At 68.7% G+C, this 47,093-nt stretch carries 41 protein-coding genes (1 of these 41 running past the window's edge); 16 read left to right on the top strand and 25 right to left on the bottom strand.

What is annotated here, in order from left to right; translation table 11 throughout:
- Positions 1-1,822 precede the first annotated feature (1,822 nt).
- Positions 1,823-3,610: a nucleoside-diphosphate sugar epimerase/dehydratase gene (locus tag CEY15_RS04810; protein WP_176475024.1), complete on the bottom strand. Its 1,788-nt coding sequence runs from the start codon at positions 3,608-3,610 to the stop codon at positions 1,823-1,825.
- A 121-nt stretch (positions 3,611-3,731) separates the two neighbouring features.
- Positions 3,732-5,126: a polysaccharide biosynthesis tyrosine autokinase gene (locus tag CEY15_RS04805; protein WP_095717525.1), complete on the bottom strand. Its 1,395-nt coding sequence runs from the start codon at positions 5,124-5,126 to the stop codon at positions 3,732-3,734.
- A gap of 407 nt (positions 5,127-5,533) precedes the next feature.
- On the opposite strand from CEY15_RS04805, the gene CEY15_RS04800 reads away from it, so the two are divergent.
- On the top strand, positions 5,534-5,914 hold the full coding sequence (locus CEY15_RS04800; protein WP_342744892.1) for a hypothetical protein: 381 nt from the start codon (positions 5,534-5,536) through the stop codon (positions 5,912-5,914).
- 226 nt (positions 5,915-6,140) lie between these two features.
- Here CEY15_RS04800 and CEY15_RS04795 read toward each other — a convergent pair whose 3' ends face one another.
- From CEY15_RS04795 to CEY15_RS04780, 4 genes are read right to left on the bottom strand one after another with little or no spacing between them, the layout of a single operon-like run.
- Positions 6,141-7,271 carry an acyl-CoA dehydrogenase family protein gene (locus CEY15_RS04795; protein WP_095717524.1) on the bottom strand — a complete coding sequence of 377 codons (1,131 nt, stop codon included), beginning with the start codon at positions 7,269-7,271 and terminating at the stop codon, positions 6,141-6,143.
- Between the two features lie 9 nt (positions 7,272-7,280).
- On the bottom strand, positions 7,281-8,507 hold the full coding sequence (locus CEY15_RS04790; protein WP_095717523.1) for an acyl-CoA dehydrogenase family protein: 1,227 nt from the start codon (positions 8,505-8,507) through the stop codon (positions 7,281-7,283).
- Positions 8,504-9,298, bottom strand: coding sequence for an enoyl-CoA hydratase-related protein (locus CEY15_RS04785; protein ID WP_095717522.1), 795 nt, complete (start codon positions 9,296-9,298; stop codon positions 8,504-8,506). The genes CEY15_RS04790 and CEY15_RS04785 overlap by 4 nt, the downstream gene beginning before the upstream one ends.
- A 5-nt stretch (positions 9,299-9,303) precedes the next feature.
- Positions 9,304-10,977 carry an AMP-binding protein gene (locus CEY15_RS04780; protein ID WP_095717521.1) on the bottom strand — a complete coding sequence of 558 codons (1,674 nt, stop codon included), beginning with the start codon at positions 10,975-10,977 and terminating at the stop codon, positions 9,304-9,306.
- A gap of 129 nt (positions 10,978-11,106) precedes the next feature.
- Between CEY15_RS04780 and CEY15_RS04775 the strand changes: the two genes are divergently transcribed.
- Entirely contained in the window at positions 11,107-12,426 is a 1,320-nt protein-coding gene (locus tag CEY15_RS04775; RefSeq protein WP_245847263.1) for an MFS transporter, read from the top strand.
- 39 nt (positions 12,427-12,465) lie between these two features.
- Positions 12,466-13,212, top strand: coding sequence for a FadR/GntR family transcriptional regulator (locus CEY15_RS04770; protein WP_095717519.1), 747 nt, complete (start codon positions 12,466-12,468; stop codon positions 13,210-13,212).
- A 15-nt stretch (positions 13,213-13,227) separates the two neighbouring features.
- On the opposite strand, the gene CEY15_RS04765 is transcribed toward CEY15_RS04770, so the two are convergent.
- The gene (locus CEY15_RS04765) at positions 13,228-14,268 is read right to left on the bottom strand and encodes a Ku protein (protein WP_095717518.1); all 1,041 of its coding nucleotides are present in this window, start codon (positions 14,266-14,268) and stop codon (positions 13,228-13,230) included.
- 982 nt (positions 14,269-15,250) lie between these two features.
- On the opposite strand from CEY15_RS04765, the gene CEY15_RS04760 reads away from it, so the two are divergent.
- On the top strand, positions 15,251-16,018 hold the full coding sequence (locus CEY15_RS04760) for a sulfite exporter TauE/SafE family protein (protein WP_245847260.1): 768 nt from the start codon (positions 15,251-15,253) through the stop codon (positions 16,016-16,018).
- Here the strand turns inward: CEY15_RS04760 and CEY15_RS04755 are convergent.
- From CEY15_RS04755 to CEY15_RS04745, 3 genes are read right to left on the bottom strand one after another with little or no spacing between them, the layout of a single operon-like run.
- Positions 16,015-16,353 (bottom strand): AtuA-related protein, encoded by a 339-nt coding sequence (locus tag CEY15_RS04755; protein ID WP_245847258.1) that lies wholly within the window; start codon positions 16,351-16,353, stop codon positions 16,015-16,017. The genes CEY15_RS04760 and CEY15_RS04755 overlap by 4 nt on opposite strands.
- The gene (locus CEY15_RS04750) at positions 16,353-17,729 is read right to left on the bottom strand and encodes an acyclic terpene utilization AtuA family protein (RefSeq protein WP_095717516.1); all 1,377 of its coding nucleotides are present in this window, start codon (positions 17,727-17,729) and stop codon (positions 16,353-16,355) included. The genes CEY15_RS04755 and CEY15_RS04750 overlap by 1 nt, the downstream gene beginning before the upstream one ends.
- On the bottom strand, positions 17,726-19,159 hold the full coding sequence (locus tag CEY15_RS04745) for a CitMHS family transporter (RefSeq protein ID WP_095717515.1): 1,434 nt from the start codon (positions 19,157-19,159) through the stop codon (positions 17,726-17,728). Before CEY15_RS04745 ends, CEY15_RS04750 begins: the two co-directional genes overlap by 4 nt.
- Before the next feature lie 84 nt (positions 19,160-19,243).
- On the opposite strand from CEY15_RS04745, the gene CEY15_RS04740 reads away from it, so the two are divergent.
- Positions 19,244-20,305 (top strand): LysR family transcriptional regulator, encoded by a 1,062-nt coding sequence (locus tag CEY15_RS04740; RefSeq protein WP_095717514.1) that lies wholly within the window; start codon positions 19,244-19,246, stop codon positions 20,303-20,305.
- A 79-nt stretch (positions 20,306-20,384) separates the two neighbouring features.
- Here CEY15_RS04740 and CEY15_RS04735 read toward each other — a convergent pair whose 3' ends face one another.
- Entirely contained in the window at positions 20,385-21,821 is a 1,437-nt protein-coding gene (locus CEY15_RS04735; protein ID WP_095717513.1) for an amidase, read from the bottom strand.
- Positions 21,822-21,953: 132 nt separating this feature from the next.
- Here CEY15_RS04735 and CEY15_RS18695 point away from each other — a divergent pair, with 132 nt between their 5' ends.
- Positions 21,954-22,955 (top strand): helix-turn-helix transcriptional regulator, encoded by a 1,002-nt coding sequence (locus tag CEY15_RS18695; protein WP_245847256.1) that lies wholly within the window; start codon positions 21,954-21,956, stop codon positions 22,953-22,955.
- A gap of 148 nt (positions 22,956-23,103) precedes the next feature.
- On the opposite strand, the gene CEY15_RS18420 is transcribed toward CEY15_RS18695, so the two are convergent.
- On the bottom strand, positions 23,104-23,280 hold the full coding sequence (locus CEY15_RS18420; RefSeq protein ID WP_176475023.1) for a hypothetical protein: 177 nt from the start codon (positions 23,278-23,280) through the stop codon (positions 23,104-23,106).
- 505 nt (positions 23,281-23,785) lie between these two features.
- Between CEY15_RS18420 and CEY15_RS04725 the strand changes: the two genes are divergently transcribed.
- The 4 genes from CEY15_RS04725 (at position 23,786) to CEY15_RS04710 (ending at position 30,478) form a co-directional block, all read left to right on the top strand.
- Positions 23,786-24,685, top strand: coding sequence for a hypothetical protein (locus CEY15_RS04725; RefSeq protein ID WP_095717512.1), 900 nt, complete (start codon positions 23,786-23,788; stop codon positions 24,683-24,685).
- Between the two features lie 114 nt (positions 24,686-24,799).
- A complete protein-coding gene (locus CEY15_RS04720; RefSeq protein ID WP_245847254.1) occupies positions 24,800-25,450 on the top strand; it encodes a hypothetical protein in 651 nt (216 codons plus the stop codon).
- Positions 25,451-26,070: 620 nt separating this feature from the next.
- Positions 26,071-27,366, top strand: a complete 1,296-nt coding sequence (locus CEY15_RS04715) for a hypothetical protein (RefSeq protein WP_141244208.1) — start codon at positions 26,071-26,073, stop codon at positions 27,364-27,366.
- Between the two features lie 409 nt (positions 27,367-27,775).
- Entirely contained in the window at positions 27,776-30,478 is a 2,703-nt protein-coding gene (locus tag CEY15_RS04710; RefSeq protein WP_095717510.1) for an ATP-dependent DNA ligase, read from the top strand.
- 152 nt (positions 30,479-30,630) lie between these two features.
- Here CEY15_RS04710 and CEY15_RS04705 read toward each other — a convergent pair whose 3' ends face one another.
- The 7 genes from CEY15_RS04705 to CEY15_RS04675 form a co-directional block, all read right to left on the bottom strand.
- A complete protein-coding gene (locus CEY15_RS04705; protein ID WP_095717509.1) occupies positions 30,631-31,587 on the bottom strand; it encodes a DUF6615 family protein in 957 nt (318 codons plus the stop codon).
- 281 nt (positions 31,588-31,868) lie between these two features.
- Positions 31,869-32,369, bottom strand: a complete 501-nt coding sequence (locus CEY15_RS04700; protein ID WP_095717508.1) for a hypothetical protein — start codon at positions 32,367-32,369, stop codon at positions 31,869-31,871.
- 37 nt (positions 32,370-32,406) lie between these two features.
- Positions 32,407-32,757 (bottom strand): hypothetical protein, encoded by a 351-nt coding sequence (locus tag CEY15_RS04695; protein ID WP_095717507.1) that lies wholly within the window; start codon positions 32,755-32,757, stop codon positions 32,407-32,409.
- 97 nt (positions 32,758-32,854) lie between these two features.
- On the bottom strand, positions 32,855-33,391 hold the full coding sequence (locus tag CEY15_RS04690; RefSeq protein ID WP_245847252.1) for a DUF6328 family protein: 537 nt from the start codon (positions 33,389-33,391) through the stop codon (positions 32,855-32,857).
- Positions 33,392-33,508: 117 nt separating this feature from the next.
- On the bottom strand, positions 33,509-33,967 hold the full coding sequence (locus tag CEY15_RS04685; protein WP_095717506.1) for a hypothetical protein: 459 nt from the start codon (positions 33,965-33,967) through the stop codon (positions 33,509-33,511).
- Complete coding sequence (locus CEY15_RS04680; RefSeq protein ID WP_245847250.1) at positions 33,960-35,558, bottom strand: sodium:solute symporter family protein; 1,599 nt, start codon at positions 35,556-35,558, stop codon at positions 33,960-33,962. The genes CEY15_RS04685 and CEY15_RS04680 overlap by 8 nt, the downstream gene beginning before the upstream one ends.
- On the bottom strand, positions 35,555-37,228 hold the full coding sequence (locus CEY15_RS04675) for an AMP-binding protein (protein ID WP_095717505.1): 1,674 nt from the start codon (positions 37,226-37,228) through the stop codon (positions 35,555-35,557). Before CEY15_RS04675 ends, CEY15_RS04680 begins: the two co-directional genes overlap by 4 nt.
- 115 nt (positions 37,229-37,343) lie before the next feature.
- Here CEY15_RS04675 and CEY15_RS04670 point away from each other — a divergent pair, with 115 nt between their 5' ends.
- The 4 genes from CEY15_RS04670 (at position 37,344) to CEY15_RS04655 (ending at position 41,362) form a co-directional block, all read left to right on the top strand.
- Positions 37,344-38,123, top strand: coding sequence for an enoyl-CoA hydratase/isomerase family protein (locus tag CEY15_RS04670; RefSeq protein ID WP_095717504.1), 780 nt, complete (start codon positions 37,344-37,346; stop codon positions 38,121-38,123).
- A gap of 13 nt (positions 38,124-38,136) precedes the next feature.
- A complete protein-coding gene (locus CEY15_RS04665; protein ID WP_095717503.1) occupies positions 38,137-39,852 on the top strand; it encodes a helix-turn-helix domain-containing protein in 1,716 nt (571 codons plus the stop codon).
- Positions 39,853-39,961: 109 nt separating this feature from the next.
- Positions 39,962-40,381, top strand: coding sequence for a hypothetical protein (locus tag CEY15_RS04660; protein WP_095717502.1), 420 nt, complete (start codon positions 39,962-39,964; stop codon positions 40,379-40,381).
- Between the two features lie 96 nt (positions 40,382-40,477).
- A complete protein-coding gene (locus CEY15_RS04655) occupies positions 40,478-41,362 on the top strand; it encodes an alpha/beta fold hydrolase (protein WP_095717501.1) in 885 nt (294 codons plus the stop codon).
- 109 nt (positions 41,363-41,471) lie between these two features.
- Here CEY15_RS04655 and CEY15_RS04650 read toward each other — a convergent pair whose 3' ends face one another.
- Both CEY15_RS04650 and CEY15_RS04645 read right to left on the bottom strand, forming a co-directional pair.
- The gene (locus CEY15_RS04650; protein ID WP_176475022.1) at positions 41,472-43,049 is read right to left on the bottom strand and encodes a sensor histidine kinase; all 1,578 of its coding nucleotides are present in this window, start codon (positions 43,047-43,049) and stop codon (positions 41,472-41,474) included.
- Positions 43,049-43,780 carry a response regulator transcription factor gene (locus tag CEY15_RS04645; RefSeq protein ID WP_176475021.1) on the bottom strand — a complete coding sequence of 244 codons (732 nt, stop codon included), beginning with the start codon at positions 43,778-43,780 and terminating at the stop codon, positions 43,049-43,051. The genes CEY15_RS04650 and CEY15_RS04645 overlap by 1 nt, the downstream gene beginning before the upstream one ends.
- A gap of 16 nt (positions 43,781-43,796) precedes the next feature.
- Between CEY15_RS04645 and CEY15_RS18415 the strand changes: the two genes are divergently transcribed.
- The gene (locus tag CEY15_RS18415) at positions 43,797-44,129 is read left to right on the top strand and encodes a hypothetical protein (protein WP_176475020.1); all 333 of its coding nucleotides are present in this window, start codon (positions 43,797-43,799) and stop codon (positions 44,127-44,129) included.
- Between the two features lie 4 nt (positions 44,130-44,133).
- Positions 44,134-44,679: a hypothetical protein gene (locus CEY15_RS04635; protein WP_095717499.1), complete on the top strand. Its 546-nt coding sequence runs from the start codon at positions 44,134-44,136 to the stop codon at positions 44,677-44,679.
- A gap of 57 nt (positions 44,680-44,736) precedes the next feature.
- Here the strand turns inward: CEY15_RS04635 and CEY15_RS04630 are convergent, their stop codons facing one another.
- The 4 genes from CEY15_RS04630 to resB form a co-directional block, all read right to left on the bottom strand.
- Entirely contained in the window at positions 44,737-45,186 is a 450-nt protein-coding gene (locus CEY15_RS04630; protein WP_095717498.1) for a type II toxin-antitoxin system VapC family toxin, read from the bottom strand.
- Complete coding sequence (locus tag CEY15_RS04625; RefSeq protein ID WP_095717541.1) at positions 45,183-45,413, bottom strand: FitA-like ribbon-helix-helix domain-containing protein; 231 nt, start codon at positions 45,411-45,413, stop codon at positions 45,183-45,185. The genes CEY15_RS04630 and CEY15_RS04625 overlap by 4 nt, the downstream gene beginning before the upstream one ends.
- Before the next feature lie 130 nt (positions 45,414-45,543).
- On the bottom strand, positions 45,544-46,542 hold the full coding sequence (gene ccsB, locus CEY15_RS04620) for a c-type cytochrome biogenesis protein CcsB (protein ID WP_095717497.1): 999 nt from the start codon (positions 46,540-46,542) through the stop codon (positions 45,544-45,546).
- Positions 46,539-47,093, bottom strand: the final stretch of a protein-coding gene (gene resB / locus CEY15_RS04615) for a cytochrome c biogenesis protein ResB (RefSeq protein ID WP_095717540.1). Its footprint extends 1,137 nt past the window's final position; only the last 555 of its 1,692 coding nucleotides appear in the window; the start codon falls outside the window, past its right edge — the gene reads right to left on this strand; the stop codon is at positions 46,539-46,541. Before resB ends, ccsB begins: the two co-directional genes overlap by 4 nt.

Raw genomic sequence — 47,093 nt, 5'->3', positions numbered from 1 at the left:
GGACCCGCGGTACCGACAAGCCCTATCTGCCAGCCGTGACCGTCGTCGCGGCCGAGCCCTTCTACCGCTCCGCCAGCAGCCGAAAGAACCAGTGAGCCACACTCAAAGACTTCGGCGACGGCATCGAGGTCACGGTCATGATCTCCGCGTGATCAACCTGGCGCGGCCGGCCAGCTCGCTACTCGTCGACCTGGCCCGCGATTCCGGGATCGTCGTATCTGTTACGCCCCGATTTCACCTTCGGCCGAGAGCCCCCTGCCAACTCCGCGATCTCGGCATTGAGCCTGCAATCCGAGGCCAACGACACAATGCGCGCCCGCTGACATGCCCGCCGACATCGCCCTCAAACCCGTCACCCGCTCAAACTCTCCACGACCAGTGGGGCACTACACCGATGCCAGATAGGTCGATTCGCCGTAACTCATAATCCCGTAGATCTACCCGAATGACTACGTCGCACGCGGGACACTACCGGCGTTTTCTGCCGCCTCCGATTACTCAGGTTCCCATCGGTCGCGGTACCGTCGTGCCAGTGAGACCACGCATTCGACGGCGGACCGCGTTCTTGATGGCACTGGCGATCATTATCTTGGCTCTCATCGGCACGACTCTCGCCATCGCGGGGCGCGTGTTGTTCCCACAGATCGACTCGCCGGGGCATGTTGACGCAATCGTGGTGGTCGCAGGATCGTCGGACGACAGATACGCCTATGCGCGATTCCTCGCCGAGAGTGGGACTGCGGATCGAGTGCTCGTGTCGCGGCCGACCGGAAACCGCGCGTACTTCGACGAGATCGACTCGTACTGTGCCGCCAGCCCGGTTCGCGCGCCCGATGGACGAGACATCGAGATCGAGTGCTTCACTCCCGATACGAACACCACTAGTGGCGAGGTGTCAGCCACCACCAGAATAGCGCATGAGAATGGGTGGGATTCTCTCTTGGCCGTTACATATTGGGGCCATGTGTCACGAGTTCGAATTTACCTACAACAGTGTTTCAGTGGGGACGTCTACGTAACGGATACACCGCGCTCCACCCGAATTTCAAAGAGGTACGCACTCACCCACGAAATCGGCGGGCATGTCAAGGCTATCCTTCAGCCGGCTTGTTAACTCAGCAACAGAATGCTGAACCATTCAAACGATGCGTGATACCGCCTAGCCACGGCCCTACATTACTGGGCCCTATCATCGGTCAAAGCTAGTCGATTGAGACCGTGTTCCCCTGGCCCGTGCGGCAACGCAAACGCATCATCAAGACTGGCAAGAACTCTCCGGAACAGTGCCTGGCGTCGCTTCTTACTCTCCACACCATTCGAACCTGACTTAGACGTTCTCGCCCGCCGGACGGAGCAGCTCTCGTTGAAGGCGAATATTAAGGTGAAAGCCGCTGAGGGGTCACGAACCCGATGCGGAAGGTGCACCGTGGCCCCAAAACGCCGTTCTGTAACACGATCTGGCCGAAGACTGTGGTCAGTACCTACCGAGCGAACGCTACTAATCGTCCGGCCGAATCGAAGTGACGGGAGTGGGACTAAACTTAGGTCGGAGAACGGGTCACGTCCGCCTTTAGGTTCCAACGGTGTTCGATCGGACCTCCGAATCAGTGCCTGTGGCTGAGCTGGCGACAAACCCCTCGCCGGCGGCCCGGCGACCGCGACCGGGCTATGGGTCATAGAGGGGGTCTTGCAGATGTTAGCTGTTCGAATTTCCACCTGGTGTCCGTTCGAACCCAGCGGTCACCGACCAACCGGCGAAACGACAAGTTAGGCGGGGTGCCCGGCCAGAAGTGGCGGTGGACGGCGGAAACACAGATTCGGTTCAGCGGGCGGTTATGATCGGCGTCGAAGGATTGGCGTGGACTTCCATCCATCGCCGAGCGATCTCGTGTTCCTCTAAGCACGCCAGTTCCTCCGGAGCCAGGTCGAGCGGAGGAACTCGAACCTGGGACAGCGCCTCGTGCTTCTTCCCTGCGATCGGCACTTCCGTCTTGTCGAACAGCTCTTCAGCAGCCTTCTCGTTCTCGCGCAAACCGGTGTACACGATCTCGATATCCTTGCCTGACTGCTGAATCAGCGTCCTCGCCACGTCGGCGATTCTCACCGGCTCGCCCATATCCAGAACCAAGGTGTCGCCCGAGTCGCCCACGACTGCAGCTTGGAGGACGAGTTGGCACGCCTCGGGGATGGTCATGAAGTACCTGGTCACGTCGGGATCGGTTACCGTGACCGGGCCACCGTCTTTGATCTGTTTCTCGAACACCGTGAGTACTGAGCCGCGAGAGCCGAGAACATTCCCGAATCGCACCGAGGCATACTTTGCATTGTGCGCCGTGGCCGCGCGGGCTGCAGTCAGCCGTTCAGCAATCCGCTTGCTCGTCCCCAACGATGTCGACGGACTCGCAGCCTTGTCTGTCGAGATATTGACGAAGGTCTCCACTCCGCTCGCCTCTGCTGCGTCCAGCAAGTTGAGGGTGCCCACAACGTTTGTCTTGAGAGCCTCAAGGGGATAATGCTCGAGTAGCGGCATGTGTTTGAGCGCTGCTGCGTGAAAGACGATCTGCGGCTTGCGCTTGGCAAAGATCTCAGCAATCGCCTCGCGATCGCGAATCGACGCGAGGATCGTATCTTCACCGTCGAGCATCGCCTGGTCCTGGATGGAGAGCTGCACCGCGTGCAGACCGGATTCGTCACGGTCGAGCATCATCAACTCGCCGGGCCGGAACCGCACAAGCTGGCGGCACAGTTCGGACCCGATCGAGCCGCCCGCGCCGGTCACCATAATCCGCTTACCGCGGATGTACTCGGCGATCTGGGTTTGGTTGAGCCGCGCGGGGGCCCTACCGAGGAGATCGGTGACGTTGATGCCACGTAATTCGTCGACAGCCACGCGAGCTTTCATCATCGAATCGATCGGCGGCAGCACGAGCACGTGAAGCCCTGCCTCTTCCGCGCGATCGCGGATATCGACCAGTTCGTCGCCGGGCAGGCTGGGAACGGCTACCAGTAGCGTCCCGGCTCCGAGCTTATGCGCGAAGTGGGCAATGTGCTCGCGTGTGCCGCGCACTCGGACTCCATCAACAACCAGTCCTTGTTTTGCCGGATCGTCGTCCAGAATGGCTACCGGCCGGAATCTGGACACCGAGGATCGACGGAGCTGGCCGACCAGTTGCCGACCACCGTCCCCGGCGCCGAACACCAGAACTGGCTCGGCTCCTGCCGCAGCGCCGGCGCCGAAGAGTTCCTTACGCCGCACCAGCGATCTCAGCACAAGGGCGGCGAGAATCGTGAACGCGCCCGCGACAAGCGCGGTGGACCGCGGCACACCGACAAAGCTCTCGCCGACCAGATGTCCTGCGAACACCACGAGAGACGCTCCGGCGAACACCACGACCAGGACGCTCGTCTCGAGCAGGCTCCCCGGAATGAACCGACCGCGGTAGAGACCCGCCAGCCATCCGGCGGCCCAGCTGAAGGCCACCACCCCGAGCAGGACTACGTAGAACCGCGACGTCCCGAGGGTAGTGAACACCTCTTCCACCGAGAAGTCGTACCGCATCCACAGCGCGGCCATGAACATAACCACCCAGAGCAGTGCGTCGATCGGCATCCAGGGGGAGAAAGCCAAGCTACCGACACCCCCGCCGGAACGGCGGCTACCGATTAGGCGTGCGCTGCGAGTCATGTCCGGTCCTCGGTCCAATTGCACAGGAAATCCATGAGAAAAGACATCACGCCTCCGGGGCAGACGCTGACTTGCTCGTCGAGTAGTAGTACGAATCGTAGTAGCCGCCCGCCCCCTTCTTGGCGGGCTTGTTTGCCACCGTCACGATGCCCAGCAGGGTGGCGTCGGCCTTTTCCAGGTTGTCCACGGCTTGAACGACCTGGTCGCTGGTCGTCCGATGCGTGCGCACCACGAGCAAGGCCCCGTCAGCAATCCGGGCGAGAAGTGCCCCGTCGGTCACGGGCAGCAGCGGCGGAGAATCGATGATCACGTAGTCGTAGGTCTTGCGCAGATCCTGGAGAAGCTTTCGCGCCACCTCCGAGGCGATGAGCTCCGAGGGATTGGGCGGCAGCGGCCCGCAGGCCAGCAGGTCCACCCCCTCGTGCCGCGTTTCCAGGACCACGTCCGCGAAATCGGCCTGGCCAGAGAGGATATTGGTGAGGCCCACCTTGTCCGGCATGGACATGTAGCTGACGACCAGTGGCCGCCGGAGATCGGCCTCGATCAGGAGAACGCGATTTCCCGCCTCGGCGAGAGCGAGTGAGAGGTTGATCGCTGTCTCGGACTTCCCCTCAGTGGCCACCGACGAGGTGAGCACGATGACGCGCGGGGGGTTGTCGACGTTCAGGAACTGGAGGTTGGTTCGGAGCCTCCGGAAACTCTCGGCCGCCGGGGAGTGCCCCTCGCGGAAGGGCACGATGTGCTCCGCACCCCCCTCTTTGTCCTCGTTCTTTCGAAACGGGATCGACCCGACCACGGGCGTGCCGGTCATCGCTTCGAGTTGTTCCGTCGACTTCACCCGACGATCAAGCGCGTTGACGAGGAGGGCGAGCCCCACTCCCGCCAGCAGACCCAGGACAAGTCCGATCGCCACATTCTGCTCAGTGTTAGGTGCGACCGGGGAGGATGGCAGCGCGGGGGGATTGACCACGGTGAGTTTGGCCAGCGCTGGTCCACCGCCATCCGGAATCTCCAGGCGGTTAATGGCCTCGGGGAGAACGTCGCCGTATCCCTGGGCCATTCGGAGGGCTCGATCAGGATCGGTATCGGTCACAGAGACGTCGAGAAGTACTGTCCTGTTGCCTGCCGAAGCGGTCGCTGCCCGAGCGACGGCCGCCGCGCTGAGATCCACCCCCGAGGCATCCACGACCTCCTGAGCGATGTCCGCACTCTTAACCAGCTCCGCGTAGGACTGGACGCGCTGCTGGGCGCCCAGGGATCCTTGGTAGGCCGCAGAGGCGGAATCGCCAGCAGAGACCGTAACGTAGAACTGGACCCTTGACTGATACGTGGGGGTGGTGAGCAAGCTCAATCCCAGCGCGAGGAGCCCTCCGACGAGGGTGGCTGCCACGATGACGATCCAGCGGGCACGAAGTACGGACAACAGGTCCCGCAGATCCACTCCAGGGTCCTTTCCTCGAGGCAGTCACAGAAGTGGCCCGATATACCTAGCGCGCGTTAGGCCACGCGCCGACACTACGTTGCTGAGGGCCTCCTCAGCATCATTCGTTGACAGGATGAACATGGCTTCACCAACGGTGTGCACCTCATGCGCCGTGCCGCGCTCCTGCGCTGCCGCTCGCTACGCACCGTAGTCTCGATCCGGTGAGACGCCGCTCCCGAACCCGAAGGGCGGCACTTGCTGCCACGACACTATTTGCGCTGGTCGCGGCCATTGCGGGCCTGACCGTTGGCAGCGCAGTGCTCCACCCGCAGGTCGACTCTCCCGGCCGCGTGGACGCGATAGTCGTGGTAGCGGGAGCAAACGACGACCGATACGTGTACGCCCGTCATCTAGCCGAGGAGGGCGTGACGGACCAGATACTCGTCTCCCGCCCGCCCAGTTCCACGGGGGCCTACGCAGGCCTTCTCGACGCCTACTGCGCCTCGACTCCAGTCCGCACCAGGGACGGGCGCAGCATCGACATCGAGTGCTTCTCACCCGACATCGACACCACCGAGGGCGAGACCACCGCGGCCACCCGGATCGCCCGCGAACGGGGGTGGAATTCGCTCCTCGTGGTGACCTACTGGGGCCACGTGTCACGCGTACGGATCTACTTTGACCAATGCTTCGAGGGCGCTGTCTATGTGACCGACACTCCCCGACCGCTGTCGAAGTCGCGCAAGGACGCCCTGTTGCACGAGACGGGCGGGTACGTGAAGGCACTCGTGTCGCCAGCCTGCTGACCCTGGCAACACGGTGGGAAATTGCTGATAAAAGGCGAATCGCCAGCGGCCGTGGAGGGGGGTCCGACGGCCGCCAGCGACTCTGTCGCACGATGCACGTCCGCGACCGGGGGTGGTCAGCGTAGACCGCGCATCGAGGCGCAGTCGGTGGCAACGTGAGGGGGGTCAGTGTTGCCTCCGACTGAGAACCACTATAGGAACCCCACGCGCACTCCACAACCGTCAGCTAACGGCCGACAGCCCCGGTCAGGCGGATTCCCTCTTGCGCTTCGTGCGTCACCTCTCGGCCAAGAACCAGCGACTCCCCCACGGACTGCACATACGGGTACTCGTCGCCGAACAGAAGCTGATCGGCCTTTGCCCGCCGGAAGTAGTGATGCAGCGGATGCTCCCAGGTGAATCCGATTCCGCCGTGCACCTGGATCGCCTCCTCCGCCGCCGTCATCGCCGCTCGCGAGGCCAGCACGCGCGCCGCCGCGGCACGGTCGGCCAGCTCCGCCGCGCTCGCCTCGTCACAACTCCGCTCGGCGCCACCCGACGCCTCGAGCACCGTGACCTCAGCCAACTCGATGGCCACGAGGAGGTCGACGAGCTTGTGTTTGATCCCCTGGAAGGAGCCGATGGTCCGCCCGAACTGCTGACGCGCCCCGGCGTACTCCACCGCCATCTCCAGGCACCTCCGCGCGAGGCCCACCTGCTCCGCGGCCAGGGCGATGAGGACGCGTGAGCACACCTCCTCGAGACGCGACGCGACGTCCGGTCCCGAGATGCGGCGCGCCGTCGCCCCGTCGAACTCGACGGTCGCGAGCGGCCGCGTGCCGTCCAGTTGCTCGCCGACCGACCGCCGCACGCCGGGCGCCGAACCCTCGACCAGGGCGAGTTCGGTGCCGTCGGGGCCGTGTGTGACGACGACGAGGAGTTCCGCGCTCTCCCCGTCCACGACCGCGTGCTGTTCCCCCGTCAGGCTCAGTTCCCCCTCCCCCGCGACCTCGCCGCGGATGGCCGAGGTGACGATCCCCGGCCCGCAGACCAGGGCGGCGGTCCGCGCGCCCGACACGATCCCGGGCAGGAGCTCGGCGCGCGTGTCCCGGTCAGCGGCGTCGAGCAGCGCGAGGCCGGCCATGACGACCGAGGAGAAGTACGGTGCCGAGCCGAGCACACGACCGAGACCCGTCATGACCACGGTCAGGTCCCGAAACGTGCCGTCGGCGCCACCCGTGGCCTCGGGGAACGGGATCTCGGTGAGCCCGAGCTCGCGGATCGACGGCCACACGTCGTGCCCGGGCGCGATCCCCGACCACACATCGTCGAGCGTCTCGGCCAGGTCCTTCTGTTCTGTGCTGAGGTTGATGGGCATGTCCGCCTCCTACCGGGGCTCGCGCGGCAGACCGAGCCCGCGCTCACCGATGATGTTTCGCTGGATCTCGTCCGAACCGCCGGCGATCCGATAGCCCGGGGCGCCCAGCAGATGCTGGGTCCAGGCGAACGTGTCCGCCTCGCCGGTGTCAGCGAGGATCCGGTGGCCGAGGAACGACGCCGCCGTGTCCCCCACCCGCTTGAGGTTCTGGGTCCACACGAGCTTTCCTATCGACCCCTCGACGCCCGGCACCGCGCCCGCCTGTTCCAGCTCGGCGTACCGGGCGACCAGCAGGGCCTGGGCGCGCTCGTAGAGGTGGGATTCCGCGATCCGTCCGCGGACCTCCGGCGCCCCGGTGATGCCCAGCGAGGTCGCCAACCGGATGAGGTCGGCCGTGTTGCCGCCGGCGTCGACGATCCCCGCGCTGGACTGACGCTCGAAGCCGAGGGTGGTCAGCGCGACCCGCCAGCCGTCGCCCACCTCGCTCACCCGGAACTCGTCCGGCAGCACGACGTCCGTGAGGAACACCTCGTTGAACGTCGACCCGCCCGACATCTGCCGGATCGGACGCACCTCGACGCCCTCGAGGTCCATGGGGACCATGAACGCCGTCATGCCCTTGTGCTTGGGCGCGGCCGGGTCCGACCGGGCGATGAGCAGGCCCCACTCGGAGAACTGCGCGCCCGAGCTCCACACCTTCTGACCGTTGACGCGCCAGTTCTCCCCGTCGCGGACGGTCCTCGTGGAGAGCCCCGCGAGGTCCGATCCCGCGCCCGGTTCCGAGAACAGCTGGCAGCACAGCTCGTCCGTGCGGAGGAACGGGCGGATGAACCGCTCCTGCTGCCAGTCGTTGCCCAGCTCGAGGAGCGTCGGCGCCACCAGCTCGACCGTGACGAGGATGTTCTCGTGCCGCTCCGGGGTGAGGTACTCGCGCTCCACTCCCGCGTAGATCCGCTCGTGGCTCGCGGTCAGACCCCGGCCGCCCCACTGCGGGGCCCACGTCATTGCGCCGAAGCCGGCGTCCACCCGCTCGGCCTGCCACCCGCGTCCCTCATCGATCAGGGCTCGCTCGTCCTCGTGGCCGAGGTTGTGGAAGATCGAGTACTTCGGGGCCTGCGCTGCCGCGTCCCGCCGGGGCAGGCGGGAGTCGAGCCAGGCGCGACTCGCGGCCTCGAACGCCCTCAGGTCCTCGGCGCCGTCCTGCCCTGTCTCGGCGGGCATCACTGTCGCCGTCATGTGGTCACTCCGTTCATCGCCGCGAGCCGCTGCTCGACGGCGGCCGTGGAATCCGGATGCTCGGAGAGCCGGACGGTGTAGGACTGCTCGAGCTCGTACCCGCGTCGGATATCCATTCCCTCGCAGCCGTTGAGCGACTGTTTGGCGAGCGTCAGGGCATACCTGCTCCTGCTCGCGATCACCTCGGCGCGTTCCAGCGCCCTGGCCCTCAGCTCGGCATGGGGCACGATCTCGATCGGCGCACCCCAGCTCCGGAACGTCGCGGCGTCCACGGCCTCGGCGGTGAAGAACATCCTGCGCATGGCCTGCTCGGGAAGCATCCGTGCGGCGAACCGGCCTCCGCCCAGGACCCCGACCTGCATCTCGGGCAGTCCGAAGGTCGCGCGGTCCGAGGCCACCACGAGGTCGGCGGTGGCCGTCAGCCCGATCCCACTGCCCAGTGCCGGACCGTTGACCGCCGCGATCACCGGCAGCCTGCACTCCATCACGGCAAAGAAGGCGCGGCGGGCGTCACGCATGGCGGCATCGCCGTTCCCGCCGTCCATCGTCCGGAACTCGTTCAGGTCGTTGCCGGCGCAGAAGACCGTCCCCCGGCCGGTGAGGATCACCGCGCGGTACGACTCGTCGTCGGAGAGCGCGTCAAAGGTCTCGGCGATCCTGCGGTAGGCGTGACCGTCGAGCGCGTTGACCTTGCCGCGCGTCAACTCGACCAGCGCGATGCCCTCGCGGACCTCGGTGACCGTCACCGGGTCCGCGACCGCGGTCCTCGTCGTCGTGATAGTCGGTGCCATCTCTCTCACCTCTCGTGGACGGCCACGAGACTCGTGGCCACCATCTGCTCGGGGGCGGTGGATCTGTCCCGCGTGAAGTCACGGAGAGCGAATTTCTGGATCTTCCCGCTGGCCGTCTTGGGCAGGGCGTCCACCACGAACACGCTCTCGGGGACCTTCTGCACGGCGACTCCCCGGTCCACGAGGAACCGCCGCACCTCCTCCAGCGACAGGTCGGCCCGGTCCCGGGTGACCACGAAGGCGCAGCCCCGCTCCCCCGTGACGGGGTCCGGGCCGGCGACCACGGCGACCTCGACGACCAGCGGATGCTCGCTGAGCTGGTTCTCCACGTCGTGTGTGCTGATCTTCTCGCCGGAGCGATTGATGATGTCCTTGATGCGCCCGACGATGTGGATACCGCCGCGCTCGTCAACGCGGGCGAGGGCGCCGGTGCGGAAGAACCCGGTCTCGGTGAAGGCATCGTGGTTGAGCGCGGCGTCGAGGTAGCCGAGGAAGGTGTCCGGGCCCCGCCACAGGACCTCGCCGACCTGACCGGTCTCCACTGCTCGGCCGGCCTCATCGGCGACGACCACCTCCGTCGGCGCCAACACCCGGCCGTCCGAGTACTTGCGCAGCTCCGGGCCGTCCGCCAGGTTGGCCGAGGTCACCGAGGGCCCCTCGGTCGCGCCGTACATCCGGGCGATCGTCCCGAGCCGCTCGTCCGCCTCCGTGACGAGGGCATCCGGGATGTCCGCTCCCCCACAGATGATGTAGCGGATCGAGGGCGTCTCAAGGCCGGAGTCCCGCGCGGCGTCCAACAGCCCGCGAAGGAACGGGGTCGCGAAGATCATGAAGCTCGCCCGCTCGGACCGGATCTGCCGCAGCGCCTCCTGGGAGTCCCACACATCCTGGAGGACCACCGGCGCGCCGAGCAGGAACGGGAGCGTCAGGGCGCAGTTCACGCCGGTGATGTGGGTGACCGGCGAGGGGTTGAAGATGACGTCCTGAGCGGTGAGCCCGAACGTGGCGATCATCGACCGGTTCTCGAAGACCAGCGTGTTGTGGCTGTGCAGCGCACCCTTGGGGTCGGCGGTGGTGCCCGAGGTGTAGAGCAGGAGGCAGACATCGTCCGGGTCGGGTGACGGCAGGGCGTGCACCCGGTCCACCTGATCGTCCGTGACCGAGTCGAGCAGGGAGGCCAGAGTCTCGACGCCCTCGCGCCGGACGGAATCGGTGCTGATGAGCAACTCGAGATCGGGCAGGTCCGGGGCGAGCCCGCGATACATCTCCGCGTAGTCGAACCCCCGGTGGACGCCCGGGATGATCGCCACTCTCGACCGCGCCTGCGTGGCGATGAACGCCACCTCGCGCTCGCGGTAGATCGGGACGATCGGGTTCACCACCGCGCCGATCCGGTGCAGAGCGTGGTAGACGACCACCGCCTCGGCGCAGTTGGGGAGTTGGAAGGAGACCACGTCTCCCGACCGCACCCCGCGCTCGAGGAGCGCTGCGGCCAGACGCATCGCGTCCCGGTTGACCTCGGAAAACGACACCCGCCGGTCCCCGTCCACCACCGCGGTGCGCTCGCCCCAGAGGCGGGCCGCACGGTCCAGGTAGTGGTCCAGTGGCCGGTCCTGCCAGTGGCCCGCCGCGCGGTACCCGGCCACGCTGCGGTCGTCGGGCAATCGGGTGGGTCGCATGTCTCCTCCTTCGCGAAATGCTTGCCGAATCGGATCGTGTCGCCCTACAGTAACGCAGGTCTCACTAAATATGCACATGTTTTGAGAGGCGTTGGTTCCCCCACTCCCCTCACCAAGAAGGTGATTCACTTGACACAAGCTCAGCCCACGCAGCGACGGTCCGTGGCGGCCGCAGGTATCGGAACCGTGGTCGAGTACTACGACCTGACGGTCTACGCGTACCTCGCCGTCGTCGTCAGCCCCCTGTTCTTCCCGAGCGACGACCCCACGGCGTCCCTCCTCGCCAGCCTGGCCGTGTTCGCCTCGGCGTACCTCATGCGACCGATCGGCGGACTGTTCTTCGGGCGCCTGGGCGACCGCTACGGCCGCAAGCGCGCCCTGCTCGTCTCCGTGATCCTCATGGGCGTCGCCACCCTGATCATGGCGTTCCTCCCCACCTACGCGGCGGTCGGCGTCCTCGCCCCGACCTTGCTCGTCATCGCCCGTCTGGCCCAGGGGTTCTCCGCAGGGGGCGAGCTCGGCGGGGCGCTGACCTACGTCTACGAGATCGTCGGGCCCCGGCGCCGCGGACTGGGCGGATCCATCGTCGCGCTCGGCTCCAACACCGGCTTCGCCCTCGCCGCGATCGTCGTGGCCACCACCTCCGCCCTCACCTCCGACGTCCAGATGACCAGCTGGGGTTGGCGCATCCCCTTCATCGCCGGACTGCCGCTGCTCCTGCTGTGCCTCTGGCTCCGGTCGCGCATCGAGGACACCCCCGAGTTCGAGGAGGCCGCCGCCTCCGCCGATCTGGCCAAGTCTCCGTTCAAGGAACTCCTCGCCAGCCAGCCGTTCCAGGTCCTGCAGGTCTTCGGCCTGGGCATCGCCCAGAACGCCACCGGCTACATGGTGCTCACCTACATCGGCATCCACCTCGTCCGCGAGGGCGGGTACAGCCAGACCGCGGTCACGTGGACCGCTGCCGGCGTGATCGTGTTCGTGGCCTCCCTCATGCCGATCGCGGGCCTGCTCGTCGACCGCTTCGGCAGCCGCACCATGCTCACCATCGGCCTGCTGTGGGCCGCGATCTTCGCCTACCCCGCGATGTCGCTGATGACCGGGCACGGGCTCGCCGTGGCCGGCCTGGCGTTCGCCGTCTTCGCCGTGTGCACCCCGCTCATCCAGGTCAGCACGGCCCCCGTGTTCCCCGAGCTGTTCGACTCACGGGTGCGCCTCACCGGCGTGGCGCTGGGCTTCAACCTCGCGACCGTGGTGGCCGGTGGAACCGCGGCGTACATCGCGACCTGGCTCATCGACCGGACCGGCGACCCCCTGTCACCCGCCTACTTCCTCATCGGGGCGAGCATCATCGGCGGACTGACCCTCCTCACGATCCGAGGGGCGCTGTACAAGGCGTCCGATCTCCCCGAGGTCGGCGAGGACCGCCCGGAGATGGCACCGGCCCACTAGCGCCATCAGCACTCCGCGCGCCCGATACGCTGGAGAGCGATGAGCCCCCGAGGATCCGACACCCCCCACCCGCGCGGGCGCAAGCTGTCCGCGCGGGTGGGGAACCTCATCGCCGAGAAGATCTTCTCCGGCGGTCTCGTGGAGGGGCATCGTCTGCCAACCGAGAAGGAAATGGTCGAGGAGTACGACGTCGGGCGTACCACTGTCCGGGAGGCACTCCGGCTGCTCGAGAGCCGCGACCTGGTGACGGTCAAAGCCGGCATCGGTGGCGGCCCCATCGCCACGATTCCGCAGCTCGAGTCGCTGGGCCAGACGATGAAGCTGTTCTTCCAGATCAACGGCGCGACCATCAGCGACGTGATCGACGTCCGGCTCATGCTCGAGCCGATCGTCGCGCGCGCCGCCGCCGACACCGTCACCGACCACCAGATCGACGTCATGCAGGGTGCCCTCGACCGGATCCTCGAAGACCCTCACGACCACGACGCCTTCCAGCTCAACAACGCGCTCTTCCAACGCACGGTCTACGACGCGGTCGGCAACCCCGCACTGAAGATCGTCATGGAAACCCTGTGGCTCCTCGTCCGCGACGCCGAGCCGAGCGAGCACCCCCTCGCCACGAGGTTGGAGGCGGCCGAACTCCAGTCCGACCTGCTCGACGCGATGCGCCGCCGAGACCCGGACGCGGCCGAAGCCGCCATGCAGGTGTTCGTCGAGCGCTCCGCCCGGTACTACCGCCGCTACCTGGCCGACGTGATCTCCCAGCCCGTGAAGTGGGAGCTGTAGAGGCGGTGATTGGCGCTACGCGCTCTTCTTGGCAGGCGCCTTCTTCGCGGTGCTCTTCCTCGCCGAAGAACCCCTGGAGGTCGACTTCTTAGCGGGCTCCTTCTTGGCAGTCGACTTCTTCGCTGCGGCCTTCTTGGCGGGCGCCTTCTTCATTGCCGTCTTCTTGGCCGGCGATTTCTTGGCCGAGCCCGAACCGCTCTTCTTTGCGGACGACGTCTTCTGCGAGTCGGAGTCCTCGTCGTCGTCATCGTCGTCGCTGGCGTCGGCCTTGCCCCCGCGATCCTTCACGCTCGCGCGCAGGGCGGCGAGCAGATCGGCCACCTCATCGTCGCCGTCGTCGTCGCCGGCCTCCTCGCGCTCCTCCACGGTGAACGCCTCCCCGCCGGCGGCCTTGGCCTCGATGAGCTCCTTGAGCTGATTCTGGTAGTCGTCCTCGTACTTCTCGGGCTCGAAATCCGCGGCCATGGTCTCGATCAGCGAGGCCGCCATCTTGACCTCCTGCGGCCGGACCTTGGCCTCCTTGTCCAAGCCCTCAAGGATCGCCGGGCGGATCTCATCCGGCCACAGCAGCGTCTGCAGCATCAGCACGTCCTTGTAGACCCGCAGCGCACACAACCGGGTGCGGTTACGCAGCGTGAACGTACAGATCGCCAACCGGTCCGTGGACTCCAGCGCCTCCCGCATCAACACATACGCCCGGTTGGAGCGTGACGCCGGCTCCAGGAAGTAGGCGTTGTCAAAGGCCACCGGATCCACCTGATCGGCCGGGACGAACTCCGTCACCTCGATCTCGTGGTTCTGCTCCACCGGCAGCGACGCCAGATCGTCCTTGGTGAGGATCACCGTCTCGCCGTCGTCGGACTCGTACGCCTTGGCGATGTCGGAGTACTCGACCTCCTCGCCGTTGTCGTCCCGCACCCGCTTGTAGCGGATCCGCACCCCGTCCTTCTTGTCCACCTGCCGCGCGCGCAGATCGTGGTCCTCGGTCGCCGAATACACCTTGACCGGCACGTTCACCAGACCAAAGGAGACCTCGCCCTTCCAGATGGATCGCATGGGGAGAGTATGCGCCAGAAGAGCGAAGATCGCTTCCGTTGCTGGCGCGCGCAGCCCTTCCTCGGTTGAGTAGGCTGATTTCGGTATTGCTGTCCTGCAGGTGCATAGCCACATAGGGTTGCCCGATGGAGATAGTCGGCGCACTTGTCGGTGGCGTAATTGGTTGGATTCTGAACGAGAGTCTGTCCGCACGGCTGCAGACGCGGCGGGCGAAGCGTGACGCCCGGTTCATGCTCGTCCGCGAGGTCCTGCGTCATCGAAGAGCGCCGTCGAGAGGACCGGTTCTCAACGAGGTTCCTTAACTTTTCGGGGACGAGGACGACGTCATGCGGTACTGGCGGGAGCTGGCAGCCCCACGCACGCCAAGAGATCAAGCAGATGTGGAATTGCTGACTAAGCAGAGCATTATACAGGAAGAGCGAATGATCGCTGCAATGGTTAAAGCCATAGGATTGCCGGCTTTAGCTGAAGGTGACTTAGAAAACTTCATCGGGATCGGCGAGTTCGCGGTGCCGCCCACGGCCCCGCCACGTATCGAGGATGATCGCCGACACACGAGGGAGTAGCGCGCTCGCTGGTTGCTCCCAATCCCCGGCAGCTGGGTTTGACGGAGCCTGGAGCACAATAGCGGCAAAAAGCCCTCGGCCTGGCAGAGAGAACCGCGGTGCGGCAATTGACGCACATAAAGAGGCGCGCGATATTGTGACTTCTGCACTGGCGCTTTGCGGCCGCCGTTCAACCGCTCGTTATGCACGGCCTCGATTGGTTCCGTAGTTCGTAAGTGCCGGTTCGAGGGGACCGATGCAGCCCCGTCCTTCTCTAGAACGTCTATCCTTGCGCGCTCGGTTCAGAGTTCGGGAGAGAACGCCGAACTCGTCGTCACCATGGATACCCACGGATATCCTCCAAAGAGGGCACCCAAGCTCCAACAGCTCCGATCCCCCGGGCGAAACGCCCACACCCGCCTGCAATGCTGTTCTCCATGCCCGTCGACGTCGCTCCCCTCCTGCTGATCGTCGCGGCGGCGGCCGTCATCCTGGGCACGGTCCTGCAGCGGGTCAGCGGGATGGGGGTCGGGCTGGTGGTGGCGCCCACCCTCGCGCTACTCCTCGGGCCCGTCGCCGGGGTGCTGTTGACCAACCTGACCACCACCGTCTCCGCCGTGCTCATCGGCATCACACTGCGCCACGACATCGACTGGCAGCGGTACGTCCGCCTCGCACCGCTGATCGTCGTGGGGTCCGTCCCCGGCGCGCTCCTCGTGGGCGCTGCCGACCGCAGCTGGCTCGAGGTGATAATCGGGACCGCCCTGATAGGCACGCTGCTGATGACAGCCCTGGTACGCATCCCGCCGGTGAGCGGCGCCGTCCCCGCCGCGATGGCCGGCACCGCCGGGGGATTCCTCAACACCGCCGTGGGCGTGGCCGCGCCCGCGATGCTCGTCTACGCGCAGGCCACCAACTGGCAGCAGCGCTCCTTTGCCGCGACCCTGCAGCCGATCTTCTTCACCATGGGTTTGACCTCGGTCATCACGAAAGTCGGCCTGGGCGCCGCGCCGATCTCCGGACTGCCGCCGCTGCCGGTGATCGGGCTCGTGGTGGCCATGGTGCCCATCGGCCTCCTGGTCGGCGGACTCGTCGCGCGGCGGGTCACCGCGGAGGCCGGCCGCAAGGTCGCCGTGGTGGTGGTGACCGCTGGCGCCCTCCTGCTGCTGGCCCGCGGGGTCGGGGGCATGGCCGGGGTGTTCTAGGCGGGCCCGTCCAGGCGGCTCGGCACGCGGTAGCCCAGCAAGTGATAACTCAGCGCCTTGCCGTGGCCGTCGAGCACCGGCGACCCGGTCACCCCACCCCCCAGCGCGCCGGGCAGGACAAACACCAGGGCGCGCACCCCGGGCAGCAGCCGCCGCACCACGGGCCCGGTGAGGTCCAGCGCGTAGTGGGCGGCCACGGCCTCCGCGGTCAAGGCACCCGCGAGCAGGTCGTACGCGGCCTGATCCCGGGCCAGGACGTCGAGGATCAGGGTGTCCCCCTTGTCCCCGGCGCGGACGTCGGCGTAGCTGTCGACGGTGCTCATCATGCCGCTCATCAGGCCTCCTCGATGCTGACGTGGGTGCGGACCAGCGCGCGGGGCAGGGTGCAGGAACGGATGGCCAGCACCTCCTGCACGTGCTTCCGGGCGCCGCCGCCCGCGGCCGGACCGTTGGTGTACAGCGATTCGACCTCCCAGCCCACCGCCTCGGCGGCGGCCCGGTCGGCAACGCGCGCCGCGACCCGCAGCCGCACCTCGACGGGGTCGCCGGCCTCGGCCAGCCCCCGGAAGGCGGCCCCGGCCCCGATCAGTTCCACCAGCACGGACTGCTCGTCCAGACCGTGGACGCTGACCAGACGGCGGCGCACGATGTCCGCGGCCAGCTCGGCGCGGTCCAGGGCGCGGGGCCCGGCGTAACTGATCTGCCCCTCCCCCAGCCAGCCACCGCGGAAGCCCAGGGTCACCTTGAGCTCGTCGGGACGCGCCGCCCCGGAGCCGCCGGTCACGTGCACGCGGTCGGGGCCGAGCTGGTCGAGCGTCACGCCGGAGAAATCGGCGACGACGTCGGGGGTGACGTACGCCGAGGGGTCGCCCACCTCGTAGAGCAGCTGCTCGGTGACGGTGCGGGTGTCGATCAGCCCCCCGGACCCCGGCAGCTTGGACAGCACGGCCTGGCCGTCGGCGGACACGTCCGCGAACGGGAAGCCCAGACGATCCAGGCCCGGAACGGGCTTGGTGACGGGGTCGGCGAAATACCCGCCTGTCAGCTGGCCCGCGCACTCCAGCAGGTGCCCCAACACGGTCCCCTGGCCGAGCAGAGTGGGGTCCCCGGCCAGGTCCCAGCCGTGCTCGTGGGCGATCGCGCCCAGGTACAGGGCGGGATCGGCGAGCCGGCCGGCGATCACCACGTCGGCGCCCCCGGCCAGCGCCTCGGCGACCGGCGCGGCCCCCAGGTAGGCGTTGGCCGAGACCAGTTCGTCGGTTTCGGCAGAGAGCGGTCGGCCGGTCTCCCACAGCACGGGGTCGGTGCGCCGGACGGCGTCGAGCACGTCGTCGCCGCTGATCACCCCCACCCGCGTGCCGGTGAGGCCGTGCTCCCGGGCGATGTCGAGGGCGAGCGCGCCCGCGGCGACCGGGTCGGCCGCGCCCCCGTTGGTGATGACGGTCGTGCCGTTGCGGCGGCACTCCGGCAGCGTGGCCTCCAACCGACGGCGCAGCAGCGGGTCGTATCCGTGGCCCGCCCCCGAGAGGCGCTGCGCGTTGGCCGCGGCGATGGTCCGCTCCCCGAGGACCTCGAAGACCAGGTAGTCCAGTTCGGCAGAGCGGGCGAGCTCGGCGGCCGGGTCGATGCGGTCGCCGGCGAACCCCGCGCCCGCGCCCAGCCGGATCGTGCGACCGGTGCCGTGGTTCAGGCGGTCGTGCCGGCGGCTCATGCGGTCGCCCCGAAGGCGATCACGCCGGTCAGCAGCGCCACCAGAACCATGACGATGCTCACCAGCCACGCCCAGCCGAAGAGCGCCTTGATGTGCTTGCCGATGTCGACGCCGGCCAGGCCCACGAGCAGGTAGAAGGAGCCGGTGAGGGGGCTGATCGGGAAGCCGACCGTCTCCTGGCCGAGCAGCGCGGCCTGCGTCATCTCGATGGAGGACACCCCGTACTGCTCGCCAAGGGCGTTGAGGACGGGCAGGACCCCGAAGTAGAAGGCGTCCGGCCCGAACAGCAGGCTCAGCGGGACGCCGAGGATGCCGATGATCACCGGCAGCCCGGGCGCGGCGGAAGAGGGGATCACCGACGTCGCCGCGTCGGCCATCGCCGTGATCATCCCCGACCCCTCGAGGATCCCGAGGAACGACCCCGCGGCGAGCAGGGTGGTCGCCATGAGCATCGCGCCGGTGGCGTGGGCCTCGATGCGGGCGGTCTGGCTCTTGAGGCCCGGGTAGTTGACCACCAGCGCCACCACCACGCCGACGAGGAAGATCAGCTCCGGCGGGGCCACGCCCACGATGAGGGCGGCCAGCACCGCGATCGTCAGCGCCGCGTTGAACCACATCAGGCGGGGGCGGCGCAGCGCGCGCTCCTCCTCGGTGAGCTCGTCGACGCCGGCGGGCTCGGCCTGGTCCTCCGGGGCCGGCTCATCCGAACCCGGGGTGTCGCCCGTGGTCGGGGGGCCGGCGGGCGTTGTCGTCGTCGTCGTTGTGGCGGCTGACGCCGCGGCCGGCGCGGTCGTGGCCGGCTCGGACTGCAGGGCCCCGATCCGTCGGGCCTCCCGGGCGCCGAGGAACCAGGCGATGGCCAGGGCGACCACCATGCCGGCGAGCTGGGCGGGGATGAGCGGCACCCACAGGTCGTTGGCGGGGACGCCGGCGGTCGCCGCGGCCCGCGCGGTCGGCCCGCCCCAGGGGAGCAGGTTCATGGTGCCCGCGCCCAGGCCCACGCACACGCTCAGCGTCAGTCGGCTCATTCCCAGGCGGTCGAAGAGCGGGATCATGGCCGGGATGGTGATGAGGAACGTGGTGGCCCCGGCGCCGTCGAGGTGGGCGGCCATCGCCAGCGCGGTGGTGGCCACGCAGATGGTGACCGGGGCGTTGCCCGCCCAGCGGACGATGCGCCGGATCAGGGGGTCAAAGAGGCCGGCGTCGCGCATCACCCCGAAGTAGGTGATGGCAAAGACGAACATCACCGTCACCCCGACCACGCCGCCCAGCCCGTCGGCGACGAACTCGCCGATCTCCGCCGGTCCGAACCCGGCGATCAGGGCGAAGACGATAGGCACCCCCGCCAGCGCCACCACCGCCGCCACGCGGTTGGAGAGCAGCAGAGCCAGAATCACCCCGATGGTGAGAAAACCTGCCCAAGCGAGCACGAGAGCCCCTTCCGTCGGCTCCACACAGTGTGAGGTGACTCACGTTATGCAGTCCAACATCATTCAGCGATAGATTCATGAGTCATGAGCATGAATCTGGGTGTGCACCACCTCCGGGCCATCGTCGCCGTCGCCCATCACCGCAGCTTCACGCTCGCCGCCGCCGAGCTCGGGGTCGCGCAGTCCTCACTCAGCCGCACCGTGCTGGAGGCCGAACGCCGACTGCGCACCCCGCTGTTCCAGCGCAGCACCCGACGCGTCCTGCTGACCAGTGACGGGGAGGCCGTGGTGACCGTGGCGCGGGGCGTGATCGAGCACGTCGACACCGGGCTGGCCCACATCGAGGGCTACCTCGCCGGCACCAGGGGGAGCATCACCATCGCCACACTGCCGTCCCTGGCCGCGACCCTGCTGCCGCCGATGGTCCGCGTCTACCAGCGGCTCCACCCCGACGTGGCGGTGCACGTGGAGGACAACCTCAGCGACCAGGTGACCGAGCACCTGCGCAGCGGGCGGGCCGACCTCGCGCTGACCACGCATCCGGGGGACGGCCGCTCCGGAGACGGCTCGGGCGGCGGCGCGGGCGGCGACTCGGGCGGCGGGGCGGGCGGCGGGGCGGGCGGCGACTCGGCCGGCGGCTCGGGCGGCGGCGCGGAGTACGTGGCGCGGCCCATCGCCAGCGACAGCTTCTTCCTGGCCGTGCACCCCGATCACCGGTACGCCGACGCCGAGACCGTCGAATGGAGCGATCTGCAAACAGAGCCCCTGATCGCCTTCGGCCCGGCCTCCAGCGTCCACAAGGCGGTCACCGCGGCCCTGGACGACGCCGCCGTCTCGCCCGCCACGATCGTGCGCGCCCAGAACGTGGCCGCCGTCGCCGGCCTGGCCGCCTCTGGCCTGGGCGTGGCGCCGGTCCCGGGATTTGTGTTGCCCCTCATGCGCTTCGCCGGCCTGGCCTTTGTGCCCCTGGTCCCGGAGCGGTCCCGCACCATCACCCTGGTCCGCCACCGGGACCGCCCGCTCTCCCCCGCCGTCAGCGCATGGATGGACGTGGTGGACCGGCATCTGGGCTCCGGCCCGGAGGGGCTGCCCGGCGTGCGCTGGGTGCGGCCCGGAGCCGGGCCAGGAAGTGGGGCTGCCGGGTAGGGGGGTGGGGTTGCTGGGTAGGGGTGGCCTGACCCCGTGGTGCTCCGACCGAGCGGGACGGGCACCACGGGGCGAGGGGTCAGACCGTGGTGACGTGGACCCCGGGGCGGCGGGCGGACCAGGGCATCGCGGCCTCGAGCTGAGCCGCCACCCGGATGAGCATCGACTCCGAGCACATCGGCCCGGCGACCTGCACCCCGATCGGCAGGCCGTCCCGGGACTGCCCCAGCGGCAGGCTGATCGCCGGGGTCCCGGTGGTGTTGAACAGCGGGGTGAACGAGAACGCGTCGAAGATCCTGCGGGTCCACCCGAGGGCGTCCAGGTCGGCGTTCGCATTCAGATAGCCCAACGGCATTGCGGGGTTGTTGGTGGTGGGGGTGAGCAGGATGTCGTAGTCACCGAAGAACCGGCCCACCTCCCGGGAGACCGAGGTGAAGGTTGCGGTGGCCGCCGCCATGTCCAGGACGGTCAGGCCCCGGCCGAACTGCACACACGCCCACGTGGTGGCTTCCACGTTGTCCGGGCCCGCGGCCTTGCCGGTCATCGCCTCCACCCCCATGACGGACTCCGCCAGGAAGGCCGCCCACGCCTTGGCCGTGGCCTGCAGGAATTCCTCCCACTCGAACGTGGGCGTAGCCCGCTCCACGTGGTGGCCGGCCTCCTCCAGCGTTCGCGCGACCTGCTCGACCGCGGCCACCACCTCGGGGTCGACCGCCGTGCCCGCCCAGGAGTCGGTGTGCAGCGCGATGCGCAGCCGGCCCGGATCGGCGCCGACCTCCCTGGCCCACGGCCGCTCCGGCGGGGCGATGATGAACCGGTCCCCCGGGTAGCTCACCGCGACCTCGTCGAGCAGGGCCGCGGCATCTCGGACGGACCGCGTGACAGCGAACTCGATGGCCTTGCCGCTCAACGCGGTGCTGTCCAGGTCCGGGCCGAGCGGTACCCGGCCTCGGCTCGGCTTGAGGCCCACCAGCCCGTTGACCGCCGCCGGGATCCGGATGGAGCCGCCACCGTCGTTGGCGTGGGCGACCGGAATCGCTCCGGCAGCCACCAGCGCCCCGGACCCGCCGCTCGAGCCGCCCGCACTCCGCGTGGTGTCCCAGGGGTTCCGGGTGGACCCGTAGACCAGGGCCTCGGTGTTGGCGTTGTAGCCGAACTCAGGAGTGGTGGAGACGGCCACCGTCGCCAGTCCGGCCGCACGGAACCGCTCCATCAGATGCGTGTCCGCGGGCGGGACCACCCCGTCCGCCAGCATCCTCGTGCCCATGCGGGTGGGCACGCCCTCGGCATGGCAGACCAGGTCCTTGATCACAAACGGCACCCCGGCGAACGTCCCGTCCGTGGCGTGGTCGAGGGGCGTGTCGAACGGCCCCGTCGCCACGGCGTTGATGTGCGCGTTGACGGCGGTGATTCCGTCGGTGGCGAGCGTCGCCAATTCGTCCGCGGTGACCTCTCCTGCGGCGACCATCGCGGCGAGCGACGTCGCGTCCTGGGCTGAGTATTCCTCGACGTTCACGGGTCCTCCTGGGGTTGGCATCCGGCGCCTCTTACGCCTGCTGCCCGAATGGTGGCACTATGTGCTCCAGGTCACATCGGCCGAATGGCCGATGCCCCTTCCCGCCCCGGCCTGCAACGATCGGAGGTGTGCATGACGCCAGACATGACGTGGTGGGTCCGTCTCGCCGACAGCGTGCGCGCCGCCGGCCGGGGTGAGGCCCCCCTGGACGAGCCGGTGCGCATGGTGCGCGACGGGCTGGGTTTCGACTGCGCCACGCTCGTCGGCCCTCAGCGGGCCACCGCCGGTGAGGCGCACCCCGTCCTGGTGAACCTGGACTATCCCGGTGACGCCATCCGGTTCATCTCCACCACCTACGCGGCGGAGTGTCCCGCGCACCGCTACATCACCGAGCACCGCGTGGCCGGGAGGTTCATCGACCTCCCGTACGACTTCCGCTCCTCACGCACCTACCGGGAGGCGCTCAAACCTAACGGCTTTCACGAGGGCCTCACGCTCCCCCTCGGCGTGCTCCGCCACGGTTCGCCCCGCCCGGGATTCCTGGCGCTGAGCTCCACCCACGGCCGGCCACTGCGCGACGAGGCCCTGCTCGGGCTGACCATGCTCGCCAGCGAGATCGCCTCCCTGACCGACCCCCGGGCGACTCGCCCTCCCGCCCCCGCGGACCTCGTGGTGTGGGTGGGCCGCGGCAGGCTCGACGTGCGCGTGGGCGATCTGACCCGGGGCCCGTTCACCACCAGAGAGGTCGTGAGGATCGGGGACCTGCACCAGCGCACCGGAGCAGCACTCGGCTTCCGGCACCGCGATGACTCCCGGGGCTGGTGGCACGTCACCACCGACCCCGCCGGGGACGGGGTCCTGATCCGCATCCAGCAGGCCGAGGGCGACGACCACCTGACCCCGCGGGAACTCGATGTGGTGGGACTGCTGTCCCGCGGATGGACCAATGACGAGATCGCCGCCGCCCTGGGGATCTCCGTGCGGACCACCCGCACCCACGTGGAGTCCGCGCTGATGAAGGTGGGAGTGCCCAATCGGACCGCCCTGGCCCGTGAGGCGCTACTCCGTGACCTGGACAGCCTGGATGCGATCCGCTGCGTGGCCCAGGCGCGCCCCCGCTCTCTGCCTGCGTAGACGGGCCGAGGCCCGGACACGACCGGACCCCGGGCCGCGGGTGCGGTCCGGGGTCCGTCTGCTGCCTCAGGTGGCGCGCGCGTCTGGTGGCGGGCGCCTCAGGCGGCGCGCGATCGTGCGTGCCGGGTGGCCAGGGGTGGCCGGTCGGTCAGGAGATGCCGCCGAGGAGGTCGGTGGGCAGCATTCCGGTCAGCGAGTCGGTGCCGCTGCCGTTGCCACTGCTGGCCCCCTGGAGCAGCGAGCCCAGGCCGAGCGATCCCAGGATGGGGGCGGCGAGAGAGCCGAGAGCGAGTGAGCCGAGCGAGCCGATTGCGTCTGAACCCATGAGTAGGCGTCCTTTCGAGCGGGTGCGGGTGGTGACGTGGCGCCGAGGGCGCCTGCTCCTCCGACGGTAGCAGCAGTGTGCCGCGCATCACACCGCGGAAAGGCGGCGTCTCGCTACTGTGGCGCTCGTGGCGACTTGTCGCGCCGAGATGGCGTTGGATCCGGTACTCGTCGACGCGTTGATCGGATCCCCCTACTTCCATGCCGGCCTGCGCGCCTTCGCCGACCCCGATGCGGCACACGTGTACCGCCTGGCCCCCACACCTCCACTTCGGCAGGGCGACGTCGTCCGGTGGCCCGCTGGCGTCACGCGCGCTCGTCGACCCCGGCACACGCCGCCCACGCTGAGGCCGTTCGGTGCCTGGCGCGATGTCTTTCGCCCCAGGCAGCGTCCGCGGCCGTCGCGGCCGTACGCCGTCACGTCTCGCAGTCGCGGGCAGCTGGAGCTCCGACTCTCACGCGGGGGCACAATCTCACAAGGGGGCACGGTCTTACGCGGTAACACTGTGAGGTTCACGGTCGAGCCTTCGGACACCGATCACCACGCGGTGATCTGCATAGACGCGGACCTGCCCGCCCGGATGACCCGGCTGATGCTCCACTACGTCGAGGCCGAGGGTCGGGACTGGCAGCACTTCCTCGGGTTCGGCATCCGGCCCCTGACCCGAGATCCCCACCTCGACTGGGTTCGGCGGCACGGCGCATTGGCCGAGATGCACGGGGAGTTCACCGAACGCGCGGGCGAGCGCTGCGGTTTCCCGGCCCTGCTCGTGATCCGCCATCCCGCCCGCACGGGCGATCGGGACGTCACCTGGGACGAGGTCGCCCGGGAGAACGGGGTGACGATCTCGCCGTCGTCAATGTGGTGGGACCTCGCCGCCACAGGCGGCACTCTCGCGCCGCAGGACCGATTCGATGCGCGCGATGACCGGTTCGGGACGCCGCTCGAGGGCGCAGAAGGGCTTGCCGGAATCGGGGCGCTCTTCGAGGTTCTCGCACGCCACACCTCCACACCCGAGGAGGCGTTCGGTGCGGTCTTCGAGACCTCGGGTCTTGCCTGGAATTCCTACGGGCCGGGCCCCGACCACTCGGTGGCGTCCTACACCGGCAATCCGGACGCGCGGGCCCACCCGCAGCTCGCCGCCGTCCCCGCCTCCCAGATCTGCTCACCCGAGGTCGACCTGGGGCGCACGATGAAGGTCCTCCAGACCACGGTCATCGATGCACCCGCGATGTCGGGACTCGCCTCTGGTCGTTTCCGCGGCGTCGATGCCCTGTGGCCCGACGGCCGGGAATGGCTTGTGGTCACGGACATCGACTGGGAGTACTCCCTGCTCGGTTGTGATCGAGGCACGGCCGAGGCGGTCCTCGCCGCCGAGGGGGTCGAAGCGGTCGAGCTCGGCTGAGTGGTCGTCGTCGTCATCCGGCCGTTCGATTCCCCGTAGCGGAGCCATTGACGGAAGACGGTGAGATCTGATGTGACGGCTCCACACTGGCCGTCCGTCGACCAGAATCACCTCATGCGAGAAATCGATCTTCCCCGCCCCGAGAAGCTGGCGCCCAGGTGGTCCGCACTGGCCGCGGTACTCGCCGCCTACGGGCCGCGGTGGGCGGAATCGGCCTACGCCACCGACTCGACGTGGCATTACGACGACGGCGGCGGCAACTGGGCCGACATCCGCTTCGCCGGCGAGGGGCGGGCGGTACTCCTGGGGTACGACCACGAGTACTCCACCACCTACTTCCGCGCGGCCGCTGAGTACTTCGGGGAGCCCGAGACCGACCTCTTGGCCGGCTGCCCTGCGTGGTGGGCCGAGGCGATCGGCGACTACCTCGAGCGCATCGACTCCGAGGGCATGTGGATCGGGTTCATCTACGGGTTCGACGGTGGCACGTGGACACGCGCGGAGTACGACGACGACGACGGCTTCACCTCCCTGAACCTGCCCGCGCTCGACGACCGGGCCGTGCTCCCGCAGATCACCGGGCAACTCACGATGTCCATCGGCGGCCGCCCGGCAGGCGCTGCCCCCGACCCGGCCCTCCTCGACCGGGTGCTCGCCGAATGCCCCGACCTGAGCGCCGACACCGCGCGGGCGCTCCTGGGTGGGCGCGGGCTCGATGTGGACGCGGCCCTGCGCGCAGCGCACCAGTTCCGGCAGAGGGGCTGAGGGCGGCCTACGCGTCCAAAACCCTAATAGGCGACGGCGTTCGTTCTGGGCAGCGGCGGGGACCTGTCGCCCGCAAACGGGCTTGACCGACCTCCTCCGCTTAGTGCCCTCCTCCGACGGGTAGAGGACACTCGAAAAACACCTGTCGTACGAAGATACGAACCTGCTTATCGACCCTCGTGAACTGCCATTCTGGGCCTTACTGTGTGCGCATGAACGATGCCGACCCCGACTTCACCTTTCCCCGGCCGCCTCGAGCCAACACCGAGGGCGTTGCTCCACACCCGGCTCCGTGGCCGCACGGAGAGCACCCATATCCAGGAGCGCAGAGCCCCTGGCAGGGCGGTGGTCAACCGGCCCCCCGTGCAGCAGGAGAGCCGGCTCTCGGGGGGCCGCACGGAGAACACCCGTACCCCGGAGCGCAGAGCCCCTGGCAGGGCGGTGGTCAACCGGCCCCCCGTGCAGCAGGAGAGCCGGCTCTCGGGGGACCTCACGGAGAACACCTGTACCCCGGAGCGCAGAGCCCCTGGCAGGGCGGTGGTCAACCGGTCCCTCGTGCAGCAGGAGAACCGGCTCTCGGGTCCGTGGTCGCCCGGGACGTTCGTCGAGGCGCGGACGCATTGGTCAATGCCCTGGACTCCGGCTGGAATCGATACGGAGCCAAACTCGACTCCTGGTTGGATTCGCGGGTCGATGCCGCCCACTCATCCGACTCCCCGTCACGCGCGGGCCACGGGATCGTCATTCACCGCCAGATCGCGCCGATGTCCGCCCACGCCTATCGCGCCATGACCTGGATCGTCGCGCTGTTCATCGGTCTTCCGGCGCTCCTGACCCTGGGGGTGCTCCTCTACAACTACTGGGTCTGGTACAACACTCCCGTTCTTAGACTGCTCACCAATCCCGGCCTGACTTTCTGGACGGTGACGGGCTACGGCTTCGTGGCGACCTCGATCCTCGTCGTCTTCTCGGAGAAGAGCCCGTATCAGAGTGAGTCGTTGAGAACCGTATTCACCGTCTACTACGCCGTCATCGCGATCCTGACGTTCTCGATGGGTCTGGAACTCGTCGGTATGCTTTCGACGGCCCCGCCGGAACTGGTCGAGTACATCTCCGCCTCGAGCATCGCAGCGGCGGCGGCGTTCGCGGCCCTTCTGCTGCTCGTGGTGCTTCCCTTCTTGCCTGAGTCGCGCGACTACTTCGCCCGACGTCGCTACTTCGACCAGACGATCAGGCGAATCCACCGAGGAGAGCTGTCCCGAGAGCAGGCTCGTCAACTCGCCCTACCGCCCCCGGTTCCGCCCGCCGTCGTCACCAAGCCACCGCAGATGCTCATTCTGTACGTTCTGGCGACCGCATTGTTTGCCATGCTGCTGGTCCGGAACACGGTGCAGGCCTCGGCTGTTCTCAGTGCCGCGGAGGCAGGTCTCGCGACCAGCGCTGCCGCCGCCCTTCCCGCGACGTCCCCGGAATCGGTCATCGTCGTGTCCTTCCTGGTGCCACTCATCTGGGCAACCATCGCCGTCCTCGCGCTGGCCGGGTCGGTCGTCGGCCGCACATTGTTCACCGTCTACCTCCTCGGAGTCACGTTCTTCGGATTCTGGGCGACCCTGGACCCCCAAGCTGGTAGTTACGGACTCGGTCAGGTCTTTCTGGGTTCCGCGCATCCCGTGTTCACGTCGCTATCCGGTTTCGCTGTCGGCGTCGTCGGTTCATTACTGCTGTTCATGCTGTATCGACCCGAGGTCAGCCGCTTCTACCGAGAGACGTTCCTGAAGGAGAATTCGCCCGAGCGGTCCAGCGACGATATCGAGATCGGGCTGTCCGTCTTGCAGGCTCAGCCCCCGGCAGCCCGAGCTCACGATCCCCGCCCGTGGACCGCACAGCCCAGGACTCAGCCAGGCGACGTCACGTGAGGACACGGGCGGCACGAGCTGGTGACGATTGAGCTGGATACCCGCACCCCTGACCGACTCCGCGCATGCGTAAGGGCAGGGTCCCGGTCTGCCCCGGGTGCACCTGGCCTTGCGACTCGCCCGACACCCACGGTGCCGCGCTCTCGGCTCACGGTACCGGGCTAAATGCACGGTGCAACACCGCTGCGCTTACTCGCCAGCGAGATTGTGACCACATTGGGCGAGGGTGGTTCGCGTACTCGATCAAGCTGGTGCGTTGACCATCCGAGCTCAAGCCGGTGTCGGGGAATGTCGCACCGGGCGGGCATCTAGACCGGTTCGACCCCGCTGACTCGGGATGACATCGTGAGCCCGCAGCGCAATTCCGCAGCCGGTCGCCATTGTCCGACGCGAGTGCCAGAGTGGACCCATGGCGAGCAAGGGCGGCAAGGAGTCGGTCGAGGTCGACGGGCGCACCGTGCGGTTCACCCACCCCGACAAAGTGCTCTACGACGCGACCGGCACCACCAAGGGCGATGTGCTGGAGTACTACCTCGCCGTGGCGCCGCTCCTCATGACGTACGCCGGTCAGCGGCCCGTGACCCGCAAGCGCTGGCCCGACGGCACCGAGGACAAGTCGTTCTTCGAGAAGAACCTGCCCTCCCACGCGCCCGACTGGGTCTCGCGGGTGGCGATCGAGCACTCCTCGCGCACGGTCACCTACCCGGTGCTCGACTCCCCCGCGACGCTGGCGTGGTTCGCCCAGCAGGCCGCGCTCGAACTCCACGTGCCGCAGTGGACCCTGACCGACGGCGAGCCGGGTCGGACCAGGCGGATCGTCATCGACCTGGACCCCGGCCAGGACGTCGACCTGGATACGACGGCGAAGGTCGCGCTGCGCGTCCGGGATCTCCTCACCGAGGCGGGCCTGGACTCCTACGCCGTGACCAGCGGATCCAAGGGCATCCACCTCTACGCGCGGCTGGACAAGGCCGTCACCGCCAAGGGTGCCTCCGCGGTGGCCAAGCAGATCGCCCAGTCGCTGGCCAAGCAGACCCCGGACCTGGTCACCGCCACCATGAAGCGCTCCATCCGCGACGGCAAGGTGTTCGTGGACTGGAGCCAGAACAGCGGCGCCAAGACCACCGTCGCGCCCTACTCGCTACGCGGCCGCGCCGAGCCGTGGGTTGCTGCCCCGCGCTCGTGGGAGGAGCTCGGCGACGGCGGGCTCAAGCACCTGCACTGGGACGAGATGCTTAAGCGACTGGAGTCCGAAGGCGATCTGCTTGAAGGGCTGGAGGGACCCGCTAAGAAGGGCGGCGGGTCGAAGAAGGGTGCCACCAAGAAGTCTGCCGCGAGGAAGTCCTCGGCATCGCGGGAGAAGAAGTCGGGGGGCAGCAAGAAGTCCTCGTCGTCGTCATCAGAGGACGGGGACCCCGAGCGCGGCGGTTCCGATTCATCCGGCGCCGATTCCGCCGGAGGCCAGCCCGACAGCGACAATGCGCCCCGCGCGGCGGCCGAGGAGGGCTGCGACGCCGGCCCCACCGACGCCGATGCCGTGGTGACCAGCCTCGAGGAATACCGCCGCAAGCGCGACCGTCGCAAGACCCCGGAGCCGTTCCACGGCGAGGTCGAGACCGATCGCTCCGACGGCGACGGCCCGATCTTCGTGATCCAGGAACACCACGCCCGCCACCTGCACTACGACCTGCGGCTCGAACATCACGGCGTGCTGGCCTCGTGGGCGGTGCCCAAGAACCTCCCGACCGAGCCCAAGGACCGGCGGCTGGCCGTCAACACCGAGGACCACCCGCTGGGCTACCAGACGTTCGAGGGCACCATCCCCAAGGGCGAGTACGGCGCCGGGCACATGACCGTGTGGGACCGCGGCACCTACGAGTGCGAGAAGTGGAAGACCGACGAGATCATCGTGTGGCTCCACGGTGAGAAGGTTTCCGGCCGGTACGTGCTGGTGCGCACGAGCGCCGAGAAGAACCAGTGGATCGTGCAGTACATGAAGGACCAGTCGCCGGACTCGTTCTACGGCGGGCGCGACAACCCCAAGTCGTCCTATCCCTCGGATGACGATCGCTCCGGGGGGTCAGACGCGTCGCGGTCCCGTGAGTCGGGCGACTCGACTACCCACCGTTCGGACGCTGGTCGGTCCCGCGACTCCGAGATGTCCGATCGCCCCGACGCTCCCCCGCTGCCGATGATCCCCACGGCCGGCTCGGTGACGTCCCTGTCCGAGGACACGTGGGCCTTCGAGGGCAAGTGGGACGGCTACCGAGTGACCGTGTCCACCGACGGGGTGCGGAGCCGCCTGATGAGCCGCAACGGCAACTCGATGGATTGGCTGGCCGACGGGTTCCCCGGGCTGGCGGAGGCGCTAGGGAAGCCGGCGAAGCTCGACGGCGAACTGGTGGTCCCCGGCCCCGACGGCGTGCCCGAGTTCTCCGCGCTGGCCAAGCAGGCCGCCGCGGAAGGAGGCGACTCGTCGATCGGCCCGGTGCACCTGTTCGTCTTTGACGTGCTCGAGGTCGACGGCGTGGACCTGCGCCGCGAGCGGTGGGAGCGGCGTCGCGAGGTGCTCGACCTGCTGACCCCCGCACTGGACGCGGTCGACCGGGTCCAGGTGCCGGGCGTGCTCGACGGCCCCGGTGACCGCGCATTGGCCGAGGCCGAGGAGTTCGGCTGGGAGGGCATCGTGGCCAAAAGGCGGGACTCCCACTACCAGTCGGGGAAGCGGGCCAAGACCTGGCTCAAGGAGAAGCTGCTCACCACCACCGAGGCCGTGGTGGGCGGCTGGCGGCCGGGCAAGGGCGGGCGCTCCGGCTCACTCGGCTCCCTACTGCTCGGCCTGCCCGCGCAAACGGGGCTCACCTACATCGGCCGCGTGGGCACCGGCTTTTCCGACCGGCAGGGCAAGGCCCTACTCGAGGAGCTCGAACCGCTGCGCCGCCGCTCGAGTCCATTCCTCGAGGACCTGCCGTCCGATGCCCGCCGGGACGCCATCTGGGTGCTGCCCAAGCTCGTGGTGGAGGTCCGCCACCAGGGGTTCACCGAGGAGGGGGTGCTGCGGCAGTCGACGTGGCGGGACATCCGGCGCGACAAGCTGCCGGGGGATCTTTGACACGTCTAAGCAGTTACTGCTTACCAGTCGAGTTTGACTGGAGCCTTCATCCACCGGCCTCCTCAGAGTTCAGGCCCTTGCTGACGGATTCCTGAGCTGGCCCTCTTCCTGCGAAAGCCAGGACTTTCCGATGGACGCCCTCCACCCTACCGTCAAGGTTTGCTTAGATTAACCACTATAACGCCCGCGATGTTCTCAGGCATCTCCGATTCGATGCCACGGGGATCGACATTCCCAGTCATTACCTGGAGGGCATACCACGGTGGCGTTCGAAGTAGCGGCGCTAGCATTAGCCGAAAATAACTCTGGTTCCAGTGGCCTGTATCGTTTGGAAACTCGGAAAACACTGACCCAAGCCGGTCGTGCTCCCCAGTTCTAGCGGAGTCGCTCGTGTCAAGCGTACTGGCTTGGCCCAATCGAGCCTGGAGAACTCTATCGATCATACCGCGGGCGACGGCTCGGGTTCCGTCCTGTCGATACGTCAAGAATTCGGAGAGTTCGGGACCTAGTTGCCTCTTGAGCGCCGGGATCAATGGCGCAGCCGAAATTGCTGATGAAGTCAGATCCTCTAAGGCTACTGATCGTTCATATGTAGAAACCGAATCGCGAACCAGTGCGCCATCGGCGAGCAGCGCCGGCATCAGGGAAATAGAGCGCTTAACACAAGCAAGGCAACGCCCGCTGCGGTGAACACTTGAGCAACGCTGCCATGATCGATAGTCGCCCGTTCCGAGGTAAAGAGCATATGTGGGCAGGAGATCAAGAAGTCTAGCCGCATCATGAAGCACCTCGTGTTGCGTGCGTCCCGTCCCGCTGACCTTGTATCCGAAGTCAAACATCCATTGACTATCAGACACTGTCACGCGTTTCGCTTGGACGAGCATTCCGTAAGCCTCATCGCCATCTATCCACCACCACACCCAGTCAGCACCACTTCGCGCCTCGGCGTTCTGCGTGAACGGAACGACTGTGGCAGCCTGCGCAGCGTACGCCATGACAATTTCTGTAATGGAAGTCTCACTCCATCTCAGTTCTGCCTGTTCACATGCAGACATCTGCCGAACAGCGTGGATACGAGCGCGCCTGAAAGCTGCATCGATCTCGGACATCGCCTCGCCTCGACCTTCTACAACTGAACCTGGTTTGCACAGGGGGCCGCGCCGTTGTGGGCGCGGTGAACGCGTCGACAATCATCCCAGAGTCTGGAGGATTCTGTTGCGCAGTTCGAGGTCACTCGCTGCGGAGACGGCCCGGAGGGCGAATCTCCCCTGATTCGATCAGAAGCATCCCGCAAACGAAAGAGTTTACCGATCCAGGCCCTTTGATGGGTTGCCCTGAAGATCGCGTTTGGCCGAAGGTCTCGACACGTGCATTACCCCATAGCAAGCAGCTACGGGAAGAAGCGTCCCAGCCCGCGCCTCCCGGCGGAGTCGTACTGGTGCACCAGGGCCCTGAGCCGCAGGTTCAGCTCGTCCATGCGTGTTGTCCGCCCGAGTAACTCGTCGATCTCGTCCGCTCCCGGCCGGGTCTCGTTGAGCAGCGCATCGGCGTCTTCGAGGACATCCAGGAATTCCGGGTCCCGTGCAGCCCGCTCCTCGATCTTCGGAAACCTCTCGACCAGTGCGGTCCCCACCGCCCGGCTCTCCCGCAGGTCGTACCAGGATTCGACCGTCAGTGAGAGCGCCCTGTGCGCCGCGTCGTGGGCCGCCTCGACTGACGCGGCTGCCTTCTTCGCCGTCACCTGCAGCGGATCCACTCCGGCCAGCAGCCTGCGGCGGTGGGCGAGTTCGTCGATCGCCGATCGCACCAGCCAGGTGGTGTACCAGAACCAGCCCGCGATGATCGCCAGTAACAGCAGGCCTATGACCACGGGGACGAGGAGCCTCAACACGGTGCCACCTGCTGGACAGCGCCATCACGGGGAACCATCATGACCCCACCACCAGCGCGAGCACGATCCCCAGTGGGACCGCCAGGGAGACCGCGGCGCCGACGAGCTTGCCCGTCGCCGACCACAGCAGCCGGGACGCCTCCGTTTGCGCACCCTGCTCGTCGATCACGCAGGCCTCCCGGGCCGCGACCTCCACCCGGGTGGCCGTCGCCTCCGGCCACCCGCGCGGCACCCGGCGCAGCGGATTACGGCCGAGCCCGTCGGCGGCAAGCGCGGCACGCTGGCCGGACCACTCGCGCAGCGCCGCGTCCAGTCGGAGGCGAGCCTGCTCAGCGGCAGCGTTCTGCTGGCGGTCAATTGAAGCGGAGTACATCTCCATCGACGACATGGGCTACGGCCACCTTCCCTGCGCTGTCGCGGGCCGGGTCATGGCCCAGTGTCCCACCTGCAGATGACGACCTTGTGTCGTTGGCGGACACACCTGCTCATCCTGCGCCGTACGGGGTGGTCGCCGAGCGATGGCGGACCCGAGCGGGCAGGACGAAGAGCATGGCCGTCACGAGGACCGCCATCACCGCCCCCGCCACGAGCCCCGGCAGCGGTCCGACCACCAGCGAGAACACCAGCGCCGCCAGCCCCACCAACGCGATCGACAGCATGGCCAGGCCGACGCGGGCGAGCGTTGCGGACAACTTCAGCACCCGGTCCTTGCGGTGGGAACGGAACACCGCGCGGTGGATCATCACCGGGGCCAGCAGGACGACGGTCGACGCGAGAGCAAGTGTCAAAACCGCCAGGTAGAGGGCTCGGCCGCCGGCCCCGATGTCGGCGAAACGGTCCTGGAACGGGACCACCAGCAGGAACCCGGTGAGTACCTGCCCGCCGGTCTGCACGATGCGCAGTTCCTGCAGCAGTTCGATCCAGTTGCGGTCGATCCGCTGGGCCTCGGTCTCGTCGCGCTCCTCGGCCATGCCCTCGCCGGGCTTGTCCTCGCCGGGCTGGCCGTGTTCTACGGAGTTCATCTCGCTCCCTTCGCCGCGTGGGCCCATCGTCGTCCGCCCGGCTCGGGGACGTAAGCGCTCCCGGCACATCCGCGGGCCGACCGCAAGTCAGCGGCTGTGGGGAGGCCGCGGCGGTGCTCAGACCGCAGCAGCCAGCCGCTTCTCGTCGATCGTCCGGTCGAAGACCAGGGCGTAGAGCAGGCCCGCACCCACGGCCGTGTAGGGCCATAGAAGATAGAAGATCACTCCCGTCGACATCGGCAGGCCCCAGAGCATCGCGTCACCCGCCGCGGTGAGGATCGACCACAGCACCAGCACTCCCAGCCCCGAGCAGTAGGCGACGATCGCGAGGGTCGACACCCTCTCCCAGGACCCGTCGGAGTGCAGGGAGCCGAGCAGCATCATGATCACCGCGAAGATCGGCACGGCGATGAACACCATCTGCCACGTGTCGGTGAACATCCCGAGCAGCGCGAAGGCGGCCACCGCCACGAAGGCGTGGATCAGCATGCCCGCGCGCTTGTGGTCGGGCTCGGGAGCGTCGGCGGGGTCGAGCAGGGCCGACTCGGCGGCCGGGTCGGAAGCGTGATCAGACATGGTCGTTCCTTTCGGTGGTGGCGGCCCGTGAGGTCGCTGCGGTGGAGGCGGCCCGGGGCGACGCCGCTGTGGTGGCATCCGCAGTCGGGGCAGCCCCGCCGCCGAGCCGCGGATCGGTCACCGCGCTGCGGCCGCCGTACAGGAATTCCAGGGTGGCGTCGGGGTGACGGTTGGTGGTCATCAGCGACACGACGTAGAACAGCACGATCGACACGAGCAGCGAGATGCCGCCGACCTGCATGAACGCGGGGACGGAGATGATGTCCCGCGCGGCCAGGGAGGTGATGATCATGTTGCCGAGGATCGCGAACGCCACTGTCACGGTCGCGGCGGTGGCCGTAGCGCGATGCCAGTAGATGGACATGACCACCGGGCCGACGATCGCGGCGGCGAAGGCGGCCCAGCCCAGCGCGCCGAGCAGGAACACCACCTGCGAGAGGAACAGGGTGAGCAGGACCGACAGCACCACCAGGGTCAGGCTCGCGATCCGGCTCCACAGCAGCTCGCGGACCACCTTGATGCCGAAGGCGCCGGGCAGGTCGCGCATCATCGAGGAGGCGCCGATGGTGATGAAGCTCGAGGCCGAGGACATGATGGCCGCAAGCAGGCCGGTCAGCGCGATGCCGCCGACGATCGGGTTGGTCACCGAGTCGAGGAACCAGATGGCGGTGTCGTCGATGTTCTCGAGCTCCGGGGCGTCTCCGGTGAGGGTCATGGAGCGGGTGGACAGACCGATGCCCACGGAGAACAGAGTGGTGATGGCGTAGGCGATACCCGCCACGGCGGCACCCCACTTGAGCTGGGTCATGTCGCGGAGCATGAGGAACTTGGTGAGCAGCTGCGGCTGGCCCACGGCGCCCACGAAGATCAGGAGCCCAAAGGCGAAGATGTAGGTCGGCGCCTGGACGCCGTCGATCGAGAGCATCTCCACGCTGCCCGCCGAGATGGTGTCGAGCATGGGCAGCCACCCGCCGGCCACCTGGACGGCAAAGAAGAACAGCCCGACGGACATGACCACCATGAGCACGCCCTGCACGAGGTCGGTCCACACGGCGGCGAGCATGCCGCCGGCCATCGTGTACGCGGCCACGACCATGGAACCGATCCACACGCTGGTGGGGATCGAGGTGCCCAGAAGCAGCGAGATGATCACGCCGATCGAGGTGACCTGCGCGGTCATATACGCGATCGAGGCGATGAACACCGCCACGGACATGGTGGCGTGGGAGGTGCGGTCCTGGAAGCGGACGCGGATGAGGTCGGGCACCGAGTAGACGCGGTGTTTCTTGCCGATCCAGTTGAGTCGGCTGCCCAGCAGGAACCAGGCGGCGGCAAAGCCGAAGGGTGCGAACAGCCCCACGGCGATGAGCGCCTGCAGGCCCCAGGCGTAGGTCTGGCCGGTGCCGCCGACCATGCCCCAGCCGGACTGGATGGAGGAGAAGCTCGCGATGGCCATGACGAAGAAGCCCAGGGACTGCCCCGCGACGAGGAACTCCTTGGCCGACTTCATCTTGGTGTTGGCCCACGCGCCGATGGCGAACATGAGCACGAAATAGGCGAGCACGACGCCTATGACGACGGGATTGTTCATGAGGGGTCCTCAGGGGTCGGTCGGGCGTGGTCGGATGTCGAAACGTGGTCGGCGCGCAGCGCGGCGCGGCGGATCTTGCCGGTGTTGGTGGTGGGGAGCTCGTCGAGGAACCGCACCTCCCGCGGGTACTGGTAGAAGGCCAGGCGCTCCTTGACCAGGGCCTGGATCTCGCCGGCCAGCTCGTCGGTTCCGCTGACCCCCTCGGCGGGGACGACGTACGCGACGATCGCCTCGCCGCGCAGCTCGTCCGGCACGCCGATCACGGCCACCATCTCGACGCCACCGTGGCGCAGGATCTGGTCCTCGATCTCGCCGGGGCCCACCCGGTAGCCGGCCGACGAGATCAAATCGTCGTTGCGGCCGGCGAACCAGAAGTCCCCGTCGTCGTCGACCCGCGCCAGATCCCCGGTGTGCAGCACTCCCCCGGCGGTCTTCTCGGCGGTCTTGTCGGGGGAGTTCCAATAGCGCAGGAACGCGTTGGGGCTGGGCAGGCGCACGCAGATCTCGCCGACCTCGCCCGCCGCGACCGGTTGGCCCACCTCGTCCAGCAGGACCAGGTCGAACCCGGGCGTGGGGCGACCCATGGAGCCGGGCGGGGTCGCGAACTCGGCGTGACACGTGCCCACGATCAGATTGCATTCGGTCTGCCCGTAGATCTCGTTGACCTGCACACCCAGCGCCCCGCGCGCCCACTCGGCCACGGATTCGCCCAGCGCCTCGCCCCCGGAGAACGCGGCCCGCAGCCCGGTGTGCGAGTAGTCCACCTCGGACGCGCGCATCATTTTGAGGATGGTCGGCGGCAGGAACGAGCAGGTCACCCCGTGCCGCCGCAGGGTGTGTTCGACGGTCTCCGGGCTGGGCCGCCGGGCCGAGGCCACCACGGGTACACCGCTGTAGAGGCTCGGCAGCAGCACGTCGAGCAGCCCGCCGGCCCACGCCCAGTCGGCGGGGGTCCAGAACACGTCGCCCTGCTCGGGGAACCCGTCGAGCGCGCGGACGACGCCGGGCATGTGCCCCAGCACCACACGGTGCCCGTGCAGTGCGCCCTTGGGCTGGCCGGTGGTTCCGGAGGTGTAGATGAGCAGGGCCGGGTCGTCGGGGCCGGTGTCTCCGGCGACGACGGCGAGGTCCGCCGAGTCCGTCACCGACAGCGGCAGCACGGTGAGCGCCCGCGCCTCCGCGGCCGGCCCCGCCTCGCCGGTGACCAACACCGTGGCGAGCTCGGGCAACTCGGTCAGTTCCCCGGCCAAGCGCGCGTAGCAGTCCGCGTCGAACACCGCCGCCACTGCGCCCGAGTCGCCCATGCGGAACAGCGCGGCCTCGGGGCCGAACTTCACCGAGAGCGGGACCGCGATCGCACCCATCAGGTAGGCGGCCACGTGCGCCACGGCGGTCTCGGCGGACTGCGCGCACATCACGGCGATCCGGTCGCCCTCGCCGACCCCGCGCTCGCGGAGAAAAGCGATGAGGCGGCGGGCGCGGTCGCCGAGTTCGCCGAAGGTGGTGATCTCCGGCGGGTCGTCGCCGCGGTCCACCACGATCGCGGGGGACTGCCGCGGATGGGCGTCCGTGCAGGCGGCTCCGATGTTGAATCGGTCCGGGATCTCCCACCGGAAGCCCTCGGGCCCCAGCGGCGGACGCCAGGGCCGTGCCTGGGTGGTCGGTGGCATGGGTTCAACTCCTCGGTCTCTGTGAGCCCCCTCACTCAGAGGAGCTCGCCCCACGACGGTAGGAGTGGCCTGATTCACATACAATGGAGATTACCCCTACGTTCGGAGCCACTTCATGTATGAATCCCTATCCCTCGACGTCGCCGACGGTCTGGCGACGGTCACCCTGGATCGCCCTCCGGTCAACGCCCTGTCCCGCGGAATGCAGGAGGAACTGCGGGCCGTGGCGAAGGAGGTGTCGGGGCGCGGCGACGTCGACGCGGTGGTCTTCACCGGCAGCGAGCGCGTCTTCGCCGCCGGCGCGGACATCAAGGAGATGCGGCAGATGCCGTACGCGCAGATGCTCACCGAGGCCCGCGAGCTGCAGTCGGCGTTCACCGCCGTCGCGGAGATCCCCCAGCCCACCGTCGCCGCGATCACCGGCGCCGCACTCGGCGGCGGCATGGAGCTGGCGCTGTGCTGCGACCGGCGGATCGCCGCCGAGAGCGCCAGGCTCGGCCAACCCGAGATCCTCCTGGGCATCATCCCCGGCGCCGGCGGCACCCAGCGGCTCGCGCGCCTGGTCGGCCCCGCGGTGGCCAAGGACCTGTGCCTGACCGGCCGCACGCTCACCGCCGCCGAGGCGCTCGAGCTGCGCGCGGTGGAAGAGGTGGTCCCGGACGGCCAGGCCACCGCCCGCGCGACCGAGTGGGCCCGGCAGTTCGTGGGCGGCCCCCGGATGGCACTGCGGGCGGTCAAGGAGGCCGTCGACCGCGGCATCGAGGTGGATCTGACCACCGGCCTGAGCATCGAGCGCGCGCTGTTCGCGGCCCTGTTCGCCACCGAGGACCGGGAGGTGGGCATGCAGTCGTTCATCGACTCCGGGCCCGGCAAGGCCGACTTCCTCGGCCGCTGAACCCCCTTCAGCCATGGCCGTCGACCTCGCCCTGGGACTTCGGGACGTCCTCGACGCGGCCGCCGAACTGGCGGCCGCGCAGGACGAGGACGCCGTCCTGCACATCGCCATCCGTCGGGCGCGCCAACTCGTGGGCACGGACCTGGCGTACGTGATGCTGCTGGACCCCGAGCGCGGCGACACCTACATGCGCATGGCCGAGGGCGCCACCAGCCCCAGGTTCGACACCATCCGGCTGGGCATGGGGCTCGGACTGGGCGGGCAGGTCGCCGAGGCCATGGCGCCCCGCTGGACCCGCAACTACCTGGCCGACGAGCAGTACACCCACGTCATCGACCCGATCATCCGCGACGAGGGCGTCAAGGCCATCCTGGGCGTGCCCGTCCGCACCCACGGCCGGCTCACCGGGACACTGTTCACCTCCGACCGCGGCGAGCGCGACTTCACCCAGGACGAGATCACGCTGGTCGCACTGCTGGCCGACCAGGTCTCGGCCGCGCTGTCCGCGGCCGAGCGCGCCTCCCGACGACGACGAGAACTCGACGAGACCCGCGACGCACTCGACGCCGAGCGCGCGCACTCCACCCGACTTGCCGCGACCGTCGACCTGCACGAGCGCCTCACCCGGCTGGTCGTGGCCGGGGCCACGGTCCCGGAGATCGTGGACCTGCTGGTCGACATCGAGGGGGGCACCGCCGCCGTCTTCGACCTGGCCCACCGGGAGATCGGCTCCGCCCGGTCCGCCGAGGGTCCGCCGGCCGAGCTGCTCCGGCGGGTTTTGGAGGAGGTCGCCGCGGACACCGAGCGGATGGTCACGCGTCAGGAAGGCGGGCACCTCGTCGTCGTCAATCCCGTCGTCACCGGTTCCGACCACCTGGGGTACGTCACCTACGCCAGCCGGGGCTCGGTCCCGGCCATCGGGCGGGTGCTGGAGCGGGTGAGCTCGGTGATCGCGCTGATCCTGCTGGGCCACCGCGCGCGGGACGAGGCCGACAACCGCGTCCGCGGCGAGCTCCTGGCCGAGCTGCTCTCCCCCGGCGAGCACGACCTCGAGGCGATCGGTCGCCGGGCCACGCTGCTGGGCGTCGACGTCCACGCCGACCTCATCGCGCTCGTGATCAACCCCGCCGAGCCGCGGATGACCCGGGCTCTACAAACCGAGTGCCGGTCGCTCGCCCGGGCCGACGGCGGGCTGGTGACCACCTACGGCGACCGCGCCGTGATGCTCCTGCCCGGGTCGGACGCCGGCGCGATCGCCCGCGACGTGGCCACCCGGCTCGGCCCGCACTCGGCGACGGTGGGCGCCTCCGGCCCCGCCGGAGACCTGGCCGCCGTCACCGATCACGTCGAGCGGGCCCGGCGCGCGGCGCACCTGCTCCTCGCCCTGGGTCGCGCGGGCGAAGGGGCCGCGACCGAGGAGCTGGGCCTGTACGGGTTGCTGTTCAGCGAGGTCGATGCGGGCGACGTCACGCAGTTCATCGACCGCAATCTCGGCCCGATCCGCGAGTACGACCGCGACCGCGGCACCGCTCTGATGGAGACCCTGAGCGCATGGTTCGCCGCCGATGCCAGCCCCTCCGCCACCGCCGACCTGCTCTTCATCCACGTCAACACCGTGTATCAGCGACTCGACCGGCTGGACTCGGTTCTCGGCGACGGGTGGCGCCGCGGTGATCGCGCGATGGAGCTCCGCTTGGCGCTGCGGATGTGGGAGCTCCGCGGCACCTGAGCGCAGCCCGTCGCCGACGCCGGTTCGGCGAACCGAGTCCGCGGAGAAGCCCGCCGCGAAGCCCGAATCAACGGACCAGCCGGCCGCCACGGAAGCACAGCGGCGTCCTGTGACCGTGGCGCCCGGCCGGTGGTTCACGGTGGTGGGCCGCGACGGCGTCGAGCTCGGTTCGGCGAAGATCGACGACATCGTGCGGACCCCCGGCTGCGGGGTGGAGCTCACCCTGAGCATCACCACCTCGGCAGAGGCGGGCCCGGATCGCTGGTCGTCCCTCGGCCCCGGCGACTTCGCCGAACTCCGCTCCGGTGGCGCGACCCGCGACGCCCGGACCGTCGGCTCGGACTGCGAGCAGTCCGCGGTCTCCACGACCACGCGCCTGTCGCCGGACCGCGAGTACGAGATCGTCCTGACGTTCCAGCTCGACGACTCGGCGCAGCGGGCGATGCTCCGCCCGGAGGGCACCGGCGGCTGGGCCTTTGACCTGCCGCCGCTGACCACGGTCGCCGTCGTCACCACGCCGGCGGCCTGACCGGCACGCGGGACCCGCCGATCCGCTGCCGTGGCGCCGGCAGAGTCCTATGGTTCGAGTACCCCCTCGCGCACTCCCCTCCAGAGAGACTCCGCCATGACGACGCAGACCATCGACATCCCCCACCTGGGCGGATCGACAATCGGATACAGGTTCGCCCGCCAGTACGACCCCGCCCTGCCCACGCTGGTGATGATCAACTCGTTCACCACCTCGGTCGAGCTGTACCGGCCGCAGTTCGCCAACGCGGATCTCGCCTCGCGGATGAACCTGCTGGCGATCGAGCCCTACGGCCACGGGGAGACCCGCGCCCGGTACCGGCACTTCACCTACTGGGACAGTGCGATCGCCGCCCTGCAGGTGCTCGACGCCCTGAATATCTCCAAGGCGTTCGTCCTCGGCACGTCCCAGGGGGGATGGATCGCCACGCGCATGGCGCTGCTCAATCCCGGCACCGTCGAGGGCATCGTCATCTGCGGCACCTCCATGGACTACGAGAGCCCGGCCAGTATGGAACGCGGTTGCTGGAACGGCGCCGAGTTCTGCAGCCCCGCCATCGAGGCGCTCGCCGAGCCCGTCGGCGAGGACTGGGTGGTGGACGACGACTTCGTGGTGGCGGTGCTCGGTGCCGGTCTCGGCGAGAACGTCTCCGACGCGGAGCGGGACTTCTGGATCCAGACCTACCGCACCAACTATCGCGGCGACGAGGGCCGCCGGCGCCTGCGCACCAGCTCCATCAACCTCCGCGACCGCGACGGCCTGGAGGCACGGTTGAGCGATGTGCACTGCCCTGTGCTCTGGCTGCAGGGAACGGCCGACCAGGTGTACTCGGTGGCCAACGCCGAGGACGGCATCTCTAGGTTCACCGGCTCCCTGTCCGCCACGCTGCAGATCGTCGAGGGCGGCCAGCACTTCCTCACCGCCTCCGACCCCGAGGTCGCGGACGCCGCCACCCTCGCCTTTGTGGAGCAGTGGTCCTGAGGCCGGTCCGACCGGCACGACAGGGCGGGACGCTGCCCGGCCGGCGCCGCCGCCCTCTGCTCGATCCAGCCGCGCGGATAGATTCCGTCAGCGCATTCGTCGTCGTCCCTCAGGCCTGCACCCGCGGCAGCAGCACCCGGAACGTCGCGCCCTGCCCGGCGGCGGTCTCCACGCTGGCTGACCCGCCGTGCGCGTCCACCAGTGACCGCACGATCGCCAGCCCGAGCCCGCTCCCCCCGGTCGCTCTGGTGCGGGAGGTGTCGGCCCGGTAGAAGCGCTCGAAGGCGCGGGCGGCCTGCTCCGGCGTCATCCCGGGCCCGCGATCGGCCACCTCAAGCACCGCGTCGTCGCCGCGGGTGCCGACCCGCACCGTCACGTCGGCATCCAGTGGCGTGTGGGCCAGGGCGTTGTCGACCAGGTTGCCCAGCACCTGACGGAGCCTCGTGTCGTCGCCGAGCACCTCCGGCGTGCCTGGCCCCTCGATGACCTCCAGCCCGATGCGCCGGTCCGGGGCGAGGAGCCGCGCGTCGTGGACCGCATCGGCGGCCAGCCCCAGCAGGTCCACCTGCTCGCGGGCCAGCGGCCGCTGCTCGTCGAGCCGCGCCAGGGTCAGCAGATCCTCCACCATCACGCCCATGCGCCGCGCCTCGGCTTCGATGCGCCGCATCAGCCTGTCGGTGTCGCCCGAGGCGCCCTGCCGGTGGAGCTCGGCAAACCCGCGGATCGTCGTCAAGGGGGTGCGGAGGTCGTGGCCGGCGTCGGCGACGAACCGGCGCATCGCCGCCTCCGACCGCACCGCGGTGGCCTCCAACTCGCGGGCCGCCTCGGCGGAGGAGCGGGCCGCGTCCTCGGCCTCGGCGGCGTCGGCCATTGAGGTCTGGATCCGTGCGAGCATCGCGTTGACCGCCGCGGCCAGTGTCCCGACCTCCGTTCTCGGGTCGCGCTCCGGCACCCGTCGGGACAGGTCCCCGCCCGCGATCGCCGCCGCCGTGCGCTCCACCTCCCGCAGTGGCCGCAGGCTGCGGTGCACTGTCGCGTAGGCGGCCAGCGCGAGCAGCGCCAGGACCACGATCCCGATGCCCACCTGCAGGTAGACCAGCCGCTGGACCACGGCCCGGTTCTCCGTCAGTGGGATCGCGACCGTCACGCTCTCCCCGCCGGGGCCGTCGAACCGCAGCGCCCGCCATGAGGTCGATCCGTCCCCCGTGGACGGGACCGTCGTGGGGGTGTCCGGGTCCAGCGAGTCGAGGTCAGGTGCGGAGTCCTCGTCGTTGATCTCCACAACCACGGCGCCGTCGGCGTCTCTGACCTGCACGAAGTACCGGCTCGGCGGGCTCTCGGGTCCGGGCGCGCGCGGCGGCGGGGGCGGCGCATCGGCGGGCAGGTCGCCCATCGGACGGGCCCATCCGCGTTCGGCCTGGTGCAGCGCGACATCGGTCCGCTCGAGCATCGAGGCCTCCAGCGCGCGGGTCACCGCGACCCCCGAGACCAGCAGCGCAAGCGCGGTCAGCACCACCGCGAGCACGACCAGACTCACCCGCAGCGGGACCGCGCGACGCCGCGGGGCGGGAGAAGCGGCCGAGGTTGATGACGACGACGAGGTCGACGACGGGGACGTCGGCGGGGGCGACGAGGAGGACGACGACGGGGACGACGACGAGGCGGGCACGCCCGGCGAACTGGGCATCAGCGCGGTTCGCGCAACACGTAGCCGACGCCGCGGATGGTGTGGATGAGTCTCGGCTCCTCGGTGTCGATCTTCTTACGCAGGTACGACACGTAGGACTCGACCACGCCGCCGTCGCCGCCGAAGTCGTAGTCCCACACGTGGTCGAGGATGCGCGCCTTGGACAGCACCGTCCCGGCGTTGACCATGAGGTAGCGCAGCAGGGTGAACTCGGTGGGCGAGAGCGCGACGGCCCGGCCCGCCTTGTGGACCTCGTGGCTGTCCTCGTCCAGCTCGAGGTCGGCGTAGGTGAGCCGCGAGCTGCGCTCGGCCCCGGACAGCGTGCCCGCGCGGCGCAGGATCGTGCGCAACCGGGCCACCACCTCCTCTAGGCTGAACGGCTTGGTCACGTAGTCGTCGGCCCCCAGGGTGAGTCCGGCGACCCGATCGGCCACGGCGTCCCGCGCGGTGAGGAACAGCACCGGCGCGTCGCAGCCGTCCGCGCGCAGTCGCGTGACCGCGTCGAAGCCGTCCATGACCGGCATCATCACATCCAGGATCACCGCGTCGGGACGGAAGCGGCGGGCCTTGTCGATCGCCTCGGCACCGGTGCGGGCGGTCTCGACCTCGAAGCCCTGGAATCGCAGGGAGACCGACAGCAGCTCGACGATGTTCTCCTCGTCGTCGACCACCAGGACCCGGGCCTCGGGCCGGGCGTCGGGGGCGTTGCTCGTTGTGGCGTTCACGTGCACAGTATGCCGAGCGATCGTGGCGGTTCCCCGGCAGTTCGCTGGCAGTTGGCTGGGAGCCGCGGTCGCTGGCACCTGCACGGTCGGATCGTCGGGCGGATGGGACCGTGTCGCGGCGGCGGGACTCGTCGTCGTCGTCGTGGTCTCGGTTCTGGTCGAGGTCTCGGTTCTGGTCGAGGTCTCGGTTCTGGTCGTGGTCTCCGCTCTGGTCGTGGCCTCACCTCGCGCTCGGGAACCCCGCGTGACCTGGGCTGCCCTGCGGAGGGGGTGCAGGGCACCGGAGGGAAGCTCACTTTTCGGAGCGGCTGCGGGAGGAACCGACGACCGCACGCGCCCCGCTGGGGCAGCATGAGGGTATGACGAAGCCCTCCAACACCTCTGCAATCGCCTCCGCCACCGGCCGGTCGTGGGACGAGTGGGTCGAGATGCTCGAGCAGGCCGGCGCGCGCGAGATGGCGCATTCGGCGATCGCGAAGGCGGCCCTGGGGATGATGCCGGAGTCGGTCGAGCGCGCCGAGTGGTGGGCCCAGGGCACGGCCATCGCCTATGAGCAGCACGCCGGCCTACGGGTTCCGGGCCAGTCCTGCACCGGCGACTTCCAGTTGTCGACCTCGCGGACCGTGACCGGCGACATGGACGCGGCGCTGCAGGCGTGGGTGGACCTCGCCGGGGACCGCGAGGAGTTCGGCGGCGTCGAGGTCGAGGCCCCCGCGGCCACGTCGAGCAGCGAGAAGTGGCGCTACTGGCGGGTCCCGCTGACCGACGGCACGCGCGTCGCGCTGAACTTCAGCGACAAGAAGAACGGCAAGTCCTCGGTGGGGCTGACACACACCAAGCTCGACTCGGCCGAGGCGATCGACTACTGGAAGCCCGTCTGGAAGGACCTGCTCGCGCAGCTCTGAATAGCCACCACCTCCGTGCCCTGCAACCGGGTTGCAGGGCACCCCAGGTCATGCGTGCTACCGGTCCGACACGGACGACTTCCACGGATCGACACACTCGACGCCGAGCGGCTCGAAGTGGCGGATGTTCCGGGTGGCGACCGTCATGTCTGCAGCCTGTGCGACGGCACCGATGAGGGCGTCGTCCAGAGGAGCGCGATCCGGGACCCGGTACGTCGCCACGATGCGGGCCGCGGTCAGGTCGAACGGCAGTACCCGGCCGGCAAAGGCCGGCAGCACCCGAGTGTCGAACCATCGGCGCAGAACATCGCCCTGCCGTGGATCCGACCGTTCCTTAGCGATGACTCCGCGCTCGATCTCGCTGATGGTCATCGCGGTCACGAACAGGTCGGTCACAGGCACAGCGGAAGCCCACTCCTCCACCGCCGGATGTCGTCCGCGAACCCGAAGAGCGGATACGACGTTGGTGTCGAGGACGAACCTGGCCCGTCGCCCGGCCCCTGTCACAGGTCCGAGTCTCGGACCGTGAGACCGAGCCGCCCGGGCTCGAACTCGATGTCGGCGCCGTCGTCGCCGGCCAACAGGTCCGGGAGCGTGCTGGGGTCCTCCGCCAGCGCCTCGGCGAGAATCTCACGCGTCTCCGCCTCAACCGACCGTCGATGCCGCTCGGCGCGAGCCCTGAGGGCTGCTTTGGTGCCCTCAGGGAGATTGCGGATCAGAATCTGCTCTGCCATGACGACCTCCGATATCGTGACCATGATATCGCTACAGGAGGACGCGTGCACGAGACAGCTGGCCCGGGTGGTCGACGACATGCCCACGCGTCCGCGTGGGCGGGTGCCGCGGCGACTGAGCGCTGAGCGACTAGTTCAGGCCGGCGTAGGAGTGCAGGCCCGAGACCACGATGTTGATGAAGAAGAGGTTGAACGCCAACACCACGAAACCCGCGATGTTGATCCACGCCGCCTTCTTGGGGCCCCAGCCGCTGGTCGCGCGTGCGTGGAGGTACCCGGCGTAGAGGACCCAGGAGATGAACGACGCGGTCTCCTTGGGATCCCAGCCCCAGAAGCGGCCCCACGCGCTCTCGGCCCAGACCGCCCCGAGCAGGATGCCCACGCTGAAGATCGGGAAGCCGATCACCGTGGTGCGGTACGCCAACCGGTCCAGGGTTTCGGCGGCGGGCAGCGGCCGGGTCAGTCGCGTGGCCCACCCCTTCTCCTGCCCCTGCGGCTGCCACACGCGCAGCAGGTACATGATCGACACGACGCCCGGGATGAGCAGGATGCCCGAGCCCAACGAGATGATCGTCACGTGGATCGGCAGCCAGTACGAACGCAGTGCGGGCACCACCGGAGCAGCCTCGGAGTACAGGTGCGTCCCACCGAAGAACAGCAGCAGCAACACCGGGACCAGGACGAACGGCCACGCCACCTGCAACGCGGGCTTGCGCAGGAACACCAGTCCCGTGCCCACCGCCAGCACGGTGGTGGCCAGGATGAACTCGTACATGTTGCCCAAGGGGAAGCGGTCGGTCGCCAGCCCGCGGAGCACCAGCGAGGACGCACTGAACACGAAGGCGATCGTGACGAACAGCTGCGCGATCCGCGCCCAGCGCATGCTCCCCGCTGAGGCGCGGTTCTCGTCACCGGTGTCGGTCAGCGAGGTGGACTCGGTGAGTCCCGGCCCGCCGGCCCCGGCGAGCTGCCTCGGAGAGACCTTCTCCACGCGGAACCCCGCGTAGTAGATCAGGGAGGCGATCAGGGCCAGGACGTAGATGCCGAACGCGGTGCGGAACGCCAGGTCGCTGTACGTCGAGAGCGTCTCGTCGATGGGCAGGCCCTGGGCGAGTATCAGAGTGTTCACCGGGTGTCGTCCTTCCGCGGAGCGTCGCCGGCGGTGCCGCGACTGGTTGCAGTGTGTCCCGAGTCGGCCTCCTCGGGCAACACGGGTGTGACCGCCGCCGCTGCGACCAGCCTGTCCCGGAGGTCGTCGAACTCCGAGCCCCAGCCCATCCGGTCCGTCCGGGCGAGGCCACCCAGGTCGACACGGGTCACCTCGTCGTCGTCGACGGTCACGCGCGCCCAGATGCGGCGGCGCCGCACCATCAGGCTGAGGATCAACCCGCCCATCATGACGACGGCGGCCACGCCGACCCAGATCTGCGTGGGGTCCTCGGAGACCTGGATGTTGATGAACTCCTCGGCGCCGTCGAACCGCACCTCGGTGCCGTCGGGGAGGGTGGTGGACTCGCCGGGGAACAGGTTGACGCGCGCCTGCCGCTCGAGCGCCCCCGACTCGATGAGGTCGGAGTCCAGCGAGAAGATCGACTGCGGTCGCCCGGTGTCGAGCCCGGCGTCGCCCTGGTAGACGTCGATCGCCACCGCCGGGTCGTCCATGTTCGGGAAGCGCGAACT

Origin of the sequence: Dietzia natronolimnaea, assembly GCF_002289575.1 — a bacterium.
Lineage (GTDB): Bacteria > Actinomycetota > Actinomycetes > Mycobacteriales > Mycobacteriaceae > Dietzia > Dietzia natronolimnaea_A.
Note: the sequence above shows the minus strand (reverse complement) of the source record. Positions and strands in the feature narration are given on the sequence as shown.

Bases quoted from the DNA above. Each gene is read 5' to 3' on its own strand.
- CEY15_RS04770 (WP_095717519.1), top strand. From the start codon at position 12,466: ATGAGCCCCCGAGGATCCGACACCCCCCACCCGCGCGGGCGCAAGCTG.
- CEY15_RS04655 (WP_095717501.1), top strand. From the start codon at position 40,478: ATGACGACGCAGACCATCGACATCCCCCACCTGGGCGGATCGACAATC.
- CEY15_RS04750 (WP_095717516.1), bottom strand. From the start codon at position 17,729: ATGAGCCGCCGGCACGACCGCCTGAACCACGGCACCGGTCGCACGATC.
- CEY15_RS04740 (WP_095717514.1), top strand. From the start codon at position 19,244: ATGAGCATGAATCTGGGTGTGCACCACCTCCGGGCCATCGTCGCCGTC.
- CEY15_RS04790 (WP_095717523.1), bottom strand. From the start codon at position 8,507: ATGACGGCGACAGTGATGCCCGCCGAGACAGGGCAGGACGGCGCCGAG.
- CEY15_RS04650 (WP_176475022.1), bottom strand. From the start codon at position 43,049: ATGCCCAGTTCGCCGGGCGTGCCCGCCTCGTCGTCGTCCCCGTCGTCG.
- CEY15_RS04810 (WP_176475024.1), bottom strand. From the start codon at position 3,610: ATGCCGATCGACGCACTGCTCTGGGTGGTTATGTTCATGGCCGCGCTG.
- CEY15_RS04690 (WP_245847252.1), bottom strand. From the start codon at position 33,391: ATGAACTCCGTAGAACACGGCCAGCCCGGCGAGGACAAGCCCGGCGAG.
- CEY15_RS04665 (WP_095717503.1), top strand. From the start codon at position 38,137: ATGGCCGTCGACCTCGCCCTGGGACTTCGGGACGTCCTCGACGCGGCC.
- CEY15_RS04705 (WP_095717509.1), bottom strand. From the start codon at position 31,587: ATGTCCGAGATCGATGCAGCTTTCAGGCGCGCTCGTATCCACGCTGTT.
- CEY15_RS04635 (WP_095717499.1), top strand. From the start codon at position 44,134: ATGACGAAGCCCTCCAACACCTCTGCAATCGCCTCCGCCACCGGCCGG.
- CEY15_RS04695 (WP_095717507.1), bottom strand. From the start codon at position 32,757: ATGTCGTCGATGGAGATGTACTCCGCTTCAATTGACCGCCAGCAGAAC.
- CEY15_RS18695 (WP_245847256.1), top strand. From the start codon at position 21,954: ATGACGCCAGACATGACGTGGTGGGTCCGTCTCGCCGACAGCGTGCGC.
- CEY15_RS04780 (WP_095717521.1), bottom strand. From the start codon at position 10,977: ATGCGACCCACCCGATTGCCCGACGACCGCAGCGTGGCCGGGTACCGC.
- CEY15_RS18420 (WP_176475023.1), bottom strand. From the start codon at position 23,280: ATGGGTTCAGACGCAATCGGCTCGCTCGGCTCACTCGCTCTCGGCTCT.
- CEY15_RS04675 (WP_095717505.1), bottom strand. From the start codon at position 37,228: ATGCCACCGACCACCCAGGCACGGCCCTGGCGTCCGCCGCTGGGGCCC.
- CEY15_RS04625 (WP_095717541.1), bottom strand. From the start codon at position 45,413: ATGGCAGAGCAGATTCTGATCCGCAATCTCCCTGAGGGCACCAAAGCA.
- CEY15_RS04685 (WP_095717506.1), bottom strand. From the start codon at position 33,967: ATGTCTGATCACGCTTCCGACCCGGCCGCCGAGTCGGCCCTGCTCGAC.
- CEY15_RS04670 (WP_095717504.1), top strand. From the start codon at position 37,344: ATGTATGAATCCCTATCCCTCGACGTCGCCGACGGTCTGGCGACGGTC.
- CEY15_RS04765 (WP_095717518.1), bottom strand. From the start codon at position 14,268: ATGCGATCCATCTGGAAGGGCGAGGTCTCCTTTGGTCTGGTGAACGTG.
- CEY15_RS04680 (WP_245847250.1), bottom strand. From the start codon at position 35,558: ATGAACAATCCCGTCGTCATAGGCGTCGTGCTCGCCTATTTCGTGCTC.
- CEY15_RS04755 (WP_245847258.1), bottom strand. From the start codon at position 16,353: ATGAGCGGCATGATGAGCACCGTCGACAGCTACGCCGACGTCCGCGCC.
- CEY15_RS04785 (WP_095717522.1), bottom strand. From the start codon at position 9,298: ATGGCACCGACTATCACGACGACGAGGACCGCGGTCGCGGACCCGGTG.
- CEY15_RS04720 (WP_245847254.1), top strand. From the start codon at position 24,800: ATGCGAGAAATCGATCTTCCCCGCCCCGAGAAGCTGGCGCCCAGGTGG.
- CEY15_RS04710 (WP_095717510.1), top strand. From the start codon at position 27,776: ATGGCGAGCAAGGGCGGCAAGGAGTCGGTCGAGGTCGACGGGCGCACC.
- CEY15_RS04795 (WP_095717524.1), bottom strand. From the start codon at position 7,271: ATGCCCATCAACCTCAGCACAGAACAGAAGGACCTGGCCGAGACGCTC.
- CEY15_RS04760 (WP_245847260.1), top strand. From the start codon at position 15,251: ATGCCCGTCGACGTCGCTCCCCTCCTGCTGATCGTCGCGGCGGCGGCC.